The sequence below is a fragment of the Ruminococcus sp. 8Y-12 genome, assembly GCF_058119865.1.
Window position 1 is genome coordinate 4505001 of sequence record NZ_CM176623.1, and the last position, 57671, is coordinate 4562671.

Consider the following 57671-nt stretch of genomic DNA (forward strand, 5'->3'; position numbering starts at 1 on the left):
AGGTCACTCCAATCGCATCCAGACTGTCAAGAGTCACTCCAGCCTCCTTAAGCGCCTCCTCAATTACCTGATTGATCTTTTCTATATGTTTCCTGGATGCAATTTCCGGTACGACTCCACCGTAAATCTTATGCAGCTCGATCTGCGATGAAATCACATTAGAAAGCACTTCCCTGCCATTTTTAACCACTGAGGCCGCTGTCTCATCACAGGAACTCTCAATTCCCAGTATTATAATATCTTTTTTCTCCTGCATCTCTATTCCTCTTCAAACTTAAGTTCCACGGTTTTTCCGTCTTTTCCCGGGAAGGCATTGTCAAAGATCTTTTTCACATCACCCATGTAATCCTCCGGGCGAATCAAAGACGGACTGTAGTGAGTGAGCCACAACTCAGATACGCCTGCATCCTTTGCCAGATGTGCTGCCTCTTTGAAAGTCATATGTTTATACTCTCTGGCTTTCTGCTCCTTCTCCGGCTCTCCGTACATCCCTTCACAGATGAACAAATCCGCATTTTTTGCATTCTGCGAAATGGAGGGGACTGGCCTTGTGTCTGTACAATAAGTGAGCTTAATCCCTTTGCGCGGTTTTCCAAGCACCATATCGGGTGTATAGCATCTTCCATCCACCTCCACTGTGTTCCCCTTTTGTAAAGGATTCCAGCACTTCAGCGGTATTCCGGCTGTCCTTGCCCGTTCAGCGTCAAATTTTCCAGCCCGGTCAATCTCTATTGTATATCCATAACAGGTTACATTGTGATTTACTCGGAATGCCCGAATCCGGTATCCGTTCAACTCAAAGGTTTCTTCTGAACCCTGAATCTCCAAAAATTTCAACTCAAAGGGCAGCTCCGGCGCAATCACTCTCAATGCCCCCACTACTCTCTCCAGACCCTTGGGGCCAATCAGTGTGAGGGGTTCATGGCGTTCCGCATTCCCCATGGTCAACAAAAGTCCCGGCAGACCGCTGATGTGGTCCCCGTGAAAGTGAGTAAAACAGATGACATCAATGGGTTTAAAGCTCCACCCCTTCTCCTTTATGGCAATCTGGGTACCTTCCCCGCAGTCTATCAATACGCTGCTTCCGTTATAACGCAACATCAAAGCGGTCAGCCATCTTCTGGGGAGGGGCATCATTCCGCCTGTTCCTAACAAACATACATCTAACATTCTCATTCCTCTACTTTATTTAATCAGCCTGCAAGGATTCTTAATCTTTGCAATTACATCAGTCTTTACATTTTAGCACAGTTTGTTTTAAACCTCAAGCTGTAGGTCCTCTGATTCACAGCAAGAATGAGCAGAACTTGAACGCCCTCCATTAAAAAAGAATCCTGCGCGCAGGATTCTCCGCCTGCGGCGGGGCTGTCCCGGCAGCCATCTTCCACTCCGCCGCTGTGCGATCCCGCCCGGAGGGCTTTTTATACCATAGGGAATTCCGAAGGACTTTCCTATGGTATAAAAAAGCTCTGTCAAATGACAGAGCCTCGCCCGCTAGTACATCGTAAACTCAATAAGTGCCACATATACTTATTTAGTATACAATGTACTAATATTATATAAGCACATTTTCCTCCGATACCGCCACAGGAATCTCAAAATCAGCGATAACTGCGTCATAACACTCTTCGCACAAATCAAAAGTATGACGCTCACCATCCTTTTTTGAAAAATACCCCCAAATCTTTTCCACATGAAGCATCTCTCCACGGGCCAAGTCTTCTTCCGTACCAATTCTTTTCCCGCATTTGTTACAATAAATTTCATTGTCTTTACGCATATGCTTCCTCCCTTACATTGTATACAGCTACATTATATCGAAAAATGTCGACTGCGTATAGTGGAAAAAGAAGGCAGCATCAGCGTTTCCACATGATTACTGCATCCTCTGTCGGCTTTTCGTAAAAGTTTTTCCGGATTCCTTCCTCCTGAAATCCCAGCTTTCGGTACAGATTTCTGGCAGGCTTGTTTCCCACTCGGACTTCCAATGTATAGGAAGTAATTCCCCGTTGCGCTCCTCTTTCCATAAGATCTCTAAGCATAGCCTGTCCGATTCCTCTTCCCCTGTGTTCTTGGTCTACTGCCACATTGGTAATGTCCGCTTCATCCAAAGCCTGGAGCATCCCACAATATGCCACTACCTTCGTTCCCTCAAGTGCAACCAGGTAGAGGGTATTCACTTGCTCCAGGGAATCCACAAACCCCTGTCTGCTCCAGGGGACTGAAAAAATCTCCGCCTCCAGGGCGGATACCTGATCCAAATCCTGATGCAGCATCTTACGTATCTCCATTATCTATTTTCCTTTTCCGCCCTCTCCCTCTCCGCCTGGGAGAGTCGTAGATAGTTTGGCTGAAACGCACTGGCTGCTATGGTCTTTCCCTCCCTGAGGTAGTGGAATGCCAATGAAGCCACTGCCCCGGCCCTCTGTTTATTCAGATGTGCCGGTGCAAATGAATATGGAATTCTGGCTGTCTGCTCAATGATTTCCCGGTAGACAGGCACCCCGTCTCCTAAGAATATGACGTGCTGTCCCAATTCATTCAGCTTTTCTATCATTTCCTCCACAGAAACAGCCATCTGTCCCTCCAACACCTTCAACTCATCCTTTTCAAAGGTATAAATCCCTGTATACACCTGGTTTCGCCTTGCATCCATCATAGGACAGACCAGTTTTTCCGTACCCCAGAGATTGTATGCCAGTGCGTCCACTGTTGGAATGGAAACCAGCGGCTTTTTCAAAGCCAGCCCCAGGCCTTTCGCCGTGGCAGATCCAATGCGCAGTCCGGTAAAGGACCCCGGCCCTGCTGCCACTGCAACGGCATCCACTGTGCCCATATCCAGCTCAATCATTTTACTAATCTCATCCAGCATTGGAAGCAACGTCTGCGAATGGGTTTTTTTATAATTTACCGTATACTCTGCCATCATATTGTCATCTTCTACGATTGCGACCGTCGCCACCAGCCCTGAACTGTCAATTCCTAAAATTTTCATCTCTTCTGCTCCTCGCCTATGGTAATCCTCCGGTAGTCAAAACCCCGGTCCAAATCTTTCTCTATAGTCACTGGAATCACTTGTTTGGGAAGGATGTCCTCAATCAGCCGGGCCCACTCGATCAGACAGACGCCCTGGCCGTAAAAATAATCTTCATACCCAATCTCCTCCATCTCCTCCACATCAGCAATCCGGTAGACATCGAAGTGGTAAAAAGGGAGCCTTCCCTCCTCATATATCTGTAAGATTGTAAAGGTAGGGCTGTTCACAGGCTCCCGGATGTCAAGGCCGGCCGCCACCCCCTGAGTGAAGACGGTTTTCCCCACCCCCAGATCTCCTGTCAATGTGTATATCTCTCCCGGCTTTGCCGACCTGCCGATCTCTCTTCCCAACTCATACGTTTCCTCAGAGCTAAATGTCTCTACTACCATCTCTCATCACTTTCTACTTTTTAATTTTATAAACGCACAGACCTGCGGCTTCGTTACTTCAGCTTCACTTTTTTAGGGTCCATATGCTTTTCAATCAGCTCCGTCACCTTTGCATACTGCTCCCCCATACTCTCCTTGGGGAGCACAAAGGAATAGCGCTTTCCGGTATAGACCAGGAGGCTTATCTTCGTCTCCCGGACTTTCAGCAAATCCTTCCACTCAATCAACGCATTCTTATCCCCCTGCATTGTGGAGATTCCATTGTCATTTACCACATAGCATATGGGTTTTTGAAAGACAGGATTTCCCTTTACCTGCTTTTTGGAGCGCAGATACAGATTCAGCGGCAGATACAGAAAAAACCAAATTCCAAACAGCAGGTACAATATGCTCTGCCAGACCGGAACATTTCCAAACGTAACAATACATAACACGAACGCAGAGAGTCCGAATAATAAGCCCACTACCCCCGCCGCACTTCTGTATGTGTGGTTCAACAGAAAATTATACATCACCTTTTGTGTCATCTTCACCTCAAATTTTGCTTCCATTTTGTTCCTCCATACAGATATTTTTACTTGTCAAAAAGGCAAATGGCTCCTTATCCTCCAAGAAGTGCATGAGCATATATGCACACATGATTGCCACCCGCTCCTGTCGTAAAATCCGCCTTACCTCATCTCTGTCAGCCAGGACCACCTCTATGTCCTCATTGTCCTCCAGTCCGTCCTTGCTAATCTGTCCGTCCACATATCCGTAGACTGTCCCGCAGCTTTCATCCGTCATCCCTATTGTGGTAAAATACGGTTTTTCATACATCTCGTCCACTGCAAGTGGATGCAGGGTAAGCCCTGTCTCCTCCTTCACCTCCCGAACCGCAGCCTCCCGAAAGTTCTCTCCAGGGTCCACAAGCCCTGCCGGGAACTCGTAAATGTAATCATCAATACTGTACCGATACTGCCTTACCAGCAGAACCTTATCCCTCTTTTCGCCGTAAAGGCTGTAAATAAGTACCCCATCCGGGTTCCAATTTCTGGATTTCATCTGAAGCTGTTCAATCTTCTTAGCCCTGGATGCCACATAATAGTCCACCTTTCCCCCCAGCCTGTTCACGGCCTCCAGCTGATACAGGTTTAAATATTTGCTGTCCGTAAGCTTTTCTATCTTTTTAATCCGGCTCATAGTCCGCCTCCGTCGTTCTTCTATTTTTCTATCAAGAGGATACCCACGTTACTTCCGTACAGTTTTTGTTCCTTGATATCATCCTACAATATTATAGCAGAAAAAGCTTCGGAAGAAAATGCTTTTTGCATCCTTCTTCCGAAGCTTTTTTCCATTCGTTACTGTTCACATGTTCACAGCAGCATGCATAAATCCATGCAAAATCGCCTGCGGCGATGGGATTTATGCACCCTTGAATCATTTTCTCACGGTCTGAGCAGTAAATGCTCAGACCTGCCTAATCTTTACTTCTACTGCCTCCGACCGGGCGTTGTGCCCCTGGTTTTGATTTTCAGGCTTTACTTTTTGTGTAACACTGTTAAATTTTTCATTTGACTCTTTCTCTTCCAGTATTTGCTGCTTTTTTTTATTCACTTTCGTCACCTCCACAATTAGTCTCTTCCCTTTCTCTACCTTTATGCAACATCCTACAATCTAAGATACAAACGCTCTTTCGGCGAAATCCGGCACCCATTCGGACCTTTCATCCGCATATGACGTCCTTCCTATAGAAAAGGACTTATCAGCAGCCTTCTTGTTATTATTCTATTTATGCATTGGAACATCTTGTATATATTGTAACAATCTGCTATTCTTAATCCAAAAGTACCGGTGGTAATTCACAAAAAAGTAAAACTTGAATTCATTAATTTTCGGTACACGATAGGAGGTAATATGAGACAATCAAGAAGCAAGAAACACAAATGGCTTTGTCTGCTCTGCATTTTGGCCATGCTTTCAGGACTTCTCCAGCAAAATGGACTGTGGAATCCAGCTTTAGAAGCCTTGGCCTCAGAACAGGATCCGGTGATCTCCATCCAAACACCGCAGGAGCTGCAAAAAATCGGTTCATCTCCGGATTATCCCATGGATGGCGACTATATTCTGACTTCGGATCTGGATATGTCGGGCATATCCTTTATTCCGATCGGAGGAACAAAAGGGGAGAAAGGAGCGGTTTCCGGCAAAAATGTATTTTCAGGTACCTTTGACGGACAGGGGCACTTGATATCCAATCTGAATATCCGAGTGACAGAGTCCCTCTCCTCCACCGAATATGCGCAGATCGGCCTTTTCAGTATCCTGGCTTCGGCCGATGCATCCGATTATGCACAGGTGAAAAACCTGGTCTTTGCCGATGTGAGTATTAACGCTGATATTACAGGAGGCTTCACCGCTGCCGGTACACTGGCCGGTGAAGTGAACGGATACGCCTCAGTGGACAATATCTGCGTACTGACAGGTAATGTGACAGTGAATGGCTCCAACCAGAGCGATACTGTGGGGGCCGCGGGCCTGATCGGAGAATGCCGCACAAATGCACCAATGGGAAATGCCTTTATCAGTATCACAAATGTATTCAACGGCGCCGAGATCCTGGCCGGGAGTTCTTCTACCCTGAATTATGCCGGGGGAATCATTGGCCGTGTCTCCGGAACCTGTAAAAAGATTTCAGGCTGCGTAAATATTGGCCGCACCAGTTTTAAAGGAGACCTGGGCTTGGGTATCGCCTCATTTCACAATGCGGAATCTTCCTGCCTGGACAGCGCTTATTTTCTCTTTGATACCGGACGTGCCGCAAACAGTACCGAACTCACGGAAGAAGATCTTAAATCAGGCAAGCTTCCTCATGGACTGGATCCGGATGCCTGGTACACTTCAGAGGGTGCATACCCGCTGCCAAGTATCTGTCAAAATAGTTCAGCGGCAGATTATATCGTTCTTGCTTCCCTCACCCCTATTTTGGCGGAAGGAGACATGCTCTCATCCGTTACCAAAGATTTCATCCTCCCAGAACGAATTGGTGAAATTACGCTGTCCTGGGAGAGCAGCGATGCTGCGGTCATTGCCATAGATGGTACCGCCGCTAAAGTTTCCGGTGTTTTGTCTGATACCAAAGTCACTCTGAAAGCGACCACGGATACCGGTCTAACGAAATCCTTTTCTATAACCGTCGTTTCTAATATAAAGGCTGTATTTGAAGAGAATTACGCAAAGCCCGGGACTCCGCTAACCGTCACTATAGAAAATGCTCCCGCAGATCTGTCCTGCTCTTATACCTGGAGTGTGGATGGCAGGACGCTGACCGGCGTCACCGGTAACAGCTATATCCCGGAAGAGTCCGATGTGGAGAAATTTATTAAAGTCGTTGTATATTCTCCTGCATACCAGGTAAACTGGGAAGCCTCGATCTATTGCAGTGAGCTTCCCGTTGTCTACATCGATACCGAGGACGGAAGGGATGTGACAGACAAAGGTACTTATAAAGCAGCCCATATGCGCCTGCAGGGAAACGATAAGTTTACAAAGTCCTCCGCCTTGTATGACGGCGCCGCCGAGATCAAGGGCAGAGGGAATTCTACCTGGGACTTCGCGGCAGCAAACGGATTGAAGAAGCCCTATAAATTGAAGCTGGACAGCAAAAGCAATATCCTGGACATGGGAAAAAATAAACACTGGGTGCTCTTGGCCAATGTCATAGATCACACCAATATGAGAAATCAGCTGATGACGGAATTCTCACGCGATATTGGTATGGAGTGTTATCTGGATGCTGAACCTGTGGTACTCATTTTAAACGGATCTTATATCGGACTCTATCAGCTCTATGAACATAAGCGCGTAGGTGAAACCAGAATCAATGTGTACGATTGGGAAGGGTTAGGAGAGGACATCGCGGGTGCTATTGCGAAAAAAGAGGGCATTTCCGGCAGCCAAAAAAAGGCTTTAGAGGATCATATGACCACGGATTTTAGCTGGTATGACAACGGCAGTGTTTCCTGGAATGGAAAATCTTATACGGTCACGGATTACTACAAGGATGAGATTCCTGCATTCACAGGCGGATTTGTATACGACATGGACTTTCGCCTGAATGACTCCAAATATGTTTCTAAATTCTGGACCACCTTTGGTTACCCTATCTTTTTCGAGGCCCCGGAATTTGCCAAGACCAGCCAGACCATGATGAATTATGGAAAAACATATCTTCAGGCTTTTGAGGACGCACTTCACGCGGAAGATTTCTATGCGCCCTTCCAAAACCAGGATCTGCACTACAGCCAGCTGTATGATATTGACTCCCTGGTTCAAAACTGGTTTGTGGTAGAATACTCTATGAACTGGGATGGCATGAAGAACAGCACCCTGATGTACAAGGATCTGGACGACCTCTTAAAGATGGGGCCTGCCTGGGATTTCGACTGGTGCTGGGGTAATATTAACATGTACAGCATGACAAGCCCTTATGTGATAACCGGATGGCATACCACTACTGACAGCTTTTGCGAACAGGGTTATCAACGGGAAAACTGGAATCGTTATCTGGTCTCAGACCCTTACTTTGCTACCCTTGTCTTTGAAAAATGGCAGGAAATCCGTGATACAGTCATAGAAGACATGATCAAAGACGGCGGTAAAATCGACACCCTTCAGGAGACATACCGAAAGTCTTCGGAGGCAAATGACCGAAAATGGGACTATTCCTATAACCGTTATTCCGGCATGGGGATTACAAATGGCCAGGAAGTCCTGAAGCAAAGCGAACTTTATGATGATGCAGTGGCATCTATGAAGTATTTTATAAAAAAACGTGTTGCCTGGTTTGACACCCAGTTTACATCGGTAGACCACCTGCTCTCTTCCTGGGGACGTTACCGTGGTTCCGGCGAACTGCAGGTATCTGACATCCAGACAGACGATCACCAGCCGTCACAGATTACTGCTACGGTAACCAATGCCTCTGCTAAGAAAATAGCATTCTATGTAAATGGAATCTATGCAGGAGCATCTGATGTTATCCAAAATAAAGCCATCATAGCGTTAGATGACCAATATCTCAGAGAGGGACAGAACGTATCCAATACGGTACAGATCCGCGCTCTGGATGCATCCGGGAACTGGGTCAGCTCCGGCGGAAAACCGCTGACAAATTACCGAAATTTTAAAAAGGAGATCGTCTCTAAATTGACTGGTACCGTGACCATTCAGGGGGATGCTCTATGCGGGTCCACCCTGAAAGCTGTCCTAAAGGATACCAATAACACAGGGACACTTTCCTATCAGTGGCTTGCTGATGACGCTGCTATTCCTGGTGCTACAAGTGACAGTTATGTGTTAACCGAGTCTGAGATTGGTAAAAAAATGCGGGTTCGTATAACCAGCAGCCAGGAAGTTGGAGAATTGCTCAGTGAAGCTACGGAAAAGGTGGAAGAGCAAACAATTGATATCCAGACTGAACACTTGATTATCCATCAGGTATACGGAACCGGAGCGAAAGGAGATACGCCGCTTTCCCACAGTTTTATAGAGCTCTACAACCCTACGGATGCCCCAGTAGACCTGAACGGATACCGCATTGGCTATCTATCTAACTCGGAAAATGCAGCCAGTACCACAGACGGCGCATACACGGTAAAAGATCTGGGAGGAGTCCTCCCATCCCACTGTTCTTATCTGATTCGATGTGCCTCCGACTATATGACTGCCCAAGACCCGCATCATGAAATTCAGGCCGGGGATCTGGAATGGCCGGAACGTGTGATTGACAACAAACAATTTCAAGTTGTGCTTACAAAAGAAAGCCAGCAAATCGATGCACTCTCCGTCGAAGAGGACGCCCTGGAAGGCACTCCATTCACCGGTTTGTCCAAACAAAAATCAGCCAGACGCTCCGGTTTTGTGGATACCGATAACAACAGCAGAGACTTTGTAATTGCAGCCTACAACAGCAAAGATACAGATTTTGAAGCTGTGCGCCCACGTTCGCTATCCGACGGTGTCTGGGGAATGTCAGAACCAGATCCCAAACCCGATGTGACGTTAAAAGGTCAGGTTCTGATTCGGGGTACTGCAAAGTCAGGTGAAACCCTCACAGCCGAGTTATCGGGCTGTAATGCCTCCCCTGCCAGTCTGACCTATACCTGGACGGCCGACGGAACCGTCATTCAGAAAACTGGTGAAAATACTGTGGTCCTTACAGACGAACAAGTCGGAAAAATGATCACCGTGATTATTTCCAGTTCGGAAAAGACAGGGACTCTGGAAAGTACTCCCACTGTTCCGGTGGAAAAATCCGGCGAAGGCAGTCCGGATAATCCCGATAACCCGGATCATCCAGATACCCCCGGCGGGGAAGAAATACCGGATCCGCCTGCGCCCGTCATGGCTGTTTCTGTCACAATGAATCAAACCTCCGTTACGCTGCCCAAAAAGGGAAAGCTACAGTTACGGGCAGTTATACTTCCCGCAAACACTGAGAACCAATCTCTGATCTGGTCCTCTTCTAATAATACTGTGGCCACTGTAGACAGTTCAGGTTTCGTAACCGCACATAAAAAGGGGACTTCTGAAATTTCTGCAACAACGGTAAACGGCAAGACGGCAAAAGCAGTGGTTACCGTCAGCGAAGTAACTTTACAAGCCTCATCTGCAAAAATGCAGAAAGGGACTTCTACCGCTGTTCTGGGCATTCGGCAGCATTATCCTGCCAGCGATAAGGTTTCGGCCTGGACTTCCTCAAAAAAGAAGGTCGCCGTTGTCTCGTCAACTGGAAAGATCAAGGCGCTCAGTCCAGGAACCACAACCATTACGGTCACTATGAAAAGCGGTGCAGCTGCATCTTGTCGCCTTACCGTTACAAAGAATGTTATAAAAACAAAAAAGCTATCCTTATCCAAGAAAAAAATAACACTGCGCAAAGGTAAAACCTATCGCATCAAGGTGAGCCGGAAACCACTGACTGCCAATGATCCTCTGACTTATACCACCAGCAAAAAACAGGTAGCCTTTGTATCGGGCAAAGGAATCATTAAGGCAAAGCAGAAAGGAACCGCCAAAATAAAAATACGCTCAAAAAGCGGAAAATCCGTGACAATGATCGTAAAGGTTAGGAAATAACCTTACAAAAAAGGGCTGTCGCACTAATTACTTAGTGCACAGCTCCTTTTCATGCAAAAATACAATTTTCAGGCTATGTCAAGACCTTTCAGTTTCGACAGATACTTTTAATTTGGCTCCAAGCCTCCAAGGTCACTACTGCAAGTGGTTTCCCTTTAAAATGGGACTGATATACTTGTAGAGCACCAGGGTCACAATAGATACAATCACTGCCTTTAACAGGTTGAAGGGAGCGACCGCCAGAATCACGAAAGTTGTGAGGCTCGTTATCGCCGGATTCACAGCACTTCCCATCCCTATAAGCGCATCAATTGGCATGCCAAAAGCTTTTCCATACACTGGAAGCAGTACAAATGCATTGAGAAAGCATCCAACTATCACCATGAATACGGTACCCACAAGCATTCCAATCACAGCGCCTTTTCTGCTTCTCTTTCTCCGATAGATCATACCCGCAGGAACTACCAGAGCACAGCCAATCAGAAAATTGGCAAAATCCCCCACTCCGGCTGTTGTAGTTCCTTTAAAAAGTATGTGCAGCACTACCTTAACCAGTTCAATCACTCCCCCGGCTACCGGTCCCAGTGCGAATGCACCGATCAGCACAGGTATTTCACTCAAATCAATTTTATAAAAGCCGGGTGCAAACCAGAGAGGTATCTCAAACATCATTAATATGACAGAAACTGCTCCCAGCATTCCGATTTGTACCATTGTCCTCAAGTTTACTCTGTTTGTGGTGCCTCTCATTACATTTGTGTTAGAACTCATGTCCATCTCTCCTTTTCTTTTTAAGCGGCTGTAGAGGCCGCTGTAATTGAAAGGAAATTCTACGACTGATGCTGCGGGTTTGCCTCTCATTGTATCGAAGTCCTGACCCTTCAAATACAATGAAAAAGAATTCCGCTCGCGGGATTCTCCGCCTGCGGCGGGTCGCTTTAGCGACATGGTTCCTTTCCGCCGCAGTGCGATCCTGCGGAGCATTTTTTATTTCATAGGACGAACTTTCCTATGAAATAAAAAAGCCCCGGACATAAATATATCCAGGGCTATCCATTCATCAAGAATTACTTTCTTCTCTCATCCAGACTATACTGTCGGTTCCGGAATGGTCCATATGGACTTCACCGGATCAACTGGCTCACGCCAGGTCGCGGACTTTACCGCCGGTAGGGAATTGCACCCTGCCCCGAAGAATTTCCTTTTGTTATGGAAAAATTATAACGCACTTCTCTTTATTTATCAAGGATTTTTTTCTTTTCATTTCTCCAGTATAAAAACAGTTTCCACTGTTTTGTTTTCTTTACTTTGCAAACAATGTTTTTCACTTTCTTACACCTCTTGCACTCCTCCGGGAAATTGTAGATGATCACATCTCCCCTCTCCAGCTTAAGCTGATACGCTTCATTCAGGCACGCTCTGCAATAATGCAGGTTCCTGATCTTTTCCATTCTGTTCATAGGCTGTCATCTCCATCATATTTCCTGGTCAACCTTAGTCATAAGATCGACTCGTCCATGTTTGAACTGTGCCTCCATTTCTGCCATGACTAGTCTTGCCTCTGTGACTCTTGCCCATTCGTAGTCAATCATATACTCGTCTTCAAACCGGACTGACCGGTCTCTCAGATATTGAAAATAATCACATTCCACCCTCTTCTTATCGATATGGCAGCTCCCACGCTCACTCACAAACACTTCACCGCACCCGTATTGTTCCAACAGCCTGTGGCAGTACGATACAGCTTTCCGGTACAGGTTCTTTGTTTTTTCATCGTATCTCCTGTTTTCCCAGAGCTTATCCACCGCTTCTTCCATATGTACATTTCCGCCTTCATGATCAACGCAGAGCGCTAACAGTTCCTTTGCCTTAGCGTTAGAGAAGTGAATCAAATTTCCGTCAATAAACACATCAAATCTTCCAAAAGTGCGGAACTTAACACGTTTCATGGACCTGCCTGACATGAGCACAGCACGCTGTATCATATCTTCTATCTTTTCATGGCTGTAGGGAGTCATAACATAAAAATACGCTTTTACCTCAAAACCGGTATCCCTCAAATACTCCCGATAGCCAGTTACATATATCAGGACAATACCGGGGCACAAGTTACGCAGCTTTTTTCCAAATTCCATTCCCCCGATTCCGGGCATTCCAATATCCAGAACTGCAAAATCTATTTTATGGTCTTTCGCAAATTCCAATGCTTTACTTGGAAGTGTGAATGAACCGATCAAATCAATGCATATGTCTTCTTCAATTTCTCTTCGTAACTGCTTTAACACAATGCACTCATCATCCACTAATATCGTTTTCATGCTAACTTCCATTCCTTTCTCATAAGCAGAAATTGTAATAAAAAGGGAGATAATACTTCTTTTTAGCGTAAAAAAGAGCGCCTGTCTATATAAGCGCCTTTATTCTATCACCCCATCCGTGACCAAACCGTGACTATTTGGTAAAATATGGTAAATAAAAAACATGCACTTCTTTAAAGTACATGTTTTCTTTAACCACCATTCATAAACAAGCTTCTGTAATTCTGTCATGCCCTCACAGCCCATCTCAATTTTGCCGATCTGGCCCGGCTGTTCTTTGCACACTCCTCTGCTGACGGACGGATCACTTCTTTGGCTGCTTCTCTGTATTTCCCTTCCCTGCAGTATTGCTTAAAGGACCTTTTGACTAGCCTGTCCTCACCGGAATGAAATGTCAAAATAGCCACCCGGCCGCCTGGCACCAGAATCTCCGGCAGTTTCTCTAAAAATTTTTCCAGTACTTCAAACTCACTGTTGACATCTATTCTCAATGCCTGGAATGTCCGCTGACAAGATTTTTTGACAGCTTCCTTCCGCTGTGCGGCTGGTATGAATTCCAGCGCCCGCTCAATAATCTGCCGCAGCATTGTGGTTGTGGTGATATGGTTTCCCCTTTTAATCTCTGATATCAGCAACCTGGAAATCTCCCTGGCATAGGGTTCATCGGCATTCTCTATGAGCATCCCTTCCAGCTCTTCCTGACTTATATCATCCAGACGCGCTGCGGCTGATATCCCTTTTTGTGGATTCAGGCGCAGATCCAGCGGCCCTTCCTGCTTAAAGGAAAATCCCCTGTCCGGATTGTCTATCTGCATAGAGGACACGCCCAAATCCGCCAGCACAAAATCAAAGAGACCTGACTGGGGTATCACCTGATCTACATCCGCAAAGTTGAGCTGTTTGATGGTAAGGATATCCTCCCCATATCCCAGGCCCTCCAGACGTTTTCTGGTCTTCTCCGACTCTAAAGGGTCCACGTCCAACGCATAGATATGTCCCTCTGACTTCAGGCATTCCAGCATCTTCTGTGTGTGTCCCCCATATCCCAGTGTGGCATCAAGCCCTGTCTGCCCGGGCTTAATCTGCAGAAATTCCAAAATCTCCTTGACACATATAGAAATATGCATACCTGCAGGGGTATTGCCCTTTCTAATGACCTTTTCCACTGTATCCGCATATTTTTCCGGCTGAAGCTCTTTATATTTCTCCCTATAGCTTTTCGGATGTGTCCCACTGTAACGGACACGCCGCTTGTGCTGTTTTTCCTGCTCTTCCATTGCTTCCTCCTCCTATGACAGGCCGTCAAAGTCACCCTTGACTTCCCTTACCGTATTTATCAATAAGCTGTACAAATGGTCTATATTCACTGGTTTTGAGACAAAACCGTTCATTCCTGCCTCCATAGCAGCTTTCTCATCCTCCTTAAAAGCATTGGCTGTCATGGCAATAATGGGGATAGAATGCGCATAATGGGAATCTATCTCCCGAATGGCTGCTGTTGCCTCTAAACCATTCATCTTTGGCATCTGTATATCCATAAGGATAACATCAAAGGCATCCTTTGATTCCTGTTCAAAGAGCTCCAGAGCAGCCTTCCCGTCCTGAACGCGAACCACCGCTGCCCCCTGCGCTGACAGTAATGCCGTCACAATCTCTGCATTTAAATCATTATCCTCCGCCAACAGGATCTTCATCCCCTGAATCCGCCCTTGCTCCAGCGACCGGGCATCTTTCGCCTTCTCCTCTAACCTCCCTTTGGGCAAAGTGACGGTAAAATAAAACTCACTTCCAACCCCCAGCTGGCTTTCCAGTTTCAGTTCTCCGCCCATCAGATGTACAATGTTGCTGCTAATAGCCAGGCCGAGGCCCGTCCCCTGGCTTTTGGAAAAGTTAGACCCCAACTGTTCAAAGCTTTTAAAAATCTTATTCTGATCTTCCGGTGCGATTCCGATTCCGGTATCACTTACCCGAACCGTATAGATTCCCGCATCCGGTGCAGATGCCTTCTCAACAAGCTGAACCGTAACCTTACCCCCGGCAGAGGTAAACTTAAAGGCATTTGACAATAGATTTACAATTACTTGCCTCAGACGAATGGCATCCCCCACCACAATCTCATCCTGAATTTCCTTTATCACTCTAAAATCAAGCCCCTTTTCACTGGCTTCTGTGTTTAACATTCCTTCAATATCACTGAGGACATCACTGATCGAAAAGGGCTCACTGGCAATCTCCATCTTTCCGTTCTCGATCCGGCTCATATCTAAGATGTCATTGATAAGGCTTAAAAGATACTGGGAGGAAGATTTGATTTTCGCCAGATTTTCTTTTGCCTCCTTTGGCAGGTTCTCCGACAGCTCTGTCAAGTCCGCAAGTCCCACAATCGCATTCATAGGCGTACGAATCTCATGACTCATACGGGAGAGAAATTCACTCTTTGCGCGGTTATCCGCCTCGGCCTTTTCCATCCCGCTGCGCATCACTGCAGCATGCAGGCGGGCTCTTGAGATAAGAATTACAGCAATTAGAACCAATATAAGCACCACTGCCACAATCACAATGGACAACCCTGGATTCGCATGCAGGAAACTGGACAGATCCATCCTGGTTTCTCCGATGGATACCAGATTCTGACTGCTGATCGTGGCCTTCTCCTCGCTACTGAGATTGTTGATTGCCTTATTGATTATGGATAAAAGCTCCGGGTCTGCAGGGGATGGGACCGCAAAGTCGATTCCCTGACTGTCATTTACCATATTTACCTGCACCAGATTTGTAAAAACATTCTGCTGGATAATTGCCTCCAAGCGTGAGGATATGTCATAGACAAAATCCATTTTGCCACTGTTGACATAGGAGAGGGCTGTCGTGATATCCGAGTAATAATGCACTTTGTCTGCCATAATATATTCCGGCATTTTCTTTCCCTCTAAAATGCCCCCTGACAAGCCTTCGTCAGGATAACTGGACTCCTTATTTCTCACCATGATAAAATTAATGTTTACGTAAGAGGATGTCAATGCCATACCCTGCTCTCTGGCCTCCTCATCGGAGCCGAGATAAAACCCCAGCATATCCGCCTCTCTCCTCTGCACAGCTTCAAGAGCTTGCACATAGCTGTCATAATATTGAAATACAAACTCCAGATCAGAGAACTCTGAAACCTTCTCTAAAATGTCAGGTACCAGACCATTATGCCCATCACTGTTTTCCAGGCAGAAAAAGGGGTGCCAATCGTACGGTATGGCGACTGTCACTTTCTTCTTTTTTTGAATATAGGCCTCTTCTTCCTTGCTCAAAACAACGTACTCACTGGTTGAATTGGGGAAATTTGCCTCATATGCTTTCTGAGTAAACTTGGGATCCGCGCCATAGATCTTCTCCAGAGCCATGTTTAAAGCTTCCAACGTCTCCTGGTCATCCGGCCTGGTCACTATGTAATGAGGCTGTGAGTCAAAGGAAGCCGCAACATAGAACTTTCCTTCTGCATCCGAGCTGTTCCCCAGAAGAAGATCCACCTCACCGCTTTCCAGAAAGCGGTTGAGATTCCCAGCAGCGTCTAATTCCTCGTAGGTGTATTCCTTCAGTGTACAGTCCAAATTGTTCAAATCCAGATAAATTTGAAGCCTTCGGATGTTCTCCTTTGCACGATCATACACACCGATTGTTTTTCCATTGAGCGAATTGAGATCAAAGCTTTTAATAGTGTCATCGTCCCTTCTGGCCAGGAGAATCAGTTTGGTGTAGCCGCAGTTGTACTTGGGATAGCCATAATATTCCTCCGCTCCATCTATATAATACTGGCCACCCATCAGGTCGAATTTCCCATCTTCAAAAGCAGCAATGATTTCATTGTTATTCACATCAACATACTCATATTTCCAGCCAGTGTATTTGGCAACTTCATTGAGGATATCCACAACAATACCCGTGCGTTTTCCCTCCGGAGAGGTCATAGTATAACCATCCGACTGGGGAAATGCCACACGGAGCACCTTCTGAGTGTTGGCGCCTTCCGATGCCCGGCAGGAAAAGACCGGGAACAGGAAAAGCAGAGCTGCCAGCAATATTACAGTAAAAGCCGTTCGTTCCGTATAATATTTTATACGGGAATATTTTATTGTCATCTAAATTCTCCTTTGCCAGAAACAGAGCTATCGCATTTTTAAATTATAGCACAGTTTTCTTCCCTTTTCACTATCAAAAACGATCCTGACATTTTTAACGCCAAAAGAGGCCGGCGCATAAAAACGTCAGCCTCTTTTCATGATAAATTACTGGCCTTTAAGAAATATCATCCACATCCCATTTCAAGAACACTTCCACTGTGCAGCTCTTCATATGGAATGTAGTAAACCGCTCTTTCTGTAAACGGGTCTTGCAGACGCGTCGATACCTTTTTTCCATCCAAGTAAAGCTGATTCCCGTTTTGCCGGATACGAAGCGTTAGCCTTTTCTCCCTCACAGAAAACCATACCTTTACGTCCCCCAGTTTGGAACTGCAGCAGGGATCAATGACCAGGCCGTTCAGCTCCGGCTTAATGCCCAGCATCCAATTGTAAACCATCCGCAATGCCATGGAAATGGTCCCTGTGAGGAAGGCCATTCCTCCCCTGTTTTGGAAAAGCGGAATCTTCTGCCAGCAGTTTACCACCGCGTAGGGCGGGGTCATCGCCTGTGATGTGGGGTGCTTCTCCATATCAAAGGGCAGCATATATTTCAAGACCTCAAGCAGCTCCTCTTTCTCACCCACAGCGGCCAGACACCTTCCAAAAAAGCCGTGGGAGCCGTGGTTGTAGGGAGCGGCGTTTTCAAATAATCCCATCAAACCATCACCGGACCCGCTGCGTCCTACTTTTTCCATGGGTGCTCTGCCGATAGGTGGGGAAAACAGCTTGTAACCAGCATCATCCAAAAGCCCCTTTATGACCCGAAGCGTACTTTTCTGCATCTCACAATCCGCCGCACCGGAAAGGATGGCATACGCATTTGCGCAGATATATGGCCTGGACTCTCCATCGGGATCTCTGTCTGAAAAAATCCACTGCCCCGCATCCGTATATACGCCATTGAAAAAGCCTTCCCCGTTGTACGCGTGCTTCCGGATAGCCCTCCCGAAATCCTCCTGTTTTTGATGCCACAGCTCCATGTCATAAAGATCACAGTCCATGTTTTCAGCGATCCTGATTAAAAAAGTGACTGCCATAATCACCTGGCCAGTTACCATCACGCTCTCTCCTTTTCCCTCCAGACCCGCCCGGTTGACCGCGTCCAGCCAGTCTCCGCCACGGATTTTACACAATCCATGTATGCCTATATTTTCCTCCCTCAGATAATAATCAACAGCCGCGACCGCATGCTCCATGATTGGAGCAGGTCTGTCTGAGTCAAGCCACAGACAATTCTCCCGCAGAAGATCAAAATCCCCTGTCACACATAGGTACTCGTACAAAAACTCCACCACAAACGCACCGCCGTCCACAAACTCCCTCAGATCATGCTTCCCCCTTCTCCCTTTTGCAGAAATCTGTCTGGGAAACCAACCGTCTGTCTTTTGGCACTCAAACAGCAGCAAAAGCATATCCCTTGCCCACTTGGGCTGAATGTAAAGTTCCCCCATAAAGTCATTGGCACAGTCTCTGACTCCCCGCATCCCGGTGGGCCACCCTCTGTCCAGGGAAGCTACCCAGTGCATCTGCAGAGGAAGCCATGTATTCACGTAGTGATCCAAAAAGGAGTCAGAAGTGTGTATGCTGCGCATATGAAACAGATTATCGAAAAATGCTTTTCGGTCCTGCAATTCTTTTTCTCTTGTCTCCCTGTCAAACAGATACAGCGGCCTTTTCACCCTTTCCAGACTCTGCAGCCCGCAGCCGGGTTCATTGTCCGGACTGCTAAGCACCTGTTGGAACACAAAGCGGGAACCCGATTGTATTTCAATCCGGTACCTTAAAGCATAGACCGGCGGATATCCATAGATCTGATTTTTATCGGTCTCCTCCCCGTACCTGCCGCAGTCCTCAGGTGTCAGTCTGAGATCCCCGCAGAAGACAGACTCCGGGCGGTAAAAATCCCCTGCCCCCATCCATTTTTCCAGTGATATCTCACATCCCTGCAGATTCTCCCTGCTGCTCCACAGTATAGCGGTGCGGCGGTTCTCTTTAATGGAGGAAGAGTCCAACAGCCTGCTCCAGAAGATTGCCTCCTCCTCCATTCCAAAACCTGTTTTCAGATACCACTCCCCCTTGTCCCAGGGTGCAAGCTGCGCAGGGTTTACATAGGGAGCTAATACGGGCGTAATATTTAGGGCAACCGGACCAGGCCGATTGTTTTCCACCTCAAATTCCATGTGTATGTGAGCTCCCCTGTTTGGTACAAAGAAGCGCGTCCTTATCCTTAACCCTTCATATTCGTAAGTGTAATCTGCTTCGTAAGGTTTAAAGGTGATCTTTAAGTTCTCCGGCGTCTGGCGGGGGGCCCCATGTACTACAGGCCTGAAGAAGTTCGTAAAGGGCTGTCCCTCGTTTATCTCATCCGCCTGCATCCAAATCAGCCATTTAGAAAATTTATCGTCCTTCTCCCTCTTAAACAGCAGAATATCCCCCGGAGGGCGAAGCTGCGCATTTACAGGACCAAACTGATCCAAACGCAGCAGTATGTCCCTGTTTTGAAAAATATATTCCCACGAAGTCTCCATATCCAGGCTGTTTATCTCATAGCCTGCCGGTTCATCCATCAGAAAACGTCCAAAAATCCCGTTAACATTATCCATCCCCTGCACCATCCTATTCTTTGATTTAGCGTAACTGTTCATTGTCCTGACAGCTGCGTCCTAACTATGTTTTACCATAAATAACATTTTAAAAAATACCTCTATATTGCTGTTTTTTATATTTATCCGCTATTACTTTTGTGATATGATAAATGTTATTACAAGACCTGCAGAACATTATTTGGAGGTTATAAGAAAATGTCTGTTTTTTATTCTGATTCACTGGACTTTTTGGACAAGCGCACAAAGAGGATTTTGGCAGAAATGAGGGAATCCTTTGTTCCCCATACGCCCTATCAATACGAGAAAAATATGCTGACTGCCGTGAAAAACGGAGATCTCGCGGAGGCGGAAAAATGCACACGTCTTTTGGATACCACCGGAAAGGGCGGTGTGATGTCCTCTGATCCTCTGCAGCAGGCTCAGATACACCTGATTTCACACATAACACTTATCACAAGGGCGGCTCTGGAAGCCGGCGTCACAGAGGATCTGGCGTACGCCATGAGTGACAGCTATATTCAGATCGCGCAGGGATGCACCTCCCCGAAGCAGTTGATGCAGCTCCGTGACCGGTCTGTGCGGGATTTTACGGGGGCAGTCATGCACCTGAAAAATTCTCCCCCCTGTTCAAAGTCTATAAGAGCTGCCATCAACTATATGCACCGTCATCTCCAGGAAAAAATCACTCTGGATCAACTGGCCCAGGCTTCCGGTCTGAGTTCCGGGCGTTTCTCCCATCTGTTTAAGGAGGAGACAGGCGTCAGTCCTATGACGTACCTGCTTAGGATAAAAATGGAGACTGCTCAGACTATGCTCTCCTTCTCTGACTATACTCTGTCAGAAATCAGCACAATCCTTGGCTTTTCCAGTGAGAGCCACTTTATTCAGGCATTTAAAAGACACTGGGGGATGACCCCGGGAAAATTTAAAAGATGAATATCAAAAGGCATCGCACAGATTGGCATCCTCTGAGTGGTCACTGGATCTAGCTTCACCATTTCCACTATTCAATCATTTGAAAAGCTGTGATTTAATTCTTTACAATACAGTCAGAGCATTTTATAATATTTCGTATAAATTTAAGAGAGGTGTAAAATGCATTTTCAAGAGATACATCACATTGCAATTATCGGAAGTGATTATTATAAATCCAAGCATTTTTATGTGGATTTGCTGGGATTTGAAATAATCAGAGAAAATTACCGGGAAGACCGGGATGATTATAAGATTGATCTGAGATGCGGTGAACAGGAAATTGAGCTGTTTATCATAAAGGGTGCGCCGAAACGTCCCAGCTATCCGGAAGCATTGGGATTGCGGCATCTGGCATTCCTCGTAGAGAATGTGGAAGAGGCAGCGGCAAACTTGAGTATGATAGGTATAGAAACAGAACCCATACGGGTGGATGAATTCACTGGCAAAAGAATGACTTTTTTCCAGGACCCGGATGGACTCCCCTTAGAAATCCACGAATAAGAGCAAGGTATCATTGTGGACGATTTTTTAAACCATTCCGGGAGATGCTCTAACCTTCTCTCCGCTTTGGCCCTGGACCTCCTCAAGAAATATTGTTTTGAACAAAAACACCTCTAAAGCAATGATCCGCTTTAGAGGTGTTCCATATCTATCCGCTTTTTCCTGTCTTATCTTTTGGTTTTTACTTTCTTGCTTGTACCATAAATGCTGCTGTAACTCTTTTTAGATACTTTTCGGTTAGCCTTGACAGCGTAATAGTAAGTCTTTCCCTTTTTGGCTTTTTTGTCTAAGAAATTTCTATTTCCTGCCTTGACTGTTTTCAGTTTCTTCCATTTGTCTTTCTTTCCCGTACCCTTTCGGTATACGGTATAGCTCTGTGCTCCCGTCACCTTCTTCCAGGTGACCTTGTTTTTTCCCTTTCCGGCAGACTTTGCAGTTACTTTCGGTGCCGCAGGCATCGCCCTGCCAACCACAGCTTTTGAGAGTTCACCGTAAACCCTTTTTCCGTCAATGACGCGGTATGCTTTGACTGCATACTGATATTTACGGCCTGTTACCGCCCTTGTGTCCCGGTAACTGCAGCTCTGTAAATCCTTTAGTTCCTTCCAGTTTTCTTTCTGGTATTTCCGGTAAACCACATAGCCGGATGCATCTTTTACAGAGTCCCATTTGACCTGTACCGTCTTATACCCTAAACTTTTTGCCTTTACCTTTGGTGCATTTGCTGTCCATTTCACGTTTGGCTCTGTACCCGGATTGGTATCCGGCTCGGGTTTGGGGTCCGGTTTCGGTTCCGGTTTGGGGTCCGGGTCTGGTTTCGGATCTGGGTTTGGGTTTGGATCTGGGTCCGGGTTCGGCTCTGTATCTTCCTGCCCTTTTTTCTCAGCCCGAATTGTAGCTGCTATAGCGTTTTGCCCTGTAAGACTTACTTTTACCGGTTCAGCAGTATAGCCGTCATTCTCTGCAATTTTAACTGTATAGGTTCCGTATGGAACTTTTTCAAACGTATAGCTGCCGTTCTCCTCTGCCTGTGTTTGAAATACTATCTCTCCTGCCGTATTCAGCAAATACACGGCAACACCTTTCTCAGACATCTCCGCTCGGCTTAAATCAATCTTTCCGCTAATCACATTGGCCTCAAACTCCGCGCTGACAGTAATATCCTCTGTCAGTTTTTCCACATGCAGCGTATTATCCTCTGAAATGACTGCCTCTTGTCCGTTTAACAAAACTTTTCCGCAAGTAAAACCCGGATCTGCTGTAAAAGTAAATATCACACCTTTTCCATCCTCTACGGAACTGCCGTTTGCCACTGTCTCATTATCTGATTTCGCTGTGACGTTTCCACCGGAAGTGCTCTGCATCTGAACAGTGTGTCTGACTACTTCTTCTCCTGCAGATGTTTTTCCCAAGACTCTCAATTCCATAATTACCGTGGCGCCCCACTCATATTTTGTCTTTGTCAATACAACCCGCATAGCAGTTATATTCTGGGCTTTCTTTTTTTCATCCGGTGTCAGGAAATATCGATTGGTCTCAATCACGTTTTCCGCTTTCTCCCATGTCAGTCCGCTCCAGGTGGACAGTTTTTCAAAGTTTTCTCCATCTTTAGAAATCAGGATCTCACATTCTGTTGCACCTCTGAGTGCACCATAGGAAGTATCAAATTCCAAACTCTCGATATCCTTGGGTTCTGTCCAATCATACTGAAGATATCGGACGGATTCTTCCTGCCCTTCTAAAATAGCAAATCCATTTTTGGTTACATCCACATCATCATTATTTGCCATCTCGGGACCGGAATTCGCCGCTGTCTGAGCCGGAGAGCTGGCTGCAGCTTCCAATGCAATGTTTGTGATATCACCAGGGGCTACCTCACCTACATTGACAAACTTTGCATCTGCCCAATCCCCGTGGTCGTAAGAATTTGTATTTCCGCCATCGGTTACTTTAAGCAGCAGCTCCCTGCAATTTTTTATTAAAACATCAATATTTACTTTCGGTCTCTCCATATTGACCAGCCCTGAATCATAAACCTTCACTCCGTCAGCCCATAGTTCAAAGGTTACCTGAGGCGGCTGGTAAGCTGCTCCTGTCTTGTTGTAATCATCTATCGCTTCGTCATCAATACCTGCCGCTGCGGTGAAACGGTAGTTCTTGCCGCCAAGGTATACTGTAATTTCACTCTCTGAGTTAGTCCCTACTCCCTTTTCGTAGGTCTCCCCGGCGATGGTAATTGCATTTCCGCCGATTGACTTATTTCTGGCCGGCTGTGTTTTCCAGCCATCCTTTGCGCTGACCCATTCCATATCTCCCAGATTCAGCTCGTCCTCCGGTTCCGGCAGTACGGTGACCTCTTTTACGAAAGATTTTGTCTGTACTTCCGTCTCCCCTTCATAAATGTAGCTCAAAACAATCTTGACATTACCTTTTGTTTTATCTGCCGGTGCGGTCACTTTCCAGGAATACGTGCTCTGTTCTCCAAATACCAGGCCCTCCTTCTCACCTGTGCTTATTTTTTCCGCCTGGAATCCCTCAGGAACCTCCAGGTCCACACTGATATCCTTCATGGTAGTATTGCCCATATTGTTGACATTTGCACTTACATCGAAAATTTCCCCACAGCTGACCAAATTCTCGGAACTGCAGTTAAATCCTGTCAATTTGTCACTTTCCCCTGCCTGAGCCGCTCTCACACGGAAAACTTTCACTCCATGTCCCGGAATTTCTCCTGAATTTAAAGTATTTGAGACAATATCGGTATGTAAATCGGATGCCCACAGATCCGTTGCTGCATATACACTGGTGGAAGGCAGTTCAGCCCTTGCATCATCCTTTGATGCCTGACTTAAATCATAGTCAGCGCTGACCGTTCCAGTTCCTCTGTTAAAGAAGCACACTGCAATTTCCTGGTTATCCAAAGGTTTTACAAGGATATCTACATTTTTTTCCTGCGAAACACGCTTACACTGCAGTAACGGCCACTCCTGATTCAGTTTAATGAGTTCCTGATTCGTGACAATATCGTAAGCTCCATTGCAGGCCTCCCGGTCAATGCTGCCATCCTCTTTGACAAACTTGCGCACATCATTTCCAAGTATAAGAGGTGCCGAAAGCATACACCACAGGGTAAAGTGGGACTTGTTTTCCTCCTCGCTCAGGGTACCGTTCCCCACTTCCAGCATATCCGGATCATTGTAGGCCCCCGCCTGCTGGTGATTCCACAGCACAGCGGCTTGATCATACTTGCTGACAATGGTATCCCAGTTGGAATTTATGTCTCCTGATATCCGCCAGGAACTTGCAAAATCCTGGGCCCAGGTCCATGGCTGAGTACGTCCGTGTTCGCATACGGAGTAAAAAATCGGCTTTTCTTCCGTGTTATTTTCCTTAGCCACCTGCGCGGTAGCAGTCTTCAGGGCATTTCCCATCTTTGTGTATCTGCGGATAGAATCCTCCTTCTGTCCTTTGATGGGATTATGAATCTTAATGGTGTTGGTTCCTTTTTTCAGATCTACGTACATCTGTTGACGGCCGGTGTTGCTCCAGCCGCTGGTGGGAGCAAAATTTGTTTCATAGGTGACATCACTATTCACCACAACCTCAGCGTACTTACCTTTCGAGTAAGTTTTCCGAAAACCTATGGTCAGCACATAGCGTCCGTCCTCCGGCACCTCAATATGCTCAAAGGTCACAGATCCGCCTCCCTTGTTCAATCCGGTCACATACCAGTCCTGTTTGGATGCATTTCCTTCAAGTTTCGCATCTTCCGCCTCATATTTAACGGTTTCCGGGGTGTTGGCTTTTGCCACTGTAATGTAATCCACCTCCGGTGCATCCGTGATATAGCCGGAGTCCACATCCATATCCACTACATGGCAGTAATCATATTTCAGATATTCTACCCCCCACTCGGCAAAGGTCCTGGCATCTGTCTCCTCATGACCATAGCTGGCTGTTAAATCCTCACAGGTATAATTTCCGCTGGAGCTGTAGAGTCCTACTTTCAGAGGATGTTTGCTCTCCTCCCCTGCCAGACTGTTTAATTCCTTGATAAACGCAGGGCCGCTGGGGAATCCTGTCAGGTCAAACTGCATTCTTCCGTTCTCATCACGCATGGAAGACTGCCAGCAGTCATCCATATTCAAATAAACATAGCCGTATTCATTCAGCCCGGAATCAATCAAGGCATGACCTACTTCTCTGATCTTGTTTTCATCAATATTCTGGCGGAAACAGTTCCAGGATGACCACCCCATCTGCGGCGGGAGAATATTGTCTGCATTCGCAGGTTTTGCCGTTCCCTCTTTTGCCCCGCCTTTCATCTCTCCTTCTGTTATCACATATGGAGATTCCTCCGTCACCTCCTGCACCGCACTGTGCTCTGTCATATGTGCGGACTCTGGCTTGCTCTCTCGTGACGGTTCTGCAGCCATGACCGTACTCTGGCCGCAGGACATGGCAAGTGCCAGAAACAGGCAGCCAAGCCTTTTCATTCTTCTCTTCATTTCCTTCTCCTCCTGAATTCTTTCGATTATTTATCTGAACAGCAGCTGATAAAGCAGGCATCCCTATCCAGGTCCAGATAACTTCTGATCTCGCCTGGCAGCCTTTCTATCAGTACCGGTTCATTCTCGTTCCATATCACTTTTTTTATCTCCTCCAAAAGCCGGACTTTCACCGCATTTAGGTGAAGATAGCAAGGATTGGCATCATCAAAGTAAAAAATGCTTTTTTGTATAACGGCCGTTTTAGACAGCGGTAACGCCTCCGGCTCATAAGCGGCAATCCTGTTCTTCTCATGATTATAAATAATATACATCTCGTTTTTTCTCTGCCTTTTCACAAACAGCCCTCCTACATTATAAACATCAGTACCGCGAAAACCAAAAACAGGATGCCGTAGATCAGTTTGGCCGCCGGAATTTTCTTTCTGGACATCTCTGAGATGGAAAACAGTTTGGCACTGCGGTCCGCTGCTACAGTGATGATGACAAGAGGTATGCACATGCAGACCAGATAAACCAAAAACTTTAGAAATACAGACCATTGAAAGCTGCCCTGCCGCCCCATCACATACAGGATGGATGCCAGATACAACTGTCCGGTGCACAAAAACTCCCCTGCTGACACGACAATACCCGAAACAAATACCAGTCCTGTCAAAAAATGCGTATCCCTGTTCAAAACTTTCTCCAGATACTCCTGGTGAAACCTTTTAAAGCTTCCCGGAAGTTGAAGCCGCATCTTCCCATATTTCTCCTGCTTTGCCTGAATCAAATCCCAGAAACTCAGCAATGCCAGAACGATAAATACCGCCGCCAGCACCATGCGTAAAATCTTTTGGGCCGGACCAATAACCAATTCCCCCACTTCACTGATCACAGAGCCGAACACGGTCCCAAGCAGCAGATACGTTACCAGCTTTGCCATGATAAATGTAAGTCCCAGTTTCAGTATTTTCTCTTTTTTTGCAAGGATTAAGGACAGGAACAACAGAAGCACAGACAAGCCGCAGGGATTTATCCCATTTGCCAGCCCCGTCAAAAGTAAAATGCCCCAGTCCCTCAAAGTGAATTTTTGTTCTCCACTGTCTGTTTCCCGATAGGTTATGTCCTGCCAGCCTCTGGCCTGTCCACTCTCCAAGACCTTTGGCAAGCCATCCCGGATGTCTTCAAAGCCCTGGAGGTACCCATTTTGATAAAAAATGGCTGGTGCTTTCCGGTCCTCTTCAGGCACCTTATACTTTTCATAGAACCAGTTTGCAAGCGGAACATACTCCAGATTTCCGATATTGACATATACAGTTTTTACTCTGGACTCCTCCTGCCCCTCCACATACACAGTCTTGTCTATGCCATCCATATAGCTCTGTACCTTTTCACAATCCCCGCAGGATGGCATATAAAAATAAACAAGAAAGGTACTGGATGGATCAATTCCCTTCATCGATTCCACAACCTTTTGGGGACCTGCCTGTCCCTGTACCGTCTGAATCATCACATCTCTGGAACGTTCCGTGATTTCATCGAGGCCAAAAAGGAAGTTATCTTCGATCTTCAAAAGGGGCGGCTGAGGATAAAAATCCTCTGTCCTTTTTCCCTCTGTCAATTTCATAAATTCCTGGTAAAACTCATCCTTACTCACATCTTTCAGTACAAAGGTGTATGCTTCCTCCCCTATCACATCAGATATGTTTTCCTTAAACTCTTGTTCAAAATGCTCTCCCTCTGTACAACTGTCACAGGAATTATAATAATAGTATTCCACAGTTACTTTTTTCTCTGCCAGAACCTTCTGTCCTGCCGCAAAAAAGCAGAGAAAAAACAGTAACAGGCATAGCGCCTTGCCAAACCGTTCTTTTTGATACGTTCCTCTCATAGCTCTCATCCAACCTTTATTTTCTATGTATAGTATATAAAATCTGTCGGGATATTTATATACAATATTTTTATCAGAACCCTCGATTTTTTTATCACCTGCTATTCTTTCAGGTCTTTTTTCGTAACGGTATAATGAGGAATAAATGCATACTTTCCCTTAAGCTCCGGTACCTCCTTCTCTGGGTCCCTGCCCTGTACGTAGGCACATGCGATCTGGATTATCACTCTTGCCTGTCCGTCGGCATCATTCACCACTGTCCCCTGCATATGTCCCTGTCTGATCTCTTCCTTGGCATCCTTGCCTCCGTCTATACCCACAATCAGCGGTCCTTCCTCCAACATTTCTTTTTCCTTCAATGCTTCAATTACTCCCATTGCCATTTCATCGTTGTTGCTTAAGACTACCTCAATGGAGTCTCCGTATCGATTCAGCCAGAGCAGCATCTGTTCATAGGCAGGGGAACGCATCCAGTTTCCGATTCCCCTTTCCAGCCTCTGCATCTCAATTCCGCTGTCTGTAATGGTTTTTAGAGAATACTCGGTTCGGATCAGGGAATCCTGATGGGATTCTTCTCCCTCCAAAATCACGTACTGCAGTTTTCCATCTCCATTTTTGTCTATTGCTTCCGGAGCGTCCTGGTAGGCATCCACCACCATCTGCCCCTCCATTTTCCCCGCCTCCCTTGCATCTGTACCTACATAGCAGGTCTTCTCCCAAATGAGCAGATCCTTCTCCACTGGTTCTCTGTTAAAGAAAACGATGGGGATATCCGCTTCCTTTGCCTTATCAATAATCGTGGAGGCCACTGTCCGGTCTACCATATTGACACAGATTGCGTCATACTTTCCGCTGATAAAGGTATCCACCTGGGCATTTTGGCTTCCCTGACTATTTTTTGCATCCACAAGATTCAGAATGATTTTTTTCCCAATCTCTTCCCCCACCAGCTTCGCCTGTTTTTCCAGAGCCACTGCCATAGATGAGATGAAGGCATCGTCCCCCCGGTAGATGACCACTCCGATTTTAATGGCTTCCTCTTCCTTTGCGCTGAATCCACGAAAAACCACAGTTCCGATCAGCAGCAATACAACCGGGATCAATGCCATACAAACAATTTTCCACGCTTTTATCCTTTTCATCATATCCTCCTGTCACCACTCCTGCCTATTGCACCAGAGTAAACAGCATTCTCTGGTTTTCCGGAGTATAGATTTCATCCTTATTGATAATCGAAGCCATAACCTCTTTCTCCTGTCCTCTTCCCTGTATCGCCTGCTGTACACTCAAGTACCCCACGCTATAGGAATTGATAACACCTACTGCCTGTATATATCCGTCTTCCATATCCGCAATAATCTGATTGTTTTTTCCAATCCCATATACCAGCACCTCCCTGGGAATTTGATCCCTCCGCTTAAGCCTTCCAAGCAGTTCCAGATTTCTGCTGCCTGCACTTAGGGCCACAGCCGCATGGATATCTCCTTTCTTCAGACGCTCGGTAATCTGTTTCTGCCTCTGCTCTTCATCCCCTGAGAGCACAAGATACTCTATCTCACAGGCCCCTCCAAGCCCTTCCTCAATTCCTTTGCAGGCTTCTTTGTCATCCTGAAAAACAAGGGGTTCTGTCACCAACAGTACCTTTCTGTTCTCCTGGTTTTCTTTCATTATCTCGCAGGCCATATCTTTTCCAAGCTTTTTGTGGTCACAGGTGATTTTGGCAAAATCATCCGAATCTGTAAATCCGGCATTCACCAGTACCACGGGAATCTCCTTACCGCATTTTTTAAGCTTTTCCAGGACTGCTTCCTCATCCACCGGTTCCACCAAAATGGCATCCGTCTTATTTTCAATCTCCTTTTCCAAAAGATCCACCATATCTGAGGCACTTCCCGTGTTATTCAAAAACTGAACCGTAAGCACTGCGCCAAAGTCCTTAGCCCCCTGCTCTATCCCTTGTTTCAGCGAAGTTCTATTGTACTCCTCCGCACCCTCTCTGCTAAAAAAGGAAACCTGGGATACATTTTTCTTTTCCTGTTTGTTTGTCAGGAGAAAAAAAACAAGGATACAAATTAGACTGCTGACCAGCAGGACAATTGTATATATTTTTTTGCTGTTCATCCAAACTCCCCCTGTTCACCCTGATCTATGGAGACCAATGGCAGACAGATGCGCACGATCGTGCCCTCGTCCGGCTCACTCTCCAAAGTAATTCCATAGTCCTCTCCATAATACAGCTTAATCCGTTCCTGTACATTGGAAAATCCGATCCCGGACCCCTTCCTCCTGCTGGATTTCAGCGTACCATTTAAAAGGTTCTCTGTCTGCTCCCGGGTCATCCCCGGTCCATTGTCTTCCACTTCCATGAAGAGCTTCTCATCCCTCTTGTATGCCCGCACACAGATTTCTCCATCCCCGTACATATATTCCATTCCGTGATAAATGGCATTTTCAACAAGCGGCTGTACAATCAGCTTGATCGTTGAGTATCTTGCCACATCCTCATCCATGCAAATCTCAAACTCAAACTTATTTTTGTACCGCATCTTTTGTATAATCAGATAGTTTCTGACATGCTCTATCTCCGCTTCCACCGGAATAATATTTCTCCCCTTGCTCAGACTGATGCGGAACAACTGAGCCAGCGCAGTAATCATAGTCACTGCTCCCTCATATCGTTTGCTATCAATCATGGCAATAATAGAGTCCAGTGCATTATAAAGAAAATGTGGGTTAATCTGAGACTGCAGCACATCCATCTCGCTCTTTCGCTTTCCCTCCTGCTCAGCCACGATATCTCTCATCAATTTCCGCATATTCTCCGCCATAGACTGCAGGGTCTTTCCCAGGTGACGTATTTCATATGTACCATTTACTGAAATGCACCCTTCCATATTGTGTTTTTCCAGCTCCCTCACGGATTTTTCAAGCTGCTTTATGGGATTTGTGACTCTGGAGGACAAAAACAAGTTTACGAGAATTAAAAATACACTGGCGGACAGCGCAATTAGCCAAAAAGAATAGCTGCTGTCTTTATAGAGGTTCGTAATATCCGATTTAGGAGACACACCTACTATTTTCCATCCAGTGTATCCCATGGTTTTCACTGTAACTGCCCGTTCTTCCCCCTCAAACATTTCCATATGGCTTCCATCCGAATACCCGGCTGCCGTGACATTGTTTTCCTTGATAATGTTTCCGTAAATCAGCTGTAGATCCGGGTGATAGATAATCTCCCCGTTCCCGTCCACAATATAGATATATCCGGATTCCCCCAGGTCCACATCCTTGCAGCTTTTTTCAATCCCGGTGAAATTCATATCTACCAAAAGTACTCCCCGCTCAGCCCTGCCGTCGCGGATTAACTCCACAGAACGGCTCAGTGTAATCACCCAATGGTAAATATTATCGGAGTTTACAAACAAATTTTCCACATGCGGGGCTGAAAAATGTACGTTTTCAATTTCCTGCCCTGCCTTGATAAACCATTCTTCTTTTTTAGGGGCAGCCGAGGATTTCATTCTGGAAAACGGCTGTGCTGCAATGATCTCTCCCTCATCCGACAGAATAGACATACTGACCAGATACGTCAGATTTGCATCGTAAATCAGCTTCATTTTATCCCTAATGTCTTTCTGAGCTTGTCCAATGTCACTTCCCTTGATAATGTTATAGTAAACAACATTGGAGATGCTCATCATATTGTGAAGGTACTCATCCAGATTCATATTTACCTGTTCCAGCACGATCCTGTTGTTTTCCATTACCAACTTCTCTGTGGAATCTGTAAATCTTTTGCTGAACCCCAGTGTGACTATAAGCATCACGGTGACGGAGACCAGAGTAAAGGAGATCGACAGGATGAACTGCAGGCTCTTTTTATAGTAGATCTTTTTTATTTTTTCCCAAAGCTTTCTCATCCGCCTCAAATATACTTCCTTTCTATAATACTATACAGTTTTTGTTTGTCTGCTGCGGTATCTGGAGGGGGATAAGCCATATTTTTTCTTAAACACATAACTAAAGTAGTTGGGTTCACCATATCCCACTTTTGCAGCAATCAGGTAGGTCTTGTCCGAAGTCGTCTCCAGGAGATGCACCGCGTGCTTCATGCGAACATCTGTGAGATAGGAAACAAAATTAATTTTCTCCTCTTTTTTAAAGACCGTGGAAAAGTAAGCGGTACTTACATGCAGTTGCTCGCATATTTTCTCTGCCGACAAGTCCGCGTCTCCATAGTGCTCCTCCACCAAAGCTTTCGCTCTGCTGACAATCATCTCTCTGGAGTCCATCTGCTCCTGCCGAATGGCATCTGCAAGCTTCAAGCAAAGCCTGGTAAGCCACTCTTTCATCTGCTCCAGTGAATACATCTGCATCACTTGGCTGATATGGTCCAACTCTTCCCGGCAGATTTCTCCGTAGTCCATGCCCATACCCAGTATAGATGCCAAAATCTGCAGAACATACACCTGATACAATCCAAAAGGCATGCAGGAACCCTCCAGGTCTGTGAAAAGCTGCTGGATCTTGCTCTTTATGACCTCTGTTCTTCCGAGTTTGATTGCTCCCAATAATTGCTGTTCCGTACTCTGGTTTGGCACCACCCGAGCATTGTGATCCGGTTCGATATCATGGATATAGGTCGCGTACTCCCCGTCTTTGCAGAGCAAAGTCCCATACTCCAAAGCGCTGTTTGCTTCCTGGTAAGAGGAATGCACTGCCTCTGCCTTTTGATACATGCCTCCAATCCCGGCGGTTATAATCCTTCCGGTAAATGTCCTGGCATTTTTGCACACCTCATTCACTTCATTCATCAGCATCTTTATCTGAGACTCCCACTCTAATTCTGTGATAACCACAACATGATCCACATAGATAAAGCTGTGTATACCATGAAATCTGCCCAAAACTGCATCCACTGTCTTTTTCAGGGCGATTGGAATCAGATTCTCCGGCGTTTCCTCTTCCTTGCGCTCCTCACAAGTCAAAGAAGGATTCACCCTGAATGTCACCACAGTGCGAACGCTTCCTCCCAGTTCAATCTGGTACTGTCTGGCTTTTTCACTAACCTCATCCTTAGAGATCCTGCCCTCCACCCAGCTTATGTAAAACTGTTCCCGCATGATCGGCAGGCTCTTCACATAATTTTTGCGCAATTTTTCTATATTCTGCTGTTCTTCTACTTCCGCATCCATCTTTTTTCTCAACATATCCAGCGTTTTGGACAGCTGAGAGGCTGATATTGGTTTCAGCATGTAAGCTTCCACATTCAAAGTGATGGCCTTCTGTGCATACTCAAAGTCATCAAAACCTGAGAAGATGATTATTTTCACAGTGGGACGAATTTCCACTGCCTTTTCTACAAACTCCAGGCCGCTTAAAAAGGGCATCCTTATGTCTGTCATAATGACATCCGGCATCTCCTTCTCCAGCTGTTCCAATGCCTCCATTCCGTTTTCCGCATAGGCCACAATTTCAAATCCCAGTGAACTCCAATCCACCCTGTACGCCATACTTTCCCGGATTTCCTCCTCATCATCCGCTAATAATACCCTATACATTCTTTGTTTCTCCTTCTCTCTTTCTCATTTTTACTAATTTTAACATAGTTTGTACATATTTGCCCCATTTTCAGACGCCTTTTTACAGAAAAACACAAATTATTCCCATGAATATGAGTATTGACTTAACACTCTAATTATGATATGAATAGAGGGTAATTGCCGCCGGGTAACGCGTTACCCCATTCCGTTAGGCCTTAGAAGGAATGGGAGTGAGGCGTTTTTTTGTTATCGGATATTTTTTGAGTTCCTATAAAGCGGTCAAAACGATGAAAGAGAGAAATGAACTATGAAGTATACAGCTTGCTTTAAAAATTTTGTAAAATACTCTTCACTGAACGTGCTGGGCATGATCGGGTTGTCCTGTTACATCCTTGCAGACACCTTTTTTGTGTCCAAAGGATTGGGCGCAGAAGGACTGGCTGCCCTGAACCTGGCCATCCCCGTTTACAGCTTTATCCATGGCAGCGGTCTGATGATCGGCATCGGAGGAGGCACAAGGTATTCCATTCTAAAGGGCCAGAATAAAAGAGAGAGTGTAAATCAGATTTTTACAAATGCCGCTGTGTTTACGCTCTGCCTCTCAGCCCTTTTCTTCCTGACTGGTATCCTCTTTTCCGGATCTATCGCACATGCATTCGGAGCCCAAGGTTCTGTTTTTCAGATGAGTAAAACCTATATTCAGGTCATTTTATTGTTTGCTCCTGTTTTTATGATGAACAACCTTCTCCTATGCTTTGTGCGAAATGACGGAGCACCTCAGCTTTCCATGGCTGCTATGATTGGCGGAAGTCTCTCCAATATTGTTTTAGACTATCTCTTTATCTTCCCGCTGGGTATGGGCATCTTTGGCGCGGTATTTGCCACAAGTATGGCGCCCATTATCAGCATGATGATTCTCTCTCCCTATTTTCTGAGAAAAAAGAATCAATTCCGGCTAAACCGGTGCAGGATATCCGCACATTTACTGCTGCATACTATCTCCAGCGGTCTGCCCTCCCTGATTACTGAAGTTTCTTCCGGAATTGTCATAATTGTATTTAACATGATTCTTATGAATCTGGAGGGAAATATCGGCGTGGCAGCTTACGGAGTCATAGCCAACTTATCCCTGGTGGTGATGTCCATATATACAGGGATTGCACAAGGTATCCAGCCCCTTATCAGCGGCAGCTACGGAAAAGGATGTGCCTCCGATGTGCAGGCCCTCCTGCGCTACGCCCTGACCACTGTGCTGGTCTTGTCAGCAGCAATTTATATAGGTGTCTTTTTCGGAGCGGACACGATTGCCGGAGTCTTCAACAGCGGACACGACCCTCTCCTTCAAGGCATTGCCGTAGACGGGTTGAAATGCTACTTTACTGCCTGCGGGTTTGCCGGGATAAACATTATCTTGTCCGTTTACTTTACCTCCACGGACTGCCCGTTGCCCGCTCACGTGATCTCCCTGCTGCGGGGGTTCTTTATCATCATTCCCCTGGCGTTTCTGATGTCTGCCCTTATGGGGATAACCGGCACATGGTTTGCGTTTCCGGTTACCGAGTGCCTGGTCAGCATGGCCGGAGCCCTGCTCTACGTCTATGTAAAGAAAAAAAGAAGCTCAGAAAAAGGCCGCCCAATTTAATGGACGGCCTTAAAATATTTACTCTGTTTTTCCAAAACGTTACATTACTTCTTCCATGGACTCGCTGCCAGCCCCCATGGTCTCTTCCTCCTGCTGTTCTGTCTCTTCATCGTTCGCCTCTGCCTTTGGCTGGGCTTTGCCCGCCACAAATGTCAAGCGTATAACGCCGCGTGCGCCGCCTCCATCTTTGGCTGTTGCTGTGATCATGATCGTTCCCGCCTTCAGCGGTGTCACCACACCGTTTACCACAGTGGCAACAGACGGATCACTGGACTCCCAGTTCAAATTATCTGCGGGCATGGCAGGTTTAACGGTTGTCACCAAAGTCACAGGAGCTCCCAACGGCACGTTTGAAGGAGTGATTCCCTCAGGCGCCGCAAGTGCGACACTGGATGCAGTCATCTTAGCGGTCAGTTTTATCTCCGCGTATTTGCCGCTTCCGTCATTGGCTGTTGCCCGGATTGTGACAGGTCCGTCACCTTTGACAGTCATTGTTGTATAAATGGATGTGCCGCTGGCATAATTGGAAACCGTCATAATGCTCTCATCGCTGGATGACCAGGTCACGCCCAGTCCCGGCTTTGCAGGTTCAAATTCCACCCAGAGCTGTCTGTCCTCGCCTCCAAGATTGGAACGGACGATATTTTCCTTCGCAACTGCTTTTGTGGCCTTCACGGTCATGGAGTACTCCTTAGATTCCCCAACGGTTACAATAACACGCTGGTTATAAGTTAAGCTGTGCTCTCCGTCATCCTGAGCAGTTGCGATAATGTGGAAGGTATCCCCCCTCTTGGCATCCGCCGGGATGGTGAAGCTGGCGATATCTGAGTCTGCTCCGTTGATCTCCAGAGTCTCATTTTCCGCGGAACCGTTGATATCCTTGCCTGCCTCATAGTAATGCCACCAGTTGACGCTTACATAATCCCCGTCTGGATCTGAGGTCTTCGCGTGCAGCTGTACCCGCTCACCGGGCTCGGCCGTGATATCCAGCCCCTCCTCAATGGTAATGTCAGGTCTGTGGTTTGCATTCTCATATTTGTTTTCAATACACCAGTCCGCACGAACTGCAAAATCATGCTGCAGATACTCTGTCCATCTAAGCTGTGCATTTTCTACTCTAGGGCTGGATTTGGCTCCCTCGGTTGTCACATAGTCTCTTGCGCTGGAGTAGTAGTGAGGCAGTGTCACACCGTTGAGGACTTTCTTTGCAGGTATATAGCGTCCGGAATAACCTCCGTAGTTCCATGCCTCCTCATCTCTCAGTCCTGTGTCAAACAGGAAGAAGTAGGTGGGTGAATCACCTTCTGAGATGAAATGGTAGCGCTCGTAAGCAGTTCCTGCCCACCAAGCCGTGCTGTTAAGCATATCCTCATTGGTACCAAACTGGGCTCCCGGCACTTCGCCGTCCAGATAGGTTCCGTCTCCCCAGGTAACATACTGATCAAGCAGCGCTCCATGGCCGTAGTCCAGGTGCTCTCTCATCCACTCTCCGGACAGAACACGCTGCATCTCCGGTGTTCCCTGCCCCCTGGTGCTGTAAGCGAATACGCCAAAGCCGATTGTCACAAGCGTCATGTCAGGATAGGCAATGCCAATGTACCTGTCGTAAGTCTCATCCTGTAACCCACATACATTCAGAACTACCTTTTTACAAATTTTCTTATAAAGTTCCGGCCACTCCGGTGTGTCCTTGTACTCATCCTCGATCTCTTTCAAGGCAACCGCGATGGTATTTGGTCCTCCCCAAGCCTGGATATACAGGGTTCTGGGATCATCATCCAGAATAGCCTCTTTGATCAGGTCAGATCCCTCTGTGGGGCCGGTCATATCTCCCCTGAAGCCAATATTACCGATTTTGGTAATACTTCTCAAATAATTGGGTGTTGCATATCCGGGATCATGTACAACCAAGTTGGAGTAGACCTCTTCATACCCATTCAGCAGGTCATTGAGCCACTCTGTGCCTGGCCATCTGTAGGGTACCTTGCCTGCTTCATAATAGGCATCCTCGCTGCCCTGCCAGTGAATCGAGGAGCTGCTCTGCACAATCCCTGCAAAATCCACCTCATTTGCGTACAGCAGGAACCGGATCAGGGAATCCCTGTCATCCACCTCACCGTCTGTAGTAACAATCGCTCTTGGACGGGGATCTCTCTCCAGGTCCAGGTTTACGTTCAAGTCAAAGGATTCCTTTATATTGCTTCCATCCACGGTTTCCACTGTGATGGTGGTAAATCCCTGAGCCTTTGCTGTGATCAGGCCTGTCTCTGAAACTTCCGCTGCATAGGGATCTGAGGATGTGTATTTCAGCGTCTGTATGGAGGCGTTGGCCGGAGATACGGCTGCATTGATCTGCATGGTCTGACCGGCTGCCAGTGTCGTCTTATCCGCTGCAACGTTCATATCGGACGCAAGTACCGGGTTTACCACTACCTGAAGCTGCGCGGTCTTATTGCTTCCGTCTGCTGTTGTGACTGTAATCACTGCGCTACCTTTCTTTACCGCTGTGATCAGTCCAGTGCCGGATACGGTTGCCACGCCTGCATTGGAAGTGGCGTAGGTAACCGCCTTGTGGGTGGTATCCGCTGGCAATACGGTTGCCGAAATCTGGGAGGTCTGTCCCTCTTTCAGTCCTACTGCTGCCTGCCCAAGTGTTACGGACTTGGCCAATACGATTTTTTCCTTAACGGTTATTTTACAAGTACTCTTTGCCTTTTTACCTGTCATTGTAGCCGTAATCACAGCAGTACCTGCCCTGAGCGCCTTGATCTTCCCCTGGGAAGAAACCGTGGCTACCTTCTTATTGCTGGATTTCCACTTCAGCAGGGATTTCGTTCCCTTTGGACTAAATTTTGCTTTGAGCGTCTTGGAATCCCCTGCTGTCATGGCAGCCTTAGACGGCAGTTTTACTTTAGAAGCCGCTTTTGCCACTTTGACCTTGCGGGTTACTTTTGTTCCCTTAACCGCAGCAGTTATCTTCGCCGTGCCGGCCTTTTTTCCTGTTACAACGCCTTTCTGGCTCACTGCCGCCACATTTTTGTTGCTGGTGGTCCAGACTACTTTTCCGGATTTCTTCTCTGCCTGGAAAGTCAGTTTCTCCCCCACAGCAATCGTCTGTGTCTTGCTGGGTGTCACTTTCAATTTTGCAGCTGCCGCCTCAGCAGTGCTTCCCGCGCCCAGTCCCGGCAATCCGCACACTGCCATGCAGAATACCAGCAGCAGTGCAATCCATCGTTTACCTGTCTTCATTGTTTGTTTTGCCTTCATTTCTTGCCCTCCCATTTAAAATTTTTGTAATGCTAAAGATGTTATCCCAATACCTTCTCTCGCCCCCTTTTGCTAAAAATTTACATACTTTTATGTAAATATTTTATCTACATACACATATTAACAAAAGCTCTGCCGGAAAAATATAATCTTTCTGATAGAAAGTAAAATGATTCCGATAAGAATGCACTGCGCGTCGGATTCCTGCACAGCCAAAAACAGCACTTCCGCAATATCACGGAAATGCTGCTCTCCAATTTCATTTACATTTATTTACGCTTTTTCCACTCTTCGTATTGCTGCCGTTTCTTTTCAATCACCTCATCCATTCCATTGTCCTTCATCTCTTTTTGCATGGCCTTCAAGCCCTCCCTGGGATTGACCAAGCCGTTTTCCAAGACCTGTTTATACCGGTTGTATATCTCCGTCAACACAGCGTACTCTGTAGACACCTTACTCACGTCAAAGTTAAACCCCAGGTCACAGCAGTGGATCGCATTCTCATTGAACTCTCTCATGTCCTGCCAGAGTGTCAGCGGATTTCCCTCCCAGACGTGTGTGATGAACTGGTTGGGCATTTTCCATGCATTGTTGACAAAGGGATTCCCTCTCTCCACATCCGCGTAAGTGATGTGTCCATCCTCTGTCTTTACATAGTGGACCCCCTCCACCCCATAGCACAGTAGGTTCATAATGTCCGCATCTGTGTAGAACAGGTTTAAAAGCTTCATGGACTTTTCCGCGGACACTGTGTTTTGTGTGATTGCCCACTGAAAGGCAGAAATGGAGTTATAGCTGATGGCATCCTCCCCCAGCTGTACGCACACCATTTCCCTGCCGCTCCCAATCTCCTCCTGGGCAATGAGTCCGGGTCTGCCCTTGGTGGTGTAAGCGAACAATTCCCCGTTTCGCACCCTGGTGAAGAGATCCTCTGTCTGCCCTAAGATATCCTGGTCCAGATATCCTCTCATATACCATCTGCGAACCATCAGAAGGGCATCCAGGTATTCCTGGGTTTCATACAGATTCACCAGCTCATCGTCTCTCCCGTAATCCATATGGGCGCCCACCCGCAGTCCCCCTCCTAGTGTAAAGTAAAGATGTGCCAACATGGTTCCGGCCCCTGAAGCCAGGACCGTCATGCCGGGTTCCCCCTTTTTGACGGTGTCAAAGACTTTCTCTAAATCCTCTATACTGCGGATCTCATCCGGATCAATCCTGTATTTATCCAATATATCTTTGCGCAGCATATAGGCGTTGCTCCCTGCCGCATAGTCCCGATTATTCGGCACTCCGTAAAGCTGTCCATTGATCCTGCATGCGTCGATGGCGGATCTGCCCAACTGCTCGATGATACCCTGTCCATACTTGTTTAAGAGCCCATCGATTGCAACCAGCTTGCTGTTCATATAGTTTTCCAGGAACATGTTGCTTGAGGCCAGCGCAATATCCAGCTGTTCATTTCCAGCCAACATCAAATTCACCCTGTTATTGTAGTCAGAGGGCGCCACCAGCTCCACCTGAATCCCCAGCTTTCGTTCTGTTATCTCATTTAACTGCTCCAGCATCAGCTCTCTATCCTCCTCCGGAATCCCGGAGGCAGAGACAGCCACCACCAGACGGTCGTACTCAGGCTTTGCTTTTGCAGGCCCCGTTCTCTGTTCCAGGGGTAGTTTTGCCAGGGCTGCCATACAGAGCAGTCCTGTGACCAGGCACAGAATCTCTGCTGTCTTCTTTTTGTTTTGTAGTTTTAACTGGAATGGAATCTTCATCTTTTCCTCCCCGTTTCTGTCACGGTAAAATGTGGTACCCATTGCTGGTACCCCGTATTTTATGGCGCAGCTAGTGCGCCTCGTAAGGGTCACCATCCTGGTATCCCGTATTTTATGGCGCAGCTAGTGCGCCTCGTAAGGGATACAGATATGCACGGCCGCTCCGTGGGGCTTTCGGTTTTCAAACACAACCGAAGCTTTGGCCCCGTACAAGATCTCCAGTCTCTGTGCCACATTGTAAATCCCCACATGGGTGCCGGTTTCACTCTCCACCGGTCTGCCCTGTCCCAACCGGGACAGCACCTGGCTGTCGAAGCCCTCACCGGAGTCCAGAATACTGATCTCGATCTGGTCCCCCTCCTCTGAACGGATACGGGAAATCTTAACCTCCACCCGCAGGCTCTCCCCCGCCGCCATCTGGTGCTTCACCGAATTCTCCACAAAGGTCTGAATCAGCATGGTGGGTACCATCACATTCCCAAGCTCCGGGGCCGTTTCCACTGAGATGGTCAGCCTCTCCCTGTAGCGGAGCCTCTGTAACTCATAGTAGGTCTGCACATGCTCCAGCTCCTGCTGCAGAAGAATAGTGGTATGGGAGTTTAAAGAACAGCGGGTGTACTGTCCCAGCACTACCGCCGCCCTCTGAGCATCTTCCTTCCGGTCCAGCACCACTAGATTGCGGATCAGACTTAAACAGTTATTCAGAAAGTGGGGATTGGTCTGCAGCTGCAGATACTGAAGCTCCGCTCTGTTTTTTCGAAGCTCCTCCTCCATCAAAAGCCGGTCCAGAGGATGCAGGAGCAGACCGCGTGCAAGCCCCATCACAGCCGCAAACACCATCCCCCCCATGGCCCCCACCAGAAGGGTCTGGACAAGCACATGGCCCACAAGCATACGGATATTCGTATTCTCTGTGAGTACATTGAGGGACAGTCCTCTCTCTTCTGACCGAATGCTGATGTTCTCATACCGCTTTTGGTCCACCCTCGCCGTTGTCCCATCCGGGCTAATGCTCACCGTCTGTTCCCCGGGGTTTAACACCATCCCTCCAGGGGCACATAGGAAGAAGTACTCCATATTATTCTCTATGACATCCTGAAGACCTCTGATCAGATTCTGGGGCTTAATCCATGCGCAAAAATAGATATTCTGCACTAAAATCATCCGAAACAGATAGTACTGTCCCCCTATTTCCACATGAAACCAGGTATCCCCCGAATTCTCCCCCTCAAAGGTCTTTACAATCTTCTCCGACTGGGCTTTGATTCCGGAATGCTCTGTGTTTGATATCATAGTTCCCTTAACCCCTATGTAGGCATTCCGGTACCGGTCATACATAAAAAGGCCATCCAGCATCTTATACTTTTTGATCTCCGCCGAAAATGCCGTCTTTTTATCCACCATGGCTAAATAGCGGTCAAGATCATTTCTCGGCTGACGGATCTTTCGGAATGCCTCATCCGTCAGGCTCTGGGTAATCAGCAGTTCTTCGATCCCTTCCATGGATTCTTCAATAATCTGCATATAGACCTCCAGCGTCTGCTCCACGGACTGCCTCACCTGTCTCTGGTTTAAACGCAGGATATACCAGTTGTAGCCTGCGGACACCAGAATGGTCAGCACCAAAATCCCGGCAATAATCCACATCAGTCTCTTCTTTAGTGTCTGAACCTGATTCATCTCTCATCCCTCATATGCTTCCGGTACTCCTTGGGCGTCTCACCTGTCTCCCGCTTAAAATGCTTGGCAAAATAGGCGGTGTTGGAGTACCCCACCGCTGCCGCAATATAAGAAATCGTTTGATTCGTATTCATCAGAAGCTGTTTTGCCCTCTTCACCCGCACCTTAATAATGTAGTTGGAGAAAGGTATCCCTGCCTGTTCCCGGAAGATCCTGGACAGATAGTCCGGATGGATAAAATACTTTTCCGCCAACTTTGCCCTGGTTATCTCCTGACCGCAGTTTTCTTTCACATAGAGCTTTATCCGGCGCACCACCTCCGGTGCGCTTAAGTCTCCCTCTTCCTCCATGCCTCCCGGCACCCGCTTCACCGCCCGTTCCAGGGCCTCACGCAGCCGCCCGGCATCCACAGGTTTCAGCAGATAATCCACCACATCCAGGCGGATCGCCGCAGCCGCATAGGTAAAGTCCGCGTGGCCGGTTAAAAAGATCACAACAGTTTCGGGCTTATTCTCCTGAATCCATTTAGCCAGATCGTGTCCGCTGCCTCTGGGCATCTCAATGTCACTTAACACTATGGATATGTAATTCTGTTTCAGCACCTCAATGGCCTGTCTGGCGCTGTAAGCCGTGTACACATTGGAAATCCTGACCTGATCCCAGTCGATCAGTTTCTGTATAACCTCGGCCTCCATTTCCTCGTCGTCTACGATAAGAAGATTCATGATCTCCACCCCCTGGCTAAATTATCGGCTATATTGCAGTGGAAATCAAGTGTTTTGTCAGGATATCTCACTGCTTCTGATACTGCTTCGGTGTGTGACCTGTAATTTTTTTAAAGATAGAGGAAAAATATTTATAATTTGAAAATCCCACCTTTTCCGCTATCTCATAGATCTTCATGGTGCTGTTTTCCATCAATTGGACCGCCTTCTCTATCCTCAGCTTATTGAGCCAATCTACAAAATTGATCCCCGTCTCCTCCTTAAACAGCCTGCTGAGATAATTTGGGGATACACCCGCCACCTCCGCAAGCTCCGACAGAGAAATATCCCTTTGATAGTGCTCCTTCATATACTTCATGGCATGTACCACCTGCACACTATACCTGCTGGTTTTACCCTTCTCCATCCCATAGCGCAGGCGTTCTGCCAGCTTTTCCATCCACTCCTGTACCTCCTCAAGAGTTTCCAGCCTCTGGATCTGGGCATAGGCATTAAACCCCCTCCCAAGGCTTCCATAGATATCCACCCCCTCCTCTACAGCACATTGGATCAGTATATTCGCAAATCTGCAGCAGTCATCTTTCACCTTGTATTCCTTTGGCCTGCTTCTGCGAAAATGCTTAAACACCTTATCCAAAGCCTCTTTCATCCCCAACTCATCCATCTCTTTCAGTGCAAATACTGCCTCTTTCTCCTCTTTTGATGGATACGGCATATCACCCCAGACTTCTCTGACCATTTCGGAAAAGAACTGTACCGAGAAAGGCCCTGTATAGAATTTATGGTCCAGAGCCTCACAGGCCTCCCGAAAGGATATCCCCAGATCCGTCAGCTCCTGATAAATATTTCCCACGCCCACAGAGACCTCTATCTTCAGATATTCCCAGATCTTCTTCTGAATTTCCTTTAAGATGTCTGTCATGGAAAAGCGCTCCAGGTATTCCATGCACAGGATGCCTGCAAAATCCATGTTCTCATAGAACGTGAGAATCCCCTTGCCCACCTTTTCTGCCAGAACTTCCTCGCCGATGTTGCAGATGGCAAAACGGTACAAATCCCTGTTAAAATCCCCGTTTTTATCCGTCCACTGATACTCCTGATCCATTCTCATCAGAAAAACCGCATACCGTTTTCCCCGAATATCAATCTTTCTTTTCTCAGCCTCCTCCAGAATCTCTTTTTTTGTCTTCCACTGGCCATCCAGAATCTGACGCACAAATTTACTGCGAATGGTCATCATATTTTGTTTTAGGAGATGCTCTGAGTCTTTTTTGGAGCGTTCTTCCTCTATCTCATTCTGAAGCTTCTCTACTGCCGTCACCAGTTCATCCTCATTGACCGGCTTTAGAAGATATTCGCTGACCCCCAGCACAATGGCGCGCTTGGCATAGGCAAAGTCCTCATATCCGCTTAGTATAATCACCTTTGTCTTGGGCAGAACCTCACTGAGTCTGCCCGCCAGCTCAAGTCCATCCATCTGGGGCATGCGGATGTCCGTAATGACAATATCCGGTCTGCACTCCAAACACTTTGTCAGGGCTTCCTCACCATTTGGCGCTTCCCCTGCAATCACTACCCCATATCTCTCCCAGTCTACACTGAGTGATATTCCTTTTCTCACAATGGACTCGTCGTCCACTAACACTACTTTCGTCATACTATTTCCACCTCCACTGGCTGCTTCACGGTCACAGTTGTCCCCATTTCCGGACAGCTTTTAAACCGCAGCCCATATTCTTCTCCAAAATGCAGGCGTATTCTGTCATTTACATTCCGTATGGCAAAACCGCTGCCGCCCTCCCTGCTCTCTCCCAGCAGCGCGTTCAACTCCTCCTCCTCTGCTCCAGCCCCGTTGTCTGAAACTTTAAAATACAGAAATTTCCCATCCTTGAAGATGCGTATCCGAATGGTTCCCTCTGCCCCCTTTTTTTCTATCCCATGGTAAATGGCATTTTCCACCAGAGGCTGCAGGGTAAGCTTTACGGTAAGACAGCCCAGTGTGTCCTCATCCACCTCCAGCTCAAACCGGATATTTTCCTCATACCTCTTTTTCTGAATTACAATATAATGCCTGAGATATTCCACCTCCTTTTCCACTGTCGTGATCTCTTTGCCGCTGTTCAGGCTGAGGCGAAAGAGCTTGGAGAGACTGTCCACCAGCAGAGCGCTCTCCTTTGCATGTTCAATTTTGCACATCCAGTATATGGTGTTCAGGGTATTGTACAGAAAGTGGGGGTTGATCTGTTCATGGAGTACCCTCAGTTCCGCTTCTTTTTGCTTTAGCCGCCCTGCGTAAACCTCATTGATCAGCTCATTTAGCTTTCTGCTCATTTTGTTAAAGCTTTGACAGACCAGGGCCACCTCATCATTCCCCTGCTCCGGAAGAATGGTCTGGAAATTCTCATGCTCCAGATTTTTCATAGATTTTCCAAGTTCCTTTAAGGGCTTTAAGACTTTTGTGGTAAAGAAAACAATTGCAAGCAGGCAGCATACGATACTAATCAGGATGACAACAATCATAACCTGGCGGATTGCTCTGCTGTCCCTGGTCAGCTCTTTGAGAGGGATGATATTTACAAGCTCCCATCCCGGCTGCTGAAGGGGTACTGTAGTGCACATGCTTTTCTCCCCCCTGATCTCCCTGACTGCATACCCCGACATTTCCCTGGAGCCATGTATATCCTCCTCCAGCTTTTTTCCAATCTGCGCCTGATCCAATGCTGAAAGAATATTCTTCTGCGCATCAATAATAAAAATTTCGCTTCCCTGACTCAACAGGTTGGCTCCATAAATGTTGGAGATATCCTTTTCCAATATATTGATCTTAATAATTGCCAGATCCCTGGCAAGATCCTTGGGATGTTTAAGTACCCGCAGAAGGGAAAATACCTTCTGTACCGTACCGTCATAGTCTGTGATCTCATCCTGAATTATGACATACTTTCCCTGCAGCCTGACCAGTTCCTGCTCCACATCCTTGTCAATCTCATTTTGGGCACTCATGGTATCAAACTCAAGGCCATTGTAGGCTTTGATGTACACAGAATACACATTTTCTTTAAAGACAATATAGTGGTTGATCCTCTGCTGTGCGGTCAGAGTCTCATAAACCGGATTCTGCCCGTTGCTTTTCATCATCAGACACTCCATAAAGTCATCGTCCCGCCACATCTCCATGGCTAGGGCATCCATGGATTTAAAAACCTCATCAATATTGTCGGCTGTCTGTTCCACTGTGTTCAAGTTTGACTTCATGGTCTGTTCTTCCACTATCTTGATGGACTGGCGGTAAGATATGGTTCCCACAACCGCAATAGGGATCACTGCAAGCGCCAGTATTAAAAGTGTCATTTTATATTGCAGGCTAAATATCTTCTTTTTCAAGTCTTTTCCCCTTTTCTCTAACGCCCAAAAACGATACGGCGGCAGCCTAACGGCTGCCGTGTATCGTTTTGACCTCTTACTTAGCCTTTATCTGCAGGCTTTTGCTGTATACCCCATAGATTTTTTTCTGCTTGCCAGTGTACTTAAAGGCTCTCACTTTATAAGTGTACTTTCTGTTTTTCTTGACCTTTTTATCCGTAAATCTGGTTTGTTTTGCACTCAGAGAGGCAACCCGTTTCCACTTTCCTTTGCCGTCCCTGCGCATTACCACGTATCTGTTTACACCGGATAACTTCTTCCAGTTCACAGTGGTCTTTTTCTTACCTGCCTTTGCCTTAATAATAGGTGCTGCAGGTACTGCTTTCTTTGATACGCTCTTATACTTGCTGTATACCTTCTTTCCGTTGATTATCCGGTATGCCTTAACTGCAAAGGAATACTTTTTGCTCAGAACCGTCTTTTTATATGTATAGCTTGTAGTCTTTGGGTTCTTCATTTCTTTTACAGTTTTCCACTTGTTTCCGGATTTTATCATCACTACATAACCGTCTGCATCCTCCACGCGTTTCCAGGTAAGCTTAATGCTCTTGGTTCCTGTGTTTACTGCAGTCATCTTAACTACGGTCTTTTCCATCTCCTCCTTTGCCTGGATGGAGGGATCTGGCTGAGGATCTGGTTTCGGTTCCGGCTTTGGTTCCGGTTCAGGTTCCGGCTTTTCTTTCTCTGTGGTTCCTTTGCCAGTCAGCGCTTCGCTGCGGTTTCCTGCCTCATCCACTGCTATGACTGTGAAGGTGTATTCTGTACCCGGTTCCAATCCTGTTACCGTATAGCTTCTCTCATCTGCTTCCCGGGTAGTCAGCAGTGTCTCACCCAAATATACCTCATAGACTTTGACTGCCGTATCATCTTCTGCCTCAGGCCACTGGATTGTGAGACTTGCAGTGACAGCTTCCCCTATGGTTATGCTGCCTTCCTCCGGCCATGTGGGAGCAGTCACATCAGCCGCTTCCTCAACCTCTATCACTACGGTTATCTCCCCGCTGTCTGTTCCGTCACTTACCTTAAAGATTATCTCAAAGCTGCCTGCCTCCTGGGGTGTCCAGGTGAACTTGCCGCTCTCGGCCTCTACTGCTGCCCCTTCCGGTGCTTCCCCTGTGATCTCATAAGTGAGTACATCCCCATCCTCATCGGCAGCTTCCAGTGTAAAGCTCACAGGTTCTCCCACTACTGCTTTCTGATCTTCCATCTCAGCAAATACCGGGGCGTGATTCAACTGTGGATTCTGATCTTTAGAAAGACGGCCGTATACTTCAAACTCCCAGATAGAGAATCCCCACTGGCCTGATTTTTCCACACCCTGCATCTTCACATACCTGGCTGTGGTGTCTACCGGAATCTCGTTGACTCCGCCCTCATTGTTCTCCTCTACATACACATCTGTCCAGCGCTTGCCGTCCATGGATGTCTGCAGTTTGTAGCCTTTTGCATAGGAATCTTCCCAGTGAATCTTCACACCAGACAGATCATAGTAAGCTTCCAGGTCCACCATCAGCCAGTTGTCAGCATCCTCGTGTGCTCCCCAGCGGGTCCCCAGATCTCCATCCACGGCCTTGTCCGCAGTCTGTTCTGCATTGGACTCTGTTGAAGCGGATGCTGTCTTGTTCAGTGCCACATTCTCAGGCGGAGGCAGCTCTCTTCCGTAAACCTCAAACTCCCAGATAGAGAATCCCCACTCGCCTGACCTCTTAATTCCCTGCATCTTCACATAACGTGCTTCTACCGGGTCCTCTAACCGAATGGTCTCAATTCCTCCCGGGCTGTCGTGTGTCTCATAGATATCCGCCCAGTTCTCCCCATCGTCAGATACCTGTATCTTGTACTCCTTTGCATAGGAATCCTCCCAGTTGAGTACTACGGACTCAATAATATAGGTATCCTCCAGGTCAACAGCAATCCAGTTGTCATCATCCTGATGTCCGCTCCAGCGTGATCCTGTGCTTCCGTCAAATGCCTTCTCCGGTGTCTGTTGGTCATTGGAAGAATTCTTTGCCGTGGCGGGCTTATTCAGAGCCAGGTTTGCAGGAGGCGGTGTCAGCGTTCCGTAAACCTCAAATTCCCAGATAGAGAATCCCCACTCGCCTGATTTTTCCACGCCCTGCATCTTCACGTAGCGTCCGGTTGCCTTAAGCGGGATGACATTGAGCCCTCCCTCATTGTTATCATTTGTGAAGACGTCTGTCCAGTGCTCTGCATCCTCGGACACCTGAATCTTATATTTCCTGGCGTAGGAGTCTTCCCAGTGAAGCTTCACGTTTGTGATGTCATAGGACTCTCCCAGGTCCACATAAATCCAGTTGTCTGCCGCCTCGCCGGCTCCCCAGCGTGTTCCCAGATTTCCGTCCACAGCCTGAGCTGCTGTCTGCTGGTCATTGGACTGGCTGGAGGCAACAGCTGTTTTCTTCAGCGCCAGGTTTCGCTCCCCATCCTCTGCCAGACGGATTTTCAGCTCTGTGGCTGTATTGGCTTTTAAGTTAATTTTCCTTGCAATGTCTCCCAGATCTGAGTTCTCAATGTCTGCATCTGATTCGATACTGCTGATTCCGTCTCTCAAAATAAAGTTAATAGTCTGATCCACATCGGATGTGAGCTTACATACCACACTTCCTTCCTCCAGATCCCAGTCCAGCTGATCCAGGGTAACCTGACATTTCGCTTTCAGTCCGGATATAGAGCCTTTGCTCAAATCCGAGGGGATAGCCGGAAGAATTTCCAGTGTATCCTCCGTGGATGACATACACATCTCCATCATTATTCCGGGAACCGTGTTAGCAACGTCTGTACAGAACACGCCCTGATTGTTGTAGTGTGCGGTTGTGAGGCTGTCAAAATAGAAGCCGTCTTTTAGGAATCGCAGCAGCTTGCTGTTGGCTGACTCCCCATTATTCAGGTTTGCAGCAATCATCGCCGAATGAAGGAGGCCATGTCCGGCGTTTTCGTAGGAGTTTCCGTCCTTCTTCTGAAGTGCGATCTGAGCCGCTTCATACAGTTTTGGTGTATCCTCAGCGTTGATACTCCGGTAGGGCCATACGCCGATCATATGGCTGGAGTGGCGGTGTCCATAGTTGTCGCTGTCCTTCAGGCTTGGCCAGGACCATTCGGATAAAGCCCCGTCTTTGTTGATCAGATATGGTGGCAGGTCATTCAGAATCTGCTGCCATCTGGCCAAATGCGCCTCATCACTCTCCTCAATACCCAAAATTTCACAGGTCTTAAGTAGCGTCTTGAGAATAAATTCCGCTCCCGTGATATCAAAAGTGGAATTGTTTGTCAGAGAAAGTCCTAAACCTTTGGGCTGGCTCTCCGGCGAGATTGATCCTGCAAAGATGTATTTTCCGTTTTCATCCTTTTCTGTCAGGAAATCCTCATAAAAGTAACCCATCTCCTGCAAATACGGATACAACCTGTCTCTGAGGAAATCTTTGTTCCTGGTGATCTCGTAGTACTCCCAGAACGGATACAGCAGCCACGCCTCTCCGCCTGTCACATACTGATATGGGTAGGCAAAGTTAAGCGCTGATATGATTCCGGAGGTCGCCCCAGGTGAGTTTCCGCCGCTTAGGAATCCCCTGCATTTCAACAGCTTCCGGGCATTGGTGCGGAAATCATCCTTCCACGCATCCATCAGGTGGAAGTAGCCTTCCATAGCTTCCGGCATATTTCCCACATTTCCGCTGGAGATCTGAAGGTTTAAGTTGGCATCCAGATGGTAGTAACCGCTCCAGCCTACATTTGTATCTCCAGTCCACAGACCCAGCAGATCCGGAGGCGCCACATCGCTGCTGGAGGACAGGTAATGGTATCTGCCTGCCGCAAAGATCTTCTCGTACAGGGCCAGAACCGGTGTGCTCTGTTTTTTCTGTTTTGCCAGCAATTCCTCATTTGTCATAAGGCGCTCATCTTCCGGAGCGTTTAGGCTCATACTCACGCGGTCGTAAATCTCTTTGTGTGTCTTTAGCTGGCCCTCCATTAAGCTATCATAACTCTCAGGCAATTTTTCCAAAGCTGTCTGAAGTTCTTTTTTATTCCATCCTTCCACACAGTCTGTGTAATACTTCTCATTCTTGGTCAAAAGCAGCACATAGGACGCTCCCTCAATCTGCATTCTTCCGTCTGCCTGCAGAGTCTTGGTTCCATCCGTGATCACTCTGGTAACGCCTTCGTATCCGGCACCGCCGGCATTGACGTAGGTTGCACGGATATTTAAAAATTCCTCTGTGGAGGCATCCTCAAATTTCATTCCACTTGGGAAATTCATACCCGGGTCCGTTGTCAGCTGTACGCTGCAGTCAAAGGTATCCGCCTGGGTGGGGTTTGTCATGTACTCTACTGCCACATTGTCTTTTCTGGATACAAAGGCAGTGCGCTTCCAGGTTCCTCTGTCATCCGTCCAGTTGACTGAAATCTCTCCTGTGGAATAGTCGGCAACTCTGGAGTAATTCTCCACTTCTCCGGACTCTCCCAGCACATTGAGCACCATTTTATAACCAGGATGTTTGTTGCCTTCACCTCCGTCTTTCCAGCCGTGTGCTTCATTTGCCAGCTCATTGGCGAGACGCCAGTCTTCATTCACCAGATACTGCTTGATCTGATCCAGTGTCTCCTGACTTACGTCATTGATCTGCCTGTTCGGCTTGTCTGTGGTGGCTGCCATAAAGAACTTCCGGTCATTGACGATCACCGTCTCTTCCAGAGGATTTCCGAATACCATCAAACCAATTTTACCGTCGCCTGCCACAAAAGCATTGGACCAGTCACTGTACGTTTTCGGATAGGTCTTTGATATTCCTATGTTTGCTCCATAGTTTGCGGTCAGGGTCTTAGCCTTTACTGCGGGGCCGTCTTCCAGATCCGTCATATTTCCCCAGATATCCTCCGCCTGAATGGTAAAGGTATAGCTGGCTGCCTCTTTCAACCCTGTTATCACCGTCTCGGTAATGTTCCCTGCCACTTTTTTACAGAGCTGTCCATTTACGTAAATCTGATAATAGGCAATCTCACTCTCATCCTGTGCCGCTGTCCATCCCAGGCGCAGGGAGGTATCTGCCACATCGGATACGTTACACACAGCATTTGTCCAGACAGGGGCTGACGCATCTGCTGTCAGAGCGTCTTCCACTGATATTATAACGGTTCTGGCTGCACTGGTCTCTCCGTTATCCGCCAAAAAGCTCACAGCATAGCTGCCGCTCTGGGCACTGTCCGGTGTCCAGGTGAAGGTGCCTGTGCCGCCGTCCAGTTTCGCTCCTCTTGGAAGCGCACCCAGGGCCCGGTAGCTTACCTCTTTTCCATTGGGATCGTCTGCCTTTAACTGAAAGGAAAGCTTCTCCCCCTCTTTAACCTGCTGATCCCCCACTGCCTGAAATACCGGAGCCTTTTTGCTGTTTACGTTCTTCTCGCCATATACCTGGAACTCCCATATGGAGAACCCGTACTGGGTTGCTCTCTCTGTAAAGTTAATGCGGATAAATCTGGCTTTTTCTTTAAATTCCAGTAAATCTGTACCGCCATCTCCGTTTTCAGTGGAATACACTTCTGTCCAAGTATCCTTGCCATCATCGGAAACCTGAATGTTGTAGGCCTTTGCATAAGCGGATTCCCAGATAATTTTCACCTGGCGGATTTCTGTTGCCTCACCCAGGTCCACCTGGAACCACTCACGGTCTGTCTGTGCAGATTCATAGCGGGAACCGGTACTGCCGTCCACCGCTTTATCGGCTGTGTTGGTGCCGGTCTCGCTGGATGCGGTAACTTTTTTGCCGAGTGCCAGGTTCACATCCTCCACCTGAGTGGATGGCGGCGCTGTGATCTCTTCCCTGGGCCATACGTTATATGTATTTTTGCCCTCCTTCAGATCCGCAAAGGGTCCTGCAATCATGGCCTCCCCGTCAAAGGAAGTGCCGAAATAATCTCTGTCTACAATGTCCCTGATTCCCTCTCCTGCCGGCTGAATAATGCCTGATAGCGCAGGGTTTACCATCACCTGCTCCCCTGTGGGCTCCTTATCCAGCGTAAAAGAAATGGAAACAGCATCTGTGGTAGCTTTGTAGGTAAAATCACTTCCGGCATTGGAACAATTTCCAATCATCACATTGTTTTCACCCTTGGGCTGTTTAATGGGTTTCTGGAAGGAGATATTGTTAAACCACTGGAAATACTGCGGCTTGGAATACACTTCCCTGTCATTCATGGTATGGGGCTCAAACACCATACAATTTCTGCCTTCCCCGTCATAAGCCATGGTCTCGTTAAAGAACAAATTGTTCGCAAAAATAATACCTGCCCCGTCTAAGGAACGGAATTGATTGTTGTCAATGAAAATGTTGTTGTCCACCAGGATCGGTCCCACTACAGCCTCACCATAGTAACCCCAGTTATTGTTCACCAGCACATTCTGGGTGACGCGGATTCCCTGGTTTCCCCAGTCCGTCCAGATTCCGGCGGAACCCCCGCCCACGGTATTTCTCACATAGTTGCCTTTGACCAGTCCATCGTTGCAGTAATGCAGCTTGATGCCCCCTGTCTCAGCAGCGATAAACTCATTGCGGTAGTTGGTATCTTCAATCACATTGTCCAGAACCTGTGACTTCCAGGAGAATACGCCTGCAATCCCGCACTGACCGCTCTTTTGGATCAGATTGTTCCGGACAATATGCTGACCGTATTTTTCCGTATCCTTATAGCTGGTAAAATATTTCGCATCTTCCGGATATTTTCCCGGATCTCTGGCATCCCGGTTTCCTGCCCACAGGTCACAGCGCAGGCCGATATCTATGGCAATGGATCTGGCGTTGATCACCGTATTGTTCTCGATAATCCATTTCAGACCGCCATTGGTGCTGATGGCCCCGGACTGACAGTGCTCCGGATACCCCGGGAAATCAGAATACATATTCGCGGAGTGCTGTACTTTAAACCCATTGACTGTGATGTAGGCAAGTCCCCACTCTGTGGGCGCAAAGCACTGCTGCCGCACATTGATCTCCGCCAGCTCTTCATTGGGATCTGCGCTCCCAAAGTTCGCATAGATTGCGGTGGTTCCTGCCTCCTTATCCACCTCAGAGTACCAGGTTTTGGAGTTTCCGTTTAAGTCCTCCACAGATGCCTTCTGATAATATGCTTCCTCATTTAAATATACATCTCCGCAGTTATACACCGGAAAGTAATCAAAGGTATCTTTTCCGTGCATCTGTACATAGGGATTGTAGTCTCCGAACATTTCCCTGCTGTTCAGCACTACTCTCCACACATTGCCTTCCACCTTCTCCCAGGTGGTAATCTGCTCCGACCCCTTGATCACTGCCTCCCCCGGCTCCTCAGCCAAATAAGTGATCCTTTTGTCCTCGCCGGTTCCCCCTCTTGCCGGTCTTACACATTCCCGGTAAACGCCTTTTTGTACCACTACGGTATCGCCGGGCCGGGCTTCCTGGGCCGCTTTATTTATCGTCCTGTAGGGGGATGTCTTTGTCCCCTCCCCTGTATCGCTTCCCTTTTCCTGGCTTACATAGATCTTTTTTTCCACATTCTCAGCCCGTACACTGATGGGAATCCACATCACTACAATCATAAACAAGACAGCGGCAAGCCATAGCCAATTCCTCTTTGCTGTTTCTTTTGCTCTCATTTTTCACCTTCTCCTTTCTCCCGGCACAGCCGGATGTTCCTTCACTTCACATACTGCTTACTGCCGACCCCTTCCTCTTTCAGGAATCCCAGCACCTCCTGCAAGGGAACCCTTGCCAGACCAATGCAGGTATCACAGCAGCCATAGTAGATATACAGTGTTCCCTCCAAATTAAGCACTGTGGTGGGAAATACCGTATTGGGAATCACCAGCCCATGCTTTTCATAGTAGTTCTCCGGCTCCATGATAAAATTTCCGGAACGCCGGAGGACCTTGGCCGGATTTTTTAAGTCCAGCAGCATCACGCCTACCCGGTATACATGCTTTTCATCCACCCCATGATAGAAAAGCAGCCATCCTTCCTCTGTTTTGATGGGAGCAGCAGCAGCACCTATCTTGGTTCCCTCCCACTGTTCATTTTCCGCTGTTGCCACCAGTTGGGGATCTGACCAGTTTAGCAGATCCTCCGAATAGGAAATCCAGATACCTGGTATAGCCGTTCCATATGTTTTACCCACATACTGCATGGGTCTTCGAAGTATTGCATACTTCCCTCCAATCTTCTCCGGAAACAGTGTATTATCCCTGTCATCAATTTCCGGCGGAGTGGTATAGCAAAGCTGCTCAAAACTCTTTCCATCCAAAGAAACGGCAATCCCCGACCGGGTAATCATATATTCCGTATTATTTTCCTTCCACTGCGGGTATACCTCCGGAGCGTAATCCGGAAGCGTATAACCGGTGGAATAGCAGTCGAACGCATAAGGCTGCAGGGCATAGCACATATAAATTCTGTCCTCAATCTTTACTACCCTGGCATCCTCCACGCTGCCCTGGGGATACCCAAGCATCCTCCCGGTAAACACCGGTTCCTCGCAGGCAGGCTCAAAATGTATCCCGTCCAAACTCTCCATCAATCCGATGCTGGTAATAAAGGGCCTTAAAGATCCCGCCGCCCGCTCATACATGTAAAACTTACCTTCGTGGTACAGGACCCCCGGATTGAACACCGCTGCTCTTCTCCAGTCGTATACACCTGGCGTCACAATCGGGTTGCCCTCGTATCTGATAATTTGCATCTGCGCCTATCCTTTCACCGCGCCTGCAGTCATTCCCTCAATGATTTTCTTGCTGAACAGAAAGTATACCAGCATTACAGGAAGAATGGAAATGACCAGCGCTGCCATCAGTGTCGTATAATTTGTCGTAAACTGTCCGTTAAAATTAGTAAGTCCCACCGGCAGCGTCCTTAGATAATCCTTTGTCACGAGCACCAGCGCAAACGGGAACTCGTTCCAGGTATCCAGGAAGCTTAAAATCAGTACCGTAGACATCACCGGTCTGCACAGCGGAAATATGATCCTGCTCATGGTGGACCACACCGTAGCTCCATCCATGTATGCCGCCTCCTCCAGCTCCCACGGAATCGTTCGTATAAAGCTTTCGAACAAAAAGATAGCCAGAGGCAACCGTATGGCTATATAGGGAATCACCAAGGTGAACCACTGGTCCTCCATGTGCAGGGTTTTCATCTGTACAAACAGGGGGACCAGCAGTGCATACACCGGGGTCATCATCCCTATCAAAAACAGGGTATAAATAGCATTTCTCCCCCGGAACTGATACCTGGACAGCACATATCCGATACAAAAAGCAAGTATCAGGACAAAAAGCACGGTCACAACAGTATTACAGATACTGCTGAAAAAATTTATGTACAGCTTTCCGTGAATAAATGCGTCATAATAGTTCTGAAACTGTAGATGCTTTGGCAGTGACACAATATCCAGCATAAATTCTTCCTTTGTTTTCAGGGAAGAATACATGACCCAGATAATCGGAAAAATACAGGAGATGGAAAATGCCAGCAGTATTAAGTTGTAGAGCGTATTACCGATTTTCCGTACTGCTCTCATTCTTTCACCTCCGTTAATTTTCTAAAGATTAGTACCAATGCAAAGCTGATTGCAAAGATTCCGATGGAGATGGCGCTTCCGTACCCGTACTGCATCCTCACAAAGGACACATTGTAGGCATACTGGGCCAGCACCATGGAGCTGGTTCCCGGCCCGCCGCCTGTGAGTACGTAAATATGGGTAAAGACCAGCATATTTGACGCAATGCTGAGCATCACCGCCACCTTGATGGAATCCAGAATCAGCGGAAAGGTAATATAGATTGCTTTCTTTATACCTGTCACACCGTCCAGTTCACACACCTCATAGATATCTTTGGGAATTCCCTGAACCGCTGACATAAAGATGATCAGCGGCACTCCGATGTACTGCCAGATCAGCGGCACCGTCACGGAGGCCAGTACCACCTTGGGGTCATCCAGCCATGGTACGATCAAATGCTCCAGACCCAGCCAGCGCAGCAGCTCATTTAAGATGCCGTAATTGTTGCTGTAAATCATCTGCCAAATATATCCCACCACCACCGCTGACAACACCACCGGAAGAAAAATCACTGTGCGGTGAAACCCCTTGGCCTTTGTGGCTTTCGAGGTAAACAGAACAGAAAGCAGAAATGCCAGCGCCATCTGAATGGTCACATTTGCAAAGACAATGATTAAATTATGTGCCAGTGAGCTTCTAAAAACAGTGTCCTGAAAAAGCTTTATGTAATTGTCCGCGCCCACAAAGTGCTTTATAGGCCCCAGGGACCAGTCCGTCAGACTGTATGCAAATGCCATAAAAAGAGGAACAATAATCACAAACGCATAGACCGCCAGCCCCGGCCCCAGCAGGGCCGCCAGGGTTTTGGGACTGATTTTACGTGCACTGCTTCTTTTCACGTTACCTCGCTCCTATTCTATCTAAATTTGAGGATATCATAACCGGTATCCCATATTTTATGGCGCATCCAGCGGGCATCTGGATGTGCCACTTAGTTTCCAAGGGCATCCTGCGCATCCTGAATATTCTGTGCGCATTCCTCCGGTGTCACCGCACCGATCAGAAGTTCCTGAAGATTGCTATTCATCACATCCACAACAGAGGGGTCCAGGAAGGAATCATAAATAGGAGTGAACTCAAGACTTGCAAAGGTTTCACTGTATTCTTGGGCCAAATCTGTAACTGCGGATTTATCATAATCATCTACCAGATAAGCCACAGGTTCACCCTTTGCAGCTATACTCTTTGAATAGTCCTCCCCGCTGAGCGTCTTCAGCAGTTTTGCGATGGCATCCTTCTTCTCACTGAAGTTGGTAGCTCCCACTGCAAAACCTGACCCAGATCCGCCGGAGGTCGCATTTGCAGCACCTTTGCCGCCGTCTACAGCCGGCAGAACCGCCACTTTGGTATTTGCCGCAATATCCTCAGGCCCTGCGGTTACTGCGCCTACAGCCCAACTGCCCTCCATAAACATGGCGGCCTCCCCGTTAAAGTAGAGTGTCTTCTGCTGGTCACTGTTCAGACTGTTCATATCTGTATTAAAAGCTCCCATATTTCCAAGCTCCTGCATAGCCCCTAAAGCCTGTACAAAATCGGGATCTGTAAATTTCGCTCCGCTCCCATCCATGATGGACTTAAACCAGTCGCTGCCTGTAAAGCGGTCTCCAAGGCAGCTCATGATACAGGACTCCGCAACCCAGGGCTCCTTGTTTCCAAGTGCAATGGGGGTGATTCCTTTCTCTTTGATGGCATTTAACATCTCTGTGAACTCTGCCCACTCTGTGGGGAAACTGTCATAGCCCGCCTCTTTTAAGATCTCTTTGTTATAATAGATCACATGTGTGCTGAGCATGGAGTAAGGCACTGCGTAAATGCTGCCGTCTGTTGTCAGGTCGTCAAAGGAAGCCGGTATGTAGCCGTTTTTCCACTCCTCATCCAGGATCTCATCCAGAGGAGCAACCAGTCCGTTTTTGGCAAAAGCCGCCAGTTCTGAGCCCTTGCAGACAAACACGTCCGGAAGGCTGTTGGAAGCTGCCAGGGTCTTGATCTTTGTGTAATAGGCTGTCTGGTCTCCGATTGCCTCCACATTTACCGCAATGTTCGGGTTTTCCGCCTGGAACTTCTCAATCATCTCGCGAACACTGGTTGCTATGTTCTCCTGATTGTCCTCCGCCCAAAGGGTCATCATGGAAATTTCCACCTTCTCAGTTCCTGCGGTGTCCTCAGCCGCTGCTTCCGACTCAGGCACTGCTTCCCCAGTCTGCTCTGTCTTATCCGCTGCTTCCGTCTGGTCTGCCTTTGCCTCTGTCTTAGCATTTGTGCTCTCTGTCTTGGTCTGTCCCCCGCACCCTGTCATCAGTGCGGACCCAAGCATAACTGCTGTTAATAGAAATGCGATCTTTCTGTTTCTTCTCTTCATTCAGGTAACCTCCCTCTGGTAAGTTTATTTTTACAATATTAATCTTATGGGATAACCACGGTTCTGTGTAGGCGTAAATCTTATTAAAATGTCCATTATTCTACAAAAGGGGTGTGTTGTCAAATGGTACTTTATTCCATAGCAAAGGAGGAAAAACCTGGAAAG

At 47.3% G+C, this 57671-nt stretch carries 37 protein-coding genes and 1 riboswitch (1 of these 38 only partly in view); of the genes, 4 read left to right on the forward strand and 33 right to left on the reverse strand.

Features of this window, described 5'->3' with window-relative positions:
* The 9 genes from tsaD to AC0THY_RS18440 form a co-directional block, all read right to left on the reverse strand.
* Nucleotides 1-256, reverse strand: the beginning of a protein-coding gene (gene tsaD, locus AC0THY_RS18400) for a tRNA (adenosine(37)-N6)-threonylcarbamoyltransferase complex transferase subunit TsaD (RefSeq protein WP_489992030.1). 773 nt of this gene lie to the left of the window's left edge; the window shows 256 of its 1029 coding nt (coding positions 1-256); the start codon lies at nucleotides 254-256; its stop codon lies off the left edge, out of view.
* A gap of 2 nt (nucleotides 257-258) precedes the next feature.
* On the reverse strand, nucleotides 259-1170 hold the full coding sequence (locus AC0THY_RS18405) for a ribonuclease Z (protein ID WP_489992031.1): 912 nt from the start codon (nucleotides 1168-1170) through the stop codon (nucleotides 259-261).
* Nucleotides 1171-1555: 385 nt separating this feature from the next.
* Complete coding sequence (locus AC0THY_RS18410; RefSeq protein ID WP_489992032.1) at nucleotides 1556-1780, reverse strand: hypothetical protein; 225 nt, start codon at nucleotides 1778-1780, stop codon at nucleotides 1556-1558.
* Between the two features lie 79 nt (nucleotides 1781-1859).
* Nucleotides 1860-2291, reverse strand: coding sequence for a ribosomal protein S18-alanine N-acetyltransferase (rimI, locus tag AC0THY_RS18415; protein ID WP_489992033.1), 432 nt, complete (start codon nucleotides 2289-2291; stop codon nucleotides 1860-1862).
* Nucleotides 2291-2995 carry a tRNA (adenosine(37)-N6)-threonylcarbamoyltransferase complex dimerization subunit type 1 TsaB gene (tsaB, locus tag AC0THY_RS18420; protein ID WP_489992034.1) on the reverse strand — a complete coding sequence of 235 codons (705 nt, stop codon included), beginning with the start codon at nucleotides 2993-2995 and terminating at the stop codon, nucleotides 2291-2293. Before tsaB ends, rimI begins: the two co-directional genes overlap by 1 nt.
* Nucleotides 2992-3426 carry a tRNA (adenosine(37)-N6)-threonylcarbamoyltransferase complex ATPase subunit type 1 TsaE gene (gene tsaE / locus AC0THY_RS18425; RefSeq protein ID WP_489992035.1) on the reverse strand — a complete coding sequence of 145 codons (435 nt, stop codon included), beginning with the start codon at nucleotides 3424-3426 and terminating at the stop codon, nucleotides 2992-2994. The genes tsaB and tsaE overlap by 4 nt, the downstream gene beginning before the upstream one ends.
* Nucleotides 3427-3479: 53 nt before the next feature.
* Nucleotides 3480-3977: a YcxB family protein gene (locus AC0THY_RS18430; RefSeq protein WP_489992036.1), complete on the reverse strand. Its 498-nt coding sequence runs from the start codon at nucleotides 3975-3977 to the stop codon at nucleotides 3480-3482.
* Nucleotides 3961-4608, reverse strand: coding sequence for an NUDIX hydrolase (locus AC0THY_RS18435; protein ID WP_489992037.1), 648 nt, complete (start codon nucleotides 4606-4608; stop codon nucleotides 3961-3963). Before AC0THY_RS18435 ends, AC0THY_RS18430 begins: the two co-directional genes overlap by 17 nt.
* 267 nt (nucleotides 4609-4875) lie before the next feature.
* Complete coding sequence (locus AC0THY_RS18440; RefSeq protein WP_489992038.1) at nucleotides 4876-5022, reverse strand: hypothetical protein; 147 nt, start codon at nucleotides 5020-5022, stop codon at nucleotides 4876-4878.
* A 300-nt stretch (nucleotides 5023-5322) separates the two neighbouring features.
* On the opposite strand from AC0THY_RS18440, the gene AC0THY_RS18445 reads away from it, so the two are divergent.
* Nucleotides 5323-10545 (forward strand): Ig-like domain-containing protein, encoded by a 5223-nt coding sequence (locus AC0THY_RS18445; protein WP_489992039.1) that lies wholly within the window; start codon nucleotides 5323-5325, stop codon nucleotides 10543-10545.
* A 135-nt stretch (nucleotides 10546-10680) separates the two neighbouring features.
* Here AC0THY_RS18445 and AC0THY_RS18450 read toward each other — a convergent pair whose 3' ends face one another.
* The 6 genes from AC0THY_RS18450 to AC0THY_RS18475 form a co-directional block, all read right to left on the reverse strand.
* The gene (locus AC0THY_RS18450) at nucleotides 10681-11316 is read right to left on the reverse strand and encodes an ECF transporter S component (RefSeq protein ID WP_489992040.1); all 636 of its coding nucleotides are present in this window, start codon (nucleotides 11314-11316) and stop codon (nucleotides 10681-10683) included.
* Nucleotides 11317-11613: 297 nt separating this feature from the next.
* A riboswitch (FMN riboswitch) is annotated at nucleotides 11614-11746 on the reverse strand.
* Nucleotides 11747-11780: 34 nt separating this feature from the next.
* Nucleotides 11781-12005 (reverse strand): hypothetical protein, encoded by a 225-nt coding sequence (locus AC0THY_RS18455; protein WP_489992041.1) that lies wholly within the window; start codon nucleotides 12003-12005, stop codon nucleotides 11781-11783.
* A 15-nt stretch (nucleotides 12006-12020) separates the two neighbouring features.
* Entirely contained in the window at nucleotides 12021-12863 is an 843-nt protein-coding gene (locus AC0THY_RS18460; RefSeq protein ID WP_489992042.1) for a response regulator, read from the reverse strand.
* A 227-nt stretch (nucleotides 12864-13090) separates the two neighbouring features.
* Nucleotides 13091-14140, reverse strand: a complete 1050-nt coding sequence (gene rsmH / locus AC0THY_RS18465) for a 16S rRNA (cytosine(1402)-N(4))-methyltransferase RsmH (protein WP_489992043.1) — start codon at nucleotides 14138-14140, stop codon at nucleotides 13091-13093.
* A 12-nt stretch (nucleotides 14141-14152) separates the two neighbouring features.
* Nucleotides 14153-16990 (reverse strand): ATP-binding protein, encoded by a 2838-nt coding sequence (locus AC0THY_RS18470; RefSeq protein WP_489992044.1) that lies wholly within the window; start codon nucleotides 16988-16990, stop codon nucleotides 14153-14155.
* Between the two features lie 167 nt (nucleotides 16991-17157).
* Complete coding sequence (locus AC0THY_RS18475; protein ID WP_489992045.1) at nucleotides 17158-19635, reverse strand: GH36-type glycosyl hydrolase domain-containing protein; 2478 nt, start codon at nucleotides 19633-19635, stop codon at nucleotides 17158-17160.
* A 198-nt stretch (nucleotides 19636-19833) separates the two neighbouring features.
* Here AC0THY_RS18475 and AC0THY_RS18480 point away from each other — a divergent pair, with 198 nt between their 5' ends.
* Both AC0THY_RS18480 and gloA2 read left to right on the forward strand, forming a co-directional pair.
* Entirely contained in the window at nucleotides 19834-20574 is a 741-nt protein-coding gene (locus tag AC0THY_RS18480; RefSeq protein WP_489992046.1) for a helix-turn-helix domain-containing protein, read from the forward strand.
* A gap of 159 nt (nucleotides 20575-20733) precedes the next feature.
* Nucleotides 20734-21114, forward strand: a complete 381-nt coding sequence (gene gloA2, locus AC0THY_RS18485) for an SMU1112c/YaeR family gloxylase I-like metalloprotein (RefSeq protein WP_489992047.1) — start codon at nucleotides 20734-20736, stop codon at nucleotides 21112-21114.
* A 167-nt stretch (nucleotides 21115-21281) separates the two neighbouring features.
* Here gloA2 and AC0THY_RS18490 read toward each other — a convergent pair whose 3' ends face one another.
* The 7 genes from AC0THY_RS18490 to AC0THY_RS18520 form a co-directional block, all read right to left on the reverse strand.
* Nucleotides 21282-25622 (reverse strand): NPCBM/NEW2 domain-containing protein, encoded by a 4341-nt coding sequence (locus AC0THY_RS18490; protein ID WP_489992048.1) that lies wholly within the window; start codon nucleotides 25620-25622, stop codon nucleotides 21282-21284.
* Between the two features lie 26 nt (nucleotides 25623-25648).
* The gene (locus tag AC0THY_RS18495) at nucleotides 25649-25960 is read right to left on the reverse strand and encodes a hypothetical protein (RefSeq protein WP_489992049.1); all 312 of its coding nucleotides are present in this window, start codon (nucleotides 25958-25960) and stop codon (nucleotides 25649-25651) included.
* A gap of 11 nt (nucleotides 25961-25971) precedes the next feature.
* Nucleotides 25972-27495 carry a cytochrome c biogenesis CcdA family protein gene (locus AC0THY_RS18500; protein WP_489992050.1) on the reverse strand — a complete coding sequence of 508 codons (1524 nt, stop codon included), beginning with the start codon at nucleotides 27493-27495 and terminating at the stop codon, nucleotides 25972-25974.
* Between the two features lie 101 nt (nucleotides 27496-27596).
* Nucleotides 27597-28640, reverse strand: a complete 1044-nt coding sequence (locus tag AC0THY_RS18505; RefSeq protein ID WP_489992051.1) for a galactose ABC transporter substrate-binding protein — start codon at nucleotides 28638-28640, stop codon at nucleotides 27597-27599.
* A gap of 22 nt (nucleotides 28641-28662) precedes the next feature.
* Entirely contained in the window at nucleotides 28663-29616 is a 954-nt protein-coding gene (locus AC0THY_RS18510; protein WP_489992052.1) for a sugar ABC transporter substrate-binding protein, read from the reverse strand.
* Nucleotides 29613-31415, reverse strand: a complete 1803-nt coding sequence (locus AC0THY_RS18515; protein ID WP_489992053.1) for a sensor histidine kinase — start codon at nucleotides 31413-31415, stop codon at nucleotides 29613-29615. The genes AC0THY_RS18510 and AC0THY_RS18515 overlap by 4 nt, the downstream gene beginning before the upstream one ends.
* 30 nt (nucleotides 31416-31445) lie before the next feature.
* Nucleotides 31446-33056, reverse strand: coding sequence for a response regulator (locus AC0THY_RS18520; RefSeq protein ID WP_489992054.1), 1611 nt, complete (start codon nucleotides 33054-33056; stop codon nucleotides 31446-31448).
* A gap of 289 nt (nucleotides 33057-33345) precedes the next feature.
* Here AC0THY_RS18520 and AC0THY_RS18525 point away from each other — a divergent pair, with 289 nt between their 5' ends.
* Nucleotides 33346-34680, forward strand: a complete 1335-nt coding sequence (locus AC0THY_RS18525) for an MATE family efflux transporter (RefSeq protein WP_489992055.1) — start codon at nucleotides 33346-33348, stop codon at nucleotides 34678-34680.
* Nucleotides 34681-34719: 39 nt separating this feature from the next.
* On the opposite strand, the gene AC0THY_RS18530 is transcribed toward AC0THY_RS18525, so the two are convergent.
* From AC0THY_RS18530 to AC0THY_RS18580, 11 genes are all read right to left on the reverse strand, one after another.
* On the reverse strand, nucleotides 34720-37947 hold the full coding sequence (locus AC0THY_RS18530) for a nucleoside hydrolase-like domain-containing protein (RefSeq protein ID WP_489992056.1): 3228 nt from the start codon (nucleotides 37945-37947) through the stop codon (nucleotides 34720-34722).
* 269 nt (nucleotides 37948-38216) lie between these two features.
* Nucleotides 38217-39719, reverse strand: coding sequence for an ABC transporter substrate-binding protein (locus AC0THY_RS18535; protein WP_489992057.1), 1503 nt, complete (start codon nucleotides 39717-39719; stop codon nucleotides 38217-38219).
* A 123-nt stretch (nucleotides 39720-39842) separates the two neighbouring features.
* Nucleotides 39843-41399 (reverse strand): sensor histidine kinase, encoded by a 1557-nt coding sequence (locus tag AC0THY_RS18540; RefSeq protein WP_489992058.1) that lies wholly within the window; start codon nucleotides 41397-41399, stop codon nucleotides 39843-39845.
* Entirely contained in the window at nucleotides 41396-42124 is a 729-nt protein-coding gene (locus tag AC0THY_RS18545; RefSeq protein WP_489992059.1) for a response regulator transcription factor, read from the reverse strand. Before AC0THY_RS18545 ends, AC0THY_RS18540 begins: the two co-directional genes overlap by 4 nt.
* Nucleotides 42125-42191: 67 nt before the next feature.
* The gene (locus AC0THY_RS18550) at nucleotides 42192-43781 is read right to left on the reverse strand and encodes a response regulator (protein ID WP_489992060.1); all 1590 of its coding nucleotides are present in this window, start codon (nucleotides 43779-43781) and stop codon (nucleotides 42192-42194) included.
* Nucleotides 43778-45508, reverse strand: a complete 1731-nt coding sequence (locus AC0THY_RS18555) for a sensor histidine kinase (protein WP_489992061.1) — start codon at nucleotides 45506-45508, stop codon at nucleotides 43778-43780. Before AC0THY_RS18555 ends, AC0THY_RS18550 begins: the two co-directional genes overlap by 4 nt.
* Nucleotides 45509-45584: 76 nt before the next feature.
* Nucleotides 45585-53189: a discoidin domain-containing protein gene (locus AC0THY_RS18560; RefSeq protein WP_489992062.1), complete on the reverse strand. Its 7605-nt coding sequence runs from the start codon at nucleotides 53187-53189 to the stop codon at nucleotides 45585-45587.
* A gap of 41 nt (nucleotides 53190-53230) precedes the next feature.
* Complete coding sequence (locus AC0THY_RS18565; RefSeq protein WP_489992063.1) at nucleotides 53231-54268, reverse strand: glycoside hydrolase family 130 protein; 1038 nt, start codon at nucleotides 54266-54268, stop codon at nucleotides 53231-53233.
* A 6-nt stretch (nucleotides 54269-54274) separates the two neighbouring features.
* On the reverse strand, nucleotides 54275-55105 hold the full coding sequence (locus tag AC0THY_RS18570; protein WP_489992064.1) for a carbohydrate ABC transporter permease: 831 nt from the start codon (nucleotides 55103-55105) through the stop codon (nucleotides 54275-54277).
* The gene (locus tag AC0THY_RS18575; RefSeq protein WP_489992065.1) at nucleotides 55102-55986 is read right to left on the reverse strand and encodes a carbohydrate ABC transporter permease; all 885 of its coding nucleotides are present in this window, start codon (nucleotides 55984-55986) and stop codon (nucleotides 55102-55104) included. Before AC0THY_RS18575 ends, AC0THY_RS18570 begins: the two co-directional genes overlap by 4 nt.
* A gap of 92 nt (nucleotides 55987-56078) precedes the next feature.
* Nucleotides 56079-57506: an extracellular solute-binding protein gene (locus AC0THY_RS18580; protein WP_489992066.1), complete on the reverse strand. Its 1428-nt coding sequence runs from the start codon at nucleotides 57504-57506 to the stop codon at nucleotides 56079-56081.
* Nucleotides 57507-57671: the final 165 nt, after the last annotated feature.

Excerpts from the sequence above, each read along its gene's own strand:
- AC0THY_RS18405 (WP_489992031.1), bottom strand. The coding sequence starts at position 1,170 with ATGTTAGATGTATGTTTGTTAGGAACAGGCGGAATGATGCCCCTCCCC.
- AC0THY_RS18410 (WP_489992032.1), bottom strand. The coding sequence starts at position 1,780 with ATGCGTAAAGACAATGAAATTTATTGTAACAAATGCGGGAAAAGAATT.
- rimI (WP_489992033.1), bottom strand. The coding sequence starts at position 2,291 with ATGGAGATACGTAAGATGCTGCATCAGGATTTGGATCAGGTATCCGCC.
- tsaB (WP_489992034.1), bottom strand. The coding sequence starts at position 2,995 with ATGAAAATTTTAGGAATTGACAGTTCAGGGCTGGTGGCGACGGTCGCA.
- tsaE (WP_489992035.1), bottom strand. The coding sequence starts at position 3,426 with ATGGTAGTAGAGACATTTAGCTCTGAGGAAACGTATGAGTTGGGAAGA.
- AC0THY_RS18430 (WP_489992036.1), bottom strand. The coding sequence starts at position 3,977 with ATGGAAGCAAAATTTGAGGTGAAGATGACACAAAAGGTGATGTATAAT.
- AC0THY_RS18435 (WP_489992037.1), bottom strand. The coding sequence starts at position 4,608 with ATGAGCCGGATTAAAAAGATAGAAAAGCTTACGGACAGCAAATATTTA.
- AC0THY_RS18445 (WP_489992039.1), top strand. The coding sequence starts at position 5,323 with ATGAGACAATCAAGAAGCAAGAAACACAAATGGCTTTGTCTGCTCTGC.
- AC0THY_RS18450 (WP_489992040.1), bottom strand. The coding sequence starts at position 11,316 with ATGAGTTCTAACACAAATGTAATGAGAGGCACCACAAACAGAGTAAAC.
- AC0THY_RS18455 (WP_489992041.1), bottom strand. The coding sequence starts at position 12,005 with ATGAACAGAATGGAAAAGATCAGGAACCTGCATTATTGCAGAGCGTGC.
- AC0THY_RS18460 (WP_489992042.1), bottom strand. The coding sequence starts at position 12,863 with ATGAAAACGATATTAGTGGATGATGAGTGCATTGTGTTAAAGCAGTTA.
- rsmH (WP_489992043.1), bottom strand. The coding sequence starts at position 14,140 with ATGGAAGAGCAGGAAAAACAGCACAAGCGGCGTGTCCGTTACAGTGGG.
- AC0THY_RS18470 (WP_489992044.1), bottom strand. The coding sequence starts at position 16,990 with ATGACAATAAAATATTCCCGTATAAAATATTATACGGAACGAACGGCT.
- AC0THY_RS18475 (WP_489992045.1), bottom strand. The coding sequence starts at position 19,635 with ATGGATAATGTTAACGGGATTTTTGGACGTTTTCTGATGGATGAACCG.
- AC0THY_RS18480 (WP_489992046.1), top strand. The coding sequence starts at position 19,834 with ATGTCTGTTTTTTATTCTGATTCACTGGACTTTTTGGACAAGCGCACA.
- gloA2 (WP_489992047.1), top strand. The coding sequence starts at position 20,734 with ATGCATTTTCAAGAGATACATCACATTGCAATTATCGGAAGTGATTAT.
- AC0THY_RS18490 (WP_489992048.1), bottom strand. The coding sequence starts at position 25,622 with ATGAAGAGAAGAATGAAAAGGCTTGGCTGCCTGTTTCTGGCACTTGCC.
- AC0THY_RS18500 (WP_489992050.1), bottom strand. The coding sequence starts at position 27,495 with ATGAGAGGAACGTATCAAAAAGAACGGTTTGGCAAGGCGCTATGCCTG.
- AC0THY_RS18505 (WP_489992051.1), bottom strand. The coding sequence starts at position 28,640 with ATGATGAAAAGGATAAAAGCGTGGAAAATTGTTTGTATGGCATTGATC.
- AC0THY_RS18510 (WP_489992052.1), bottom strand. The coding sequence starts at position 29,616 with ATGAACAGCAAAAAAATATATACAATTGTCCTGCTGGTCAGCAGTCTA.
- AC0THY_RS18515 (WP_489992053.1), bottom strand. The coding sequence starts at position 31,415 with ATGAGAAAGCTTTGGGAAAAAATAAAAAAGATCTACTATAAAAAGAGC.
- AC0THY_RS18520 (WP_489992054.1), bottom strand. The coding sequence starts at position 33,056 with ATGTATAGGGTATTATTAGCGGATGATGAGGAGGAAATCCGGGAAAGT.
- AC0THY_RS18525 (WP_489992055.1), top strand. The coding sequence starts at position 33,346 with ATGAAGTATACAGCTTGCTTTAAAAATTTTGTAAAATACTCTTCACTG.
- AC0THY_RS18530 (WP_489992056.1), bottom strand. The coding sequence starts at position 37,947 with ATGAAGGCAAAACAAACAATGAAGACAGGTAAACGATGGATTGCACTG.
- AC0THY_RS18535 (WP_489992057.1), bottom strand. The coding sequence starts at position 39,719 with ATGAAGATTCCATTCCAGTTAAAACTACAAAACAAAAAGAAGACAGCA.
- AC0THY_RS18540 (WP_489992058.1), bottom strand. The coding sequence starts at position 41,399 with ATGAATCAGGTTCAGACACTAAAGAAGAGACTGATGTGGATTATTGCC.
- AC0THY_RS18545 (WP_489992059.1), bottom strand. The coding sequence starts at position 42,124 with ATGAATCTTCTTATCGTAGACGACGAGGAAATGGAGGCCGAGGTTATA.
- AC0THY_RS18550 (WP_489992060.1), bottom strand. The coding sequence starts at position 43,781 with ATGACGAAAGTAGTGTTAGTGGACGACGAGTCCATTGTGAGAAAAGGA.
- AC0THY_RS18560 (WP_489992062.1), bottom strand. The coding sequence starts at position 53,189 with ATGAGAGCAAAAGAAACAGCAAAGAGGAATTGGCTATGGCTTGCCGCT.
- AC0THY_RS18565 (WP_489992063.1), bottom strand. The coding sequence starts at position 54,268 with ATGCAAATTATCAGATACGAGGGCAACCCGATTGTGACGCCAGGTGTA.
- AC0THY_RS18570 (WP_489992064.1), bottom strand. The coding sequence starts at position 55,105 with ATGAGAGCAGTACGGAAAATCGGTAATACGCTCTACAACTTAATACTG.
- AC0THY_RS18580 (WP_489992066.1), bottom strand. The coding sequence starts at position 57,506 with ATGAAGAGAAGAAACAGAAAGATCGCATTTCTATTAACAGCAGTTATG.